Raw genomic sequence first — 56,990 nt, forward strand, 5'->3', positions numbered from 1 at the left:
GCTCCCGCGATGTCGAAGCCGACGACGCCCCGGTCCCGGTGGCGGTTGGCCAGCTCGGCGATCTCCTGCGAGCGGGCGGCGTGCCGCATCGCGGTGATCAGGGTGCCGATGCGGATCCGGTTGCCTGCCGCACGGGCGTTGGCCTCGCCGAGGCGGAAACCCTCCTGGACGGCCTCGACGACCTCGTCCAGGCTCAGACCGCCCTCCAGGTGCTGCTCGGGGGCGTAGCGGACCTCGGCGTACACGACGCCGTCGGCGGCCAGGTCCTCGGCGCAGTCGGCGGCGACCTTGATCAGGGCGTCACGGGTCTGCATGACGGCGCAGGTGTGCGCGAAGGTCTCCAGGTAGCGGACCAGCGAGCCGGAGTCGGCGGCCTCGCGGAACCACTCGCCGAGCTTCTTGACGTCGGTGGTCGGGAGGCCTTCATAGCCGGTCGCGGCGGCCAGCTCGACGACGGTCTCCGGGCGCAGCCCGCCGTCCAGGTGGTCGTGCAGCAGGACCTTCGGCGCGCGGCGGATCTGGTCGGGGGTGGGAATGCGCGGGCCGGTGCCCGCGGTGGTGACGGGGATCTGCTTCTCCATTGCGGAAATATAGCCCCTACGCGCGTAGACCCACCACCGGGGACAGTACCGAATGGTCCAAACTCCACCCGGAATTCCACCGGCTGGTCCATACGATCCGCCAAATCAGTCGTGGTGCAGCAGCCGCCCCCGCCGGGACAGCACGAAGTCCCGGAACACCGCCACCGGCGGGGTCAGCGGCCGCCCCGCCGCCCAGGCCAGGCCGATCGCCCGCCGGGTCCGCGGCGCGGTCACCTCCAGCTCCACCACCCCGGGCCGCGGCACCAGCGCCGGCGGCAGCAGCGCCACCCCCAGCCCGGCCGCCACCAGCCCGCGCAGCGTCTCGGTCTCCTCGCCCTCGAAGGCCAGCCGGGGCACGAACCCGGCCTGCGCGCAGAAGCCGTCCGTGATCATGCGCAGCCCGTACCCCTGCTCCAGCCCGACGAACGGCTCCTCGGCCACCTCCGCCAGCCGGATCCGACGCCGGCCGGCCAGCCGGTGGTCGGCCGGGACGGCCAGGTGCAGCCGCTGTTCGTCCAGCGGCCGGGCGGTGAAGGCCGGGTCGTCCGGCAGCGGCGCGACCAGGCACAGGTCCAACTCCCCCGCCCGCAACCGCTCCAGCATCGCCATGCCGTAGTCCTGCACCAGCTGGAAGCGCACCTGCGGGTGCGCCGCCCGGAAGCCGCGCAGCAGCGCCGGGACGGCGTCCGGCCCCATCGTGTGCAGGAAGCCGAAAGCCACCCGCCCCACCGCCGGATCCGCCTCCGCGCGGGCCGCCTCCGCACCGCGCTCCACCTCCGCCAGCGCCCGCTCCACCGAGGCCAGCAACAGCCGACCCGCCCTGGTCAGCCGGACCGTCCGGCCCTGACGGGCCAGCAGGTCCACCCCCAGTTCCTCCTCCAGCCGGGCCACCGCGCGCGACAGCGTCGGCTGCGGCACCCCGAGCAGCGCCGCCGCCCGCGTCACGTGCTCCAGCCGGGCCACCGCGGCGAACTGCGCCAGTCTGGGCGCCAGCAGGACGGCCGGCTCGTCCGGCCCCAACTCGGCCGCCCGGTACCGCTGCTCCGTACCGTCCGACACATCCGGCACCGCCATTCCGCCACCACCTCGACTCATACGCCAGTGCATCGATCATCCACTCTTCATGCATTGGACGCATCAACCGCGCCGGGCCTACGGTCGATGTCATGCAGCCCTCCGATACCAGGGCATCCGCGACCGCCCCGGATGCCCGCGCCGCCGCCCCCACCGCCCCGGACGACCGCCACCGCCCCGGCCAGCGCGACTTCCGCCGCGCCAACCTCGCCCTGTTCGCCGCCGGGATCGCGACCTTCGTCCTGCTCTACTCCACCCAGGGTCTGCTGCCGATCCTCTCGGCCGACCTCGACCTCACCCCCGGCCAGGCCAGCTGGACGGCCTCCGCCGCCACCCTCGGCCTCGCCCTCGGGCTGCTCCCGGCCAGCGCGCTGTCCGACAAGTACGGCCGCACCGCGGTGATGACGGCCTCCACCCTCGCCGCCACCGCCCTCGCCGTCGCCCTGCCCTTCGCGCCCGACCTCACCACCCTCGTCGCGCTGCGCGTCCTGCAAGGCGCCGCCCTCGCCGGACTGCCCGCCACCGCGATGGCCTACCTCGCCGAGGAGGTCCACCCCGGCGCGCTGGCCTCCGCGATGGGCCTGTACGTGGCCGGCAACAGCATCGGCGGCATGGGTGGCCGACTGCTCTCCGGCTGGACCGCCGCCGCCTTCGGCTGGCGCTGGGGCCTGGCCGCCTCCGCCGCCCTCGCGCTGCTGGCCGCGCTCGCCTTCCGGCTGCTGATCCCCGCCGCCCGGCACTTCACCCCGGCCCCGGTGGACGCCCGCGCGCTCGCCCGTACCGTCGGCCGGCACCTGCGCAACCCGCTGCTGGTGCGGCTGTACGCGCTCGGAACGCTGTTCATGGCCGTGTTCGGCGCGGTCTACAACACCGTGGGCTACCGGCTGATCTCCGCGCCGTTCCACCTGCCGGAGTCGGTCGCCGCCTCGATCTTCGTGGTCTACCTGGTCGGCACCGGCACCTCCGCCGGGGCCGGCCGCCTCTCCCGCCGCCTGGGCCGCCGCGGCGCCCTCTACGTCTCCATCGGCGTCACCGCCGCAGGACTGCTGCTCTCCCTCGCCGACTCACTGACCTGCGCGCTGCTCGGCCTGGTCCTGATCACCGCGGGCTTCTTCGCCGGCCACGCCACCGCCTCCTCCGCCGTCGGCCGCACCGCCGCCGAGGGCCGCGCCCAGGCCTCCGCCCTCTACCTGATCGCCTACTACCTCGGCAACAGCCTCGGCGGCACCCTCGGCGCCGACGCCTACCACGCCACCGGCTGGCCCGGCGCCGCCACCGTCGGCCTCACCGCCATGACCCTCGCCGCCGCCGTCACCCTCTACGCCACCCGCCAGGCGCGTACCACGAGGCGAGCGGTCGCGGACGCTTGACAGTGGACGCCGATACGCTCCGGACATGAGCATCGATCCTGCTGTGTACACCAGGCTGCTTGAGATCGCGGATCAGCTGCCGAAGGTGCCGGGGATAGGGAAGATTGAGATCGCCGACGGTCAGATCGTCATGATGATGCCGCCGGTGAAGCGCCACGAGCTCGCCGTGCTGCGCATCGCCCGACAGCTCAACGCCCAGCTGCCGTCCACTCACCCGGGTCACATCGCCTACCACGGTGCGGAGTTGCAGGACGCGGGACTCGGTCAGCTGCGCAACCCGGATCTGATGGTCTTCCCCGAGGCGACCTTGGAGGGCGAGCAGCGAGCGGTTCTCCCGCACGAGGTAGTGCTCGTGGCGGAGATCGTGTCCGCCTCCAAGCCCGAGAACGACTACCACAACAAGGTCCGCGACTACTCGGCCATGGGTATCCCGTTCTACCTGATCGTCGATCCCCGCACCGGCACCGGCATCGTGCATTCCGAGCTGGGCTACGAGTCCCGCGAGAAGTTCGTCTTCGGCGACAGGATCACCGTCGGCCCCTGGACTCTCGACACCAGCGGTCTGCTCACGTACGCCTGATCCGGCGTACGTGAGCAGACCTCACAGTCCTCAGGCGATGCGGTCGAGCACGATCGGGTTCGGGGTGAACGCCGTACCCGCCGGGGCGACCTCGATGCCGCCCGACAGGGCCTCGATGGCGTAGTCGTAGCGCTCCGGGGTGTCGGTGTGGAGGGTCAGCAGGGGCTGGCCGGCCACGACGGTGTCGCCGGGCTTGGCGTGCATCTCGACGCCGGCGCCGGCCTGGACCGGGTCCTCCTTGCGGGCGCGGCCGGCGCCCAGGCGCCAGGCGCAGACGCCGACGGCGTAGGCGTCCAGCGTGGTGAGGACGCCGGAGGCGGGGGCGGGGATGACGTGCTGCTCGCGGGCGACCGGGAGCGGGGCGTCGACGTCGCCGCCCTGGGCGGCGATCATGCGGCGCCAGTGGTCCATCGCGGAGCCGTCGCGCAGCGCGTCGGCCGGGTCCTTGCCGTGCACGCCGGCCGCGGCGAGCATCTCGCGGGCGAGCGCGAGGGTGAGCTCGACGACGTCGGCCGGGCCGCCGCCCGCCAGGACCTCGACGGACTCGCGGACCTCCAGCGCGTTGCCCGCGGTGAGGCCGAGCGGGGTGGACATGTCGGTGAGCAGGGCGACGGTGTTGACCCCGGCGGTGGTGCCCAGGCCGACCATGGTGCGGGCGAGTTCGCGGGCGTCGTCGAGGTTCTTCATGAAGGCGCCGGAGCCGACCTTGACGTCCAGCACCAGCGCGCCGGTGCCCTCGGCGATCTTCTTGGACATGATCGAGGAGGCGATCAGCGGGATGGCCTCGACGGTGCCGGTGACGTCGCGCAGCGCGTACAGCTTCTTGTCGGCGGGCGCGAGGCCGTCGCCGGCCGCGCAGATGACCGCGCCCGCGTCGCGCAGCACGTCCATCATCTCGTCGTTGGAGAGCAGGGCGCGCCAGCCGGGGATGGACTCCAGCTTGTCCAGGGTGCCGCCGGTGTGGCCGAGGCCGCGGCCGGACAGCTGCGGGACGGCCGCGCCGCAGGCGGCGACCAGCGGGGCGAGCGGGAGGGTGATCTTGTCGCCGACGCCGCCGGTGGAGTGCTTGTCGCTGGTGGGCAGCGGCAGCGAGGAGAAGTCCATCCGGACGCCCGAGCGGATCATGGCGTCGGTCCAGCGGCTGATCTCGCGCGGGTTCATGCCGTTCAGCAGGATCGCCATGGCCAGCGCGGACATCTGCTCGTCGGCGACCTCGCCGCGGGTGTAGGCGTCGATGACCCAGTCGATCTGAGCGTCGCTCAGCTCTCCGCGGTCGCGCTTGGTCCTGATGACGGAGATGGCGTCCATGCGTGCTCCCAGTGGGGTTTCAAAAGCGTCAAAAGCGAAGAGTGCCGCGAGATGACCGGGTACGGCCCACTCGCGACACTCTACGCGCGTAACAATTGCAGATGCTAGAGCCGCTCCGGCCCGAACGCGTCGGGCAGAACCTCGCTCATCGGCTTCACGCCGGAGGCCAGGTCGATCAGCAGCTCGGGACCGCCGTGCTCGTACAGCAGCTGGCGGCAGCGCCCGCACGGCATCAGCAGCTCGCCCGCGCCGTCGACGCAGGTGAAGGCGACCAGTCGGCCGCCGCCGGAGGCGTGCAGCGCGGACACCAGCCCGCACTCGGCGCACAGCCCGAGCCCGTACGAGGCGTTCTCCACGTTGCAGCCGCTGACCAGCCGGCCGTCGTCGACCAGCGCGGCCGCGCCGACCGGGAACTTGCTGTACGGGGCGTACGCGTGGCCCATCGCCTCGCGCGCCGCCGCGCGCAGCCGCTCCCAGTCGATCGCGGGGGCGGTCACTTGCCCTGGCCCTTGCGGTAGATCTGGCCGTCGGCCTTGGGCATCCGCAGTCGTTGCGAGGCCAGCGAGAGCACCACCAGGGTGATCAGGTACGGCGTGGCGACGATCAGCGGACGCTGCACCTCATCGGTCAGCGCGTACCAGGCACCGAGACCGCCGGCCACCACGAAGGAGATCACCGTCGCGGTGAACCTGCGGCGGTACAGCTGCCACAGCGCGAGCAGCGCCATCGCGATCGAGACGATCAGGATCAGCACGTGCACCGACCCCGGGTCGCGCAGCTGGAGGCTGTCGGTGAAGCCGAACAGGCCGGCGCCCATGGCGAGACCGCCGGGCATCCAGTTGCCGAAGATCATCGCCGCGAGGCCGATGAAGCCTCGACCCAGGGTCTGGCCGTCCTTGTAGAAGTGCGCGGCGACCAGCGAGAGGTACGCACCGCCGAGGCCCGCGAAGGCGCCGGAGGCGATGACCGCGATGTACTTGTACCTGTAGACGTTGACGCCCAGCGACTCGGCCGCCGTCGGGTTCTCACCGCAGGAGCGCAGCCGCAGGCCGAACACCGTGCGCCAGAGCAGGAAGTAGCTGGCCACGACCAGCGCGGCGGCCAGCACCACGACCACCGAGAGGTTGGTGACCAGACCGCCGAGCACACCGGCCACGTCCGAGACGAAGAACCAGTGGTGGCCCTCGATGTCCTTCAGACCGGAGGACAGCCCGGGGACGGTGATGTACGGCAGCGGATCCGCCGGCGGGGACTGGTTCTGCCCGGCGCCCGCCGAGATGTAGTCCTTGTAGTAGATCCGGTTGACGTACGCACAGATGCCGGGGATCAGCAGGTTGATGCCGACGCCGGAGACGATGTGGTCGACGCCGAAGGTGACGGTGATGACCGCGTGCAGCAGGCCGCCGAGCGCGCCGCCGAGCATGCCGGCCAGCAGACCGACCCACGGGTTGACCAGGTAGCCCGCCCAGGCGCCGCAGAAGGTGCCGGCGACCATCATGCCTTCGAGGCCGATGTTGACCACGCCGGCCCGCTCGGACCAGAGACCGCCCAGACCGGCCATGCCGATCGGCACCGCGGCACTGAGCGCGGCGGAGACCTGCCCGGAGGAGGTCAGCGAGTGGTTGCCGGTGGCCATGCCCACGGCGGCGACCAGGACCAGGGCGCCCGCAATCAGGAGCAGGACCACCGGCCAGGACAGCTTGCGCTTCTTCGCGGGCGCGCCCGACGCCTTCGGACGAGCAGCAGTGGCCGTGCTCACGCGGACACCTCCTTGTTCTCGTTGGCGGCCGCGGCCTGGGCGGCGAGCTGGGCACCGACCCGCCTCTGCTGGCGGACCAGGCCGTAGCGGCGCACCAGCTCGTACGCGACGACGACGCAGATGACGATGGTGCCCTTCATGACGTCGACGATCTCGGAGGGGAACTCGCCGTTCTGGGGCAGCGGCAGCAGCGAACCGGTGACGTCCAGGAAGGCGAACAGCAGCGCCGCGAAGGCGATGCCGATCGGGCTGTTGCGGCCGAGCAGGGCGATCGAGATGCCCAGGAAGCCCAGGTTCTGCTGGAAGGTCTGCCCGTAGTAGAACGAGTTCTGGAGCAGCTCGGGCAGGCCGATCAGACCGGCGATCGCACCGGAGGTCGCCATCGAGATGATCACCATGCGCTTGACGTTCACACCGGAGGCGGTCGCGGCGGACTCCGAGCGGCCGGTGGCGCGCAGGTCGAAGCCGAACCGGGTGCGGGTCAGCACGAACTGGAAGACCACACCGACCAGGGCGGCGACGAAGATGAAGCCCCAGAGCTGGCCGCCGGCCGTCTCCATGGAGAAGAAGTGGCTGGACTGCGAGACCGGGTCGGTCTGGATCGAGTTGCTGGTGCCGCTCACCTTCGGGGCGAAGACGCCCGGGACGAGCAGCAGACCGACGATCGCGACCGCGATCGAGTTCAGCATGATGGTCGAGATGACCTCGCTGACACCGCGGTAGACCTTCAGCAGACCGGCGATGCTCGCGTACAGGCCACCGACCAGCATGGCGGTGACCAGCAGCAGCGGGATCTGGATGAACGAGGGCAGGTCGACCTGAGCGCCGATGTACGCCGCGAACAGCGCCGCGACCTTGTACTGGCCCTCGACGCCGATGTTGAACAGGTTCATCCGGAACCCGAACGCGGCGGCCGCGGCGGCCAGGTAGTAGGTGGTGGTCCGGTTGAGGATCAGCACCTGGCCGTCCGACTTGGTGGCGAACGTGATCATCACGTTCCACGCGTCGAACGGGTTCTTGCCCGAGGTCGCCAGCAGGACGGAGCAGATCGCGACGGACAGCACGACCGCGAGCACCGGCGCCGCCAGTGCGAGCACGATCCGCTCACCGCTGATCCGCTGCGCCAGGCTGCGCTTGGCGGCGGGGTTGGGACTGGTCATGGGTTACTCCCCCGCCTGCGGGTCGTCGGCGGTGTCGGTGTGCGGGTGCTCGGCCTCGGCCTCGGTGCCCTCCGCCGCGATGGCCTGCGCCTCGGCGACGGCCTCCGGCTCGGACTCGATGTGGCCTGCCGCGGCACCGGTCATCGCGGTGCCGAGGTCCTCGGCGGTGACGGTGGCCGGGTCGGCGTCGGCGACCAGGCGGCCGCGGTAGATGACCCGGATGGTGTCCGAGAGGCCGATCAGCTCGTCCAGGTCGGCGGAGATCAGCAGGACGGCCAGGCCCTCGCGCTGCGCGGTCCGGATGTGGTCCCAGATCTGGGCCTGCGCGCCGACGTCCACACCACGGGTCGGGTGCGCGGCGATCAGCAGCTTGGGCTGGTGGCTCATCTCGCGGCCGATGATCAGCTTCTGCTGGTTGCCGCCGGAGAGCGAGGCCGCGGTGACCTCGATGCCGGGGGTGCGGACGTCGTACTGCTCGACGATCCGCCAGGTGTCCTCGCGGGCGGCGGTCGGCTTGAGCAGCGGGCCGCTGGAGTTGGGCACCTCGGTGACGTGGCCGAGGATGCGGTTCTCCCAGAGCGGGGCCTCCAGCAGCAGGCCGTGCCTGTGGCGGTCCTCGGGGATGTAGCCGATGCCGGCCTCGCGGCGGGCCCGGGTCTGGGTGCCGGAGAGGTCCTTGCCGTCCAGGGTGACGGTGCCGCCGTCCAGCGGCAGCATGCCCATGATGGCCTCGACCAGTTCGGCCTGGCCGTTGCCCTCGACACCGGCGATGCCGAGAATCTCGCCCTTGTGGATGCGTAGCGAGATGTCGTCCAGGACGACGCGCTCGATGCCCTCGGCGTCGGCCTTGGCGATCCGCAGGTCCTCGACCTTGAGCATCTCGGTCGTGGTGACGGTCGACTCGCGGCTCTCCGGGGAGGGCAGCTCGGCGCCGACCATCATCTCGGCGAGCTGACGGGCCGTGACGGCCTTCGGGTCGGCGTCGCCGACCGTGGTGCCGCGCCGGATGACGCTGATCGCGTCGGCCACCGCGAGCACCTCGTGCAGCTTGTGCGAGATGAAGATGACGGTGACGCCCTCGGACTTGAGCTCGCGCAGGTTGTCGAACAGCGCGTCGACCTCCTGCGGGACCAGCACGGCCGTGGGCTCGTCGAGGATGAGGATCTTGGCGCCGCGGTACAGCACCTTGAGGATCTCGACGCGCTGGCGGTCGGCGACGCCGAGGTCCTCGACCAGGGCGTCCGGGCGCACGCCCAGGCCGTACTGGTCGGAGATCTCCTTGATCTTCGCCTTCGCCCTGGCGCCGATGCCGTGGAGCTTCTCGCCGCCGAGGACGACGTTCTCCAGCACCGTGAGGTTGTCGGCGAGCATGAAGTGCTGGTGCACCATGCCGATGCCGCGGGAGATGGCGTCGCCCGGGGTGTGGAACTCGCACTGCTCGCCGTTGATCGCGATGGTGCCCTCGTCCGGCTTCTGCATGCCGTAGAGGATCTTCATCAGCGTCGACTTGCCCGCGCCGTTCTCACCCATCAGGGCGTGCACGGTGCCCGTGCGGACGGTGAGGTTGATGTCGTGGTTGGCCACGACACCCGGGAAGCGCTTGGTGATGCCGCGCAGTTCGACGGCCGGTGTCGCCGTCCCCGCGCTGGGGGTGCCGTCCTTGCGCAGGGGGACGGGGTCGGATGCGGTGATGGCGATCTCCTGGTGGTCTGGAGGCGCGTCATTGCGCTGGGAGGGCCAAAAGGTGGGGAAACGTGGAGACGGAACGGGGCCCGGGGGCACGCCGTTGAGCGCACCCTGCCGGGCCCCTCCCGTAACTGCGTCGATCATCGCGCCACCGGGCAGGCGGCAGGCGCAGGTCGCGTCCGAGACGCGCGGGCCTTACTGGGCCGGCGCGGTCGGGATGGTGGTGGCGCCGCTCTTGATCGAGTCGGCGGCGGCCTTCAGCTTGTCCTGGATGTCGTCGATCTTGCCACCGGTGGTGGCGAGCGAGACACCGTCGGCCTTCAGGTCGAAGAGCTTGATGCCGGTGAACGGCGTGCCCTTCTTGATCGAGTCGATGTACGAGTAGACCGCGGTGTCGACGTTCTTGACCATCGAGGTCATGATGCTGTTCTTGAACTTCGCCAGGGCCGGCTGGCTGGCCTGGTCGGAGTCGACACCGATGGCGAGCTTGCCCGCGGTGGCGACGGCCTCGATGGAGCCGGCGCCGGAGGAGCCGGCGGCGGCGTAGATGACGTCCGCGCCCTTGTCGAGCTGGCCCTGCGCGGCCTCCTTGCCCTTGTCGGGCGAGTTGAAGCCGGTGAAGTCCGGGGGCGTGGTCAGGTAGGTGGTCTCGATCTGGATGTTCGGGTCGGCGAACTTGGCGCCCGCCTTGTAACCGGCCTCGAACTTCTTGATCAGCTCGGACTGCACACCACCGATGAAGCCGATGTGGTGGTTCTTCGACTTGCTGGCGGCGGCGACGCCGGCGAGGTACGAACCCTCCTGCTCGGCGAAGAGCAGCGAGGTGACGTTGGCCGGCTGGTCCTTGTCGTTGGAGTCGATGATCGCGAACTTGACGTTCGGGTTGTCCTTCGCGACCTTGTCGACCGCCGGCTGGTAGACGAAGCCGACCGCGATGATGGTCTTGTAGCCGGCGTCGACCAGGTTCTTGAGGCGGGTCTCCTTGTCGGCCTCGGCCTCGCCCGGCTTGGCCTCGGCCTCGGTGACGGAGACGCCCAGGTCCGCCTTGGCCTTGTCCAGACCACGGGCGGCGGAGTCGTTGAACGACTGGTCGCCACGGCCGCCGATGTCGTAGGCCATGCCGACCTTCAGCGAGCCGTCGCCGGACGCGGAGGAGGAGGTGTTGTCATTGCTCTTTGCGCCGCAAGCGGCGAGCGAGGCCATGCCCAGGGAACCCGAGAGCACAACCGCGGCGAGCTTCATTGAACGGCGCAAGGGAGTATCTCCTTCTGACACGCAACCGTTTGGCGTGGTCGGACGCCACCGTAACGCGCGTAGAACACGGTTGTGTTACGGGCTGCCGGAGTGTTCGGGTTGTTATCAAACCGTGGTCTGAAGGCCCTCCGAAGACTCCTTGTCCCGTGCACGGACGGCGATCCGAGACTGGTCCGGCCCAGTTTACGGAACCCCCCGAAACTCCGGATCTCGAGAACGCGATCACGTACCGACCACAAGTCGCCGGTAAACGGTCAGTCCCGGTCGTCCTCCAGTGCCAGCGCCGCGAACAGCTCCACACCGACGCCGATCGCCCGCTCGTCCACGTCGAAGCGGCCCTGGTGCAGGTCGCGGACGGTGGTGTCGCCGGGGGCGCGGACGCCGAGCCGGGCCAGCGCGCCCGGGGCGTGCTCCAGGTACCAGGAGAAGTCCTCGCCACCGAGGCTCTGTTCGGTGCTCTCCACCACCTGGGCGCCGTCCCTCCCGAAGCGGGCGGTCATCGCGGCGTCCAGGCGGGCGACCGAGACCGCCTCGTTGACCACCGGCGGCACCCCGCGGTGGTAGTCCAGCGTCCACTTGGCCCGGCAGGTCTCGGCGAGCTTGGCGATCAGCTCGTGCAGCAGGTCCGGTGCCTCGCGCCAGCCGTCCAGCTCCAAGCAGCGGACGGTGCCCTCCAGTTCGGCGTGCTGCGGGATGACGTTGGGCGCGGAGCCGGAGGCGATCCGGCCCCAGACCAGGCTGACACCCCAGCGCGGGTCCATCCGGCGGGCCAGCGCGCCCGGGAGGTCGGCGGCCATCCGGGCGATCGAGGTCACCAGGTCGGTGGTCAGGTGCGGGCGGGCGGTGTGGCCGCCGGGCCCGTCCAGGTGCAGCACCAGGCGGTCGCAGGCCGAGGTGATCGCCCCGGTGCGCAGGGCGATCCGGCCGACCTCCACCTTCGGGTCGCAGTGCACCGCGAAGATCCGGCCGACGCCGTCCATCCCGCCGGCCTTGATGACGTCCAGCGCGCCGCCGGGCATGACCTCCTCGGCGGGCTGGAACACCAGCCGGACGGGGCGGCGCAGCTCACCGGTGCGGGCGGCCTCGGCCAGCACCAGGCCGAGGCCGAGCACCACCGAGGTGTGCACGTCGTGGCCGCAGGCGTGGGCCCGGCCGGGGACGGTCGAGCGGTACGGGACGTCGGTCTTGGCGTCGTCGATCGGCAGCGCGTCGATGTCGGCGCGGAAGGCCAGGAACTCGGTGCCCGGGAGGGTGCCGGCCGGGACGATGTCCACCAGCAGACCGGTGCCGCCGGGCAGCACCCGCGGGTCCAGGCCCGCCGCCACCAGCCGGTCGCGCAGCAGGTTGGTGGTGCGGAACTCCTGGCGGCCCAGCTCCGGGTGCCGGTGCAGATCACGGCGGAAGGCGACCAGCTCGGGCTCCAGCCTGCCGACCCGGGCGCGCAAGTCGGCGGCGGGGCGTGCGGCGGCGAGGGTGGCGCCCGGCTGAGCGGGCTCAGGACGGTTCATCTCCCCAAGACTAGGCCTGTTGGGGGGATTTGGCCCGACTTCCAGAAAATTAGTCCCCGGATGGGCGCATACCGGCCGGACAGGTGGGTATGACATGTCGTTTCAGCCGCCTTCCCCGGGTTGCTTGCCCTGTGCAACGATCACCCGGGCCGGTGGTCACGGCCACCGTCCACTTGACGAGCGCGGGATATTGACGGCCGTTCAGGCGATCTGCTCCGTTCAGAAACGCTCCACCGGAGCGTACGTCCCCCACACCCCGCGCAGCGCGTCACAGACCTCGCCGACGGTGGCCCGGGCGGCCAGCGCCTCCTTCATCGGGTACAGCACGTTCTCCTGCCCCTCCGCGGTGCGGCGCAGCGCGTCTAGCGCCCGGGTGACGGCGGTCGAGGAGCGGTCGGCCCGCAGCCGGGCCAGCCGCTCGGCCTGCCGCCGTTCGATCGCCGGGTCCACCCGCAGCGGCTGGTACGGCTCCTCCTCGTCCAGCCGGAAGCGGTTCACGCCGACCACCGTCCGCTCGCCGGAGTCGGTCTCCTGCTGGAGGCGGTAGGCGGTTCGCTCGATCTCGCCCTTCTGGAAGCCCTGTTCGATCGCGGCCACCGCGCCGCCCCGCTCCTCGATCCGGGCCATCAGGGCCAGCGCGGCGGCCTCCACCCGATCGGTGAGCGACTCCACCGCGTAGGAGCCGGCGAAGGGGTCGACGGTGGCGGTCACGTCGGTCTCGTGGGCGAGCACCTGCTGGGTGCGCAGGGCCAGCCGGGCGGCCTTCTCGGTGGGCAGCGCGATCGCCTCGTCGAAGCTGTTGGTGTGCAGCGACTGGGTGCCGCCGAGCACCGCGGCCAGCGCCTGCACCGAGACCCGGACCAGGTTCACCTCGGGCTGCTGGGCGGTGAGCTGCACCCCGGCGGTCTGGGTGTGGAAGCGCAGCATCCGCGAGCGCGGGTCCTTCGCGCCGAACTCATCGCGCATGATCCCGGCCCAGATCCGGCGTGCGGCACGGAACTTCGCCACCTCCTCCAGCAGTGTGGTGCGGGCCACGAAGAAGAAGGAGAGCCGGGGCGCGAAGTCGTCCACCGCCATCCCGGCGGCGAGCGCGGTGCGGACGTAGGCGATGCCGTTGGCCAGGGTGAAGGCGATCTCCTGCGCCGGGTCGGCCCCGGCCTCGGCCATGTGGTAGCCGGAGATGGAGATGGTGTTCCAGCGCGGGATCTCGGCCCGGCAGTACCGGAACAGGTCCGCGACCAGCCGCAGCGAGGGCTGCGGCGGGAAGATGTAGGTGCCCCGGGCGATGTACTCCTTCAGCACGTCGTTCTGGACCGTGCCGGTGAGCGCGGACGGCGCCACCCCCTGGGCCTCGCCGACCAGCTGGTAGAGCAGCAGGAGCAGGGCGGCGGGCGCGTTGATGGTCATCGAGGTGGACACCTCGCCGAGCGGGATGCCGTCGAGGAGCACCGCCATGTCCTCGACGCTGTCCACCGCCACGCCCACCTTGCCGACCTCCCCGGCGGCGAGCGGCGCGTCCGAGTCGTAGCCCATCTGGGTGGGCAGGTCGAAGGCCACCGAGAGGCCGGTACCGCCGCCCGCGATCAGCTGCCGGTAGCGGGCGTTGGACTCGGCGGCGGTGCCGAAGCCCGCGTACTGGCGCATCGTCCACGGCCGGCCGGTGTACATCGTCGGGTAGACCCCCCGGGTGTACGGGTACTCCCCCGGCCGGCCCAGCCGGGTGTCCGGGTCCCAGCCGGCCAGCGCCTCGGGGCCGTACAGGGGCTCGATCGGAAAGCCCGATTCGGAAAGACGGGCGGACTCGGAACGGCGCGGCTCGGCTGCCACGGTTCCCTCCAGGGGATCGGCGGGCACAGGTCGGTCCTCGCAATCTAGGTCCTGGCCGGGCGGCGGGGGCGCAGACGCGGTTGAGATGATCGGGCGAACGACCGATGAGCCCCCCAGGGAGTGGCAATGACCGAGCAGAAGGTGGCCGTGGTCACCGGTGCCAGCAGCGGAATCGGCGCGGCGACCGCCCGCCGGCTGGCCGCCGAGGGCTTCGACGTGGTGCTGACCGCCCGCCGGACGGAGCGGATCGAGGCGCTGGCCAAGGAGATCGGCGGCCGGGGCGGTTCGGCGAGGGCGGTCACGCTGGACGTCACCGACCGGGCCGCCGTGGACGCCTTCGCGGCCGAGGTCGGCCGGGTGGACGTGCTGGTGAACAACGCCGGCGGCGCGATCGGCGCCGAGACGGTCGAGCACGGCGACCCCGCCGACTGGCGGGCGATGTACGAGGTGAACGTGCTCGGCGTGCTGCACATGACGCAGGCGCTGCTGCCCGCGCTGCGCGCCACCGGCGACGGCACGGTGCTGGTGCTCTCCTCGACCGCCGCGCTGGCCGCGTACGAGGGCGGCGGCGGGTACGTCGCCGCCAAGCACGCCGCGCACACCATCGCGGCCACGCTGCGGCTGGAGCTGTGCGGGGAGCCGATCCGGGTGATCGAGATCGCGCCCGGCATGGTGAAGTCCGAGGGCTTCGCGGTCACCCGCTTCCGGGGCGACGAGGAGAAGGCCGCCGCCGTGTACGCGGGCGTGGCCGAGCCGCTGACCTCGGAGGACATCGCGGACACCGTGGCATGGACGGTCACCCGGCCCTCGCACGTGAACATCGACCTGCTGGTGGTCCGCCCCCGGGCACAGGCCGCCAACCACAAGGTCCACCGCGGCTGACCGGGACGGGCGGGCGGACCGGCAGGGGTGCAGGTCACACCCGTCACCACCGGGTGGTACACACGTGCGATGAAGACCTTCCGGGCCGCCCGCCCACGCGTCCTGCTGACCGCGCTGGCGACAGGCACCCTGCTGCTCACCTCCGCCTGCGACGACACCGCGAAGCCCGCCCAGGACCAGGCCGCCGGCACCAGCGCCACCGCCGGCACCACCACCGGCGCCGGCGCGAGCCGGTCGGCCGCCGCGACCTCCAAGCCGAGCGGCGAGGCCGATCCGGCCCTGAAGTCCTTCTACGGCCAGAAGATCAGCTGGTCCGAGTGCCCGGCCGACCCCAAGGCCGAGGAGGCCCAGGCCGACGTCTCCACGATGAAGTGCGGCAAGCTGCACGTCCCGCTCGACTACACCAACCCCACCGCCGACGCGATCGACCTCGCTCTGATCAAGTACCCGGCGGGCAACCAGGACCAGCGGATCGGCTCGCTGATGGTCAACCCGGGCGGCCCCGGCGGCTCCGGCGTCGAGATGGTCGAGTACGGCGCCAAGGACTTCGCCGGCGCCCTGCACAACCGCTTCGACGTGATCGGCTTCGACCCGCGCGGCACCGGCGGCAGCTCACCCGTCCTCTGCCTGGACGACAAGCAGCGCGACGCGCAGAGCCAGGTGGACTCGCCGCTGGACCCGGACGCCCGCCGGGCCGCCGAGGAGAAGCAGAACACCGAGTACATCGCCGCTTGCAAGGCCAAGTCCGGCAAGCTGCTGCCCTTCGTCGGCACCCGCAACACGGCCCGCGACCTGGACGTGCTGCGCGCGGCCGTCGGCGACCGCAAGCTCAACTACCTGGGCGTCTCGTACGGCACCTACCTGGGCTCGCTCTACGCCGAGGAGTTCCCGCAGAACACCGGCCGACTGGTCCTGGACGGCGCGGTCGACCCGGCCGCCGACGACCTGGACTCAGCGGTCAAGCAGCGGATCGGCTTCGAGACCTCCTTCGAGCACTTCGCCGCCGACTGCGTCGAGAACCACGCCGACGAGTGCCCGCTCGGCCAGGACAAGGACCAGGCCGCCAAGAAGGCCGCCGACTTCCTGGACGGCCTGATCGACCACCCGCTGCCCACCAAGGACGGCCGCAAGGTCGGCCGCGACCTGGCCTGGAACGGCGTCACCACGGCCCTCTACGGCGACCAGACCCAGGACTGGAAGTACCTGCGAGTCGGCCTCGGCATGGCGATGACCATGAAGCGCGGCGACATCCTGCTCGCCTTCTCGGACAGCTACGCGGAGCGCGACGAGAACGGCCACTACTCCCCGATGGACTCCGCCCACACCGCGATCAGCTGCGCCGACGGGTCCGCCCCGGCTCCCTCGCCCGAGCGCGCCCAGGCCGCGGTCAAGGAGCTCCAGGAGAAGGCCCCGCTGCTGACCAGGGGCGTCACCGCCGAGGACTTCACCGACGCGGCCTGCAAGGGCTGGCCGTACCAGTCCCCCGAGAAGCCGCACACCATCCGGGCCGAGGGCGCCGCGCCGATCCTGGTGATCGGCACCACCAGCGACCCGGCCACCCCGTACGCCGCGGCCGAGTCCCTGGCCAAGGGCTTCGCCAGGGCCACCCTGCTCACCCGGGTGGGCGAGGGCCACGGCGCCTTCGGCAAGGGCAACACCTGCATCGACCGGGCCATGGAGGCCTACCTGACCGAGGGCACGATGCCGGCCGAGGGGACCCGCTGCTCCTGAGCCGGCCGCGGTGAACTAACAGAGGAAAGCGGGGAGGGCGCTGACGCGAAGGCGTCAACGTCACAACTTGATAGCTCGTCCGGATGAATTCCGCGCGCGCCCTCCCCAACTGATGACGGCTCAACTACCGTTGAAGCGCTGCCAGAGCGCCGCCGCGCGCCCCCTGCAGCCCCCATACTTCACCTGCTTCACCACCCCACTCCACCGGCACCTTCCCGCCCTCACGAGGAGGACCCGCTGGCCAGCGACATCCCGCCACAGCGGCTCGACGCCAGCACCGAGCCGACCCTCCTCGGGCTGCACCGCTTCAACGAGGCCGACGCCGGTGCCGCCGAGGAGGCCCTGCTGGCCTGCTGCGGCAGCCACCGCTGGGCCCTGCGGCTCACCGCGCACCGGCCGTACCCCGACATAGAGTCCCTGCTGGCCGCCGCCAGCGAGGCCTCCTACGACCTGCGCCCGGCGGACCTGGCCGAGGCGCTGGCCGACGAGGGCTGGATGCCGCAGCCGCTGCTCGGCATGCGGGCCCCCGGCAGCCAGGCCGCGCACACCGCGCTGCGGGCGGCGCACGCCGCGTACGAGGCCCGGTTCGGCCACGTGTTCGTGGTCTGCCTGGACGGCGTCGACCCGGAGGAGATGCTCGACACCGTGCTCTCCTCGATCCGCACCCGGTTGGCCAAGGACCTGGACGAGGAGCGGCTGATCGCGGCGGACGAGCTCCGGCGGATCGCCCTCACCCGGCTAGAGCACCTGGTCGCCACCCACTCCGAAGCCGGGGCGCACTAGGACCGGCGCTTCGCCTGCGCGTCCCTCCCCTGTGCGTCCCTCCCCTGTGCGGCGCGCAGCTTGGCCACCTGCTGCCGGACGATCCGCTCGTCCGGCACGCCGAGCCGGCACGGCGGTACCCGATTCATTCGTGAGGGTGAATCCGATCGCCGAGTCCGCTCCCTCGGGCGTGGGCGTGTCCTGCCGGTTCAGCCGATGCCGGGTACGGATCGCCACCTTCCTGCCCGGCTTCTCGGCCGGTGGCGCCGGGGCCGCCGACGTAAGCGAGGCGCACGGGCCGAACGGCTTCTCCAGTTCCGTCTGCCGCGCGGCCACCCGCCCGGCCCGGTAGTCCAGCAGCCCGCCGCACACCCCGCCCTCGGGGCCGGCGGCCCGAGCCACGCTCAGGTCCGTCTCCGCGTACGGGTGGCCGGGCGCGGGCGAGACCCGGGGACACGCCCGTGGAGGCGGCCGGGGCGGCGGACGGACGGGCTGGGGCGAAACGGCACGGACGCCTCGGCAGGGTGTCGGCGGGCGGATTCGCCACCTCAGTGCGGTCATTCGGTCACTGAACGCGACCAAAACGCCCTCGGTTCCCGCGCCGCTAGGCCAGAAGTGCCTGATTGATCACACCTGGGGGCCCCGGAGGCGGTTCCCGACAAGGCGTCGATAGGATGCTGGCGGCCGGTGGACCGACCCGGCCGGGCTGACCGACACCGAAGCCGGCCGAGCCCCCAATCGCTTCCGGAGGGTTTTTCCGTGCCGGCTGGAACGCTGTACCGCGGCCGGGAAGGCATGTGGAGCTGGGTGGCTCATCGAGTCACCGGCGTCCTCATCTTCTTCTTCCTGTTCGCCCACGTCCTGGACACCGCCCTGGTGCGAGTGTCGCCGGAGTCCTACGACACCGTCATTCAGACGTACAAGACTCCGCTCGTGAACCTGATGGAGTACGGCCTCGTGGCCGCCATCCTGTTCCACGCGCTCAACGGCCTGCGCGTCGTCGCCGTGGACTTCTGGTCCAAGGGCCCGAAGTACCAGAAGCAGATGCTCTGGACCGTCGTCGGAGTCTGGGTCGTCCTGATGGCCGGCTCGTTCTACGGCATCCTGCAGCACACGCTGATCGCCTGGTTCGGGAAGTGAGCTGACTGATGTCCACGGAAATCTCCGACGCGATCGTCGTCCCGTCGAAGCAGGCGCACACCGGCAAGGGTCTCGGCACCGGTAACCCGGCCGACGCCTTCGTCATCGAGCCGCCGCGCAAGCGGACCGCGAAGACCCCGCGCCGCACCCGCACCAACTTCGAGATGCTGGCCTGGCTCTTCATGCGCCTGTCCGGTGTCGTCCTGGTCGTGCTGATCCTCGGCCACCTGCTGATCATGCTGGTGCTCGGCGGCGGCGTCTCCAAGATCGGCTTCGCCTTCGTGGCCGGCCGCTGGGCCTCGCCGTTCTGGCAGGGCTGGGACCTCCTGATGCTCTGGCTCGCCATGCTGCACGGCGCCAACGGCATGCGTCAGGTCATCAACGACTACGCCGAGAAGGACTCGACCCGGCTCTGGCTCAAGGGGCTCATGGGTACCGCCACGGTCTTCACCGTGCTGCTCGGCACCCTGGTGATCTTCACCTTCGACCCCAACATCTGAGCCGCGAGCACCATCGACCATCGGCAGAGGCCAGAGGCGAGTTAACCCCCCATGCAGATTCACCAGTACGACACCGTCATCGTCGGCGCCGGCGGCGCCGGCATGCGCGCGGCCATCGAGTCCACGCAGCGCAGCCGCACCGCGGTCCTGACCAAGCTCTACCCGACCCGGTCCCACACCGGCGCGGCCCAGGGCGGCATGTGCGCCGCCCTGGCCAACGTCGAGGAGGACAACTGGGAGTGGCACACCTTCGACACGGTCAAGGGCGGTGACTACCTGGTCGACCAGGACGCCGCCGAGATCATGTGCAAGGAGGCCATCGACGCCGTCCTCGACCTCGAGAAGATGGGTCTGCCCTTCTCCCGCACCGAGCAGGGCCGGATCGACCAGCGCCGCTTCGGCGGTCACTCCCGCAACCACGGCGAGGCCCCGGTCCGCCGCTCGTGCTACGCGGCCGACCGCACCGGCCACATGATCCTCCAGACGCTGTTCCAGAACTGCGTCAAGCACGGCGTCGAGTTCTTCAACGAGTTCTACGTCCTCGACCTGCTGATCAACGAGGGCAAAACGGCCGGCGTCGTCGCCTACGAGCTGGCCACCGGCGAGATCCACGTCTTCCAGGCCAAGGCCGTCGTGTTCGCCTCCGGCGGCACCGGCAAGATGTTCAAGGTCTCCTCGAACGCCCACACCCTCACCGGTGACGGCCAGGCGGTGGCCTACCGCCGCGGCCTGCCGCTGGAGGACATGGAGTTCTTCCAGTTCCACCCGACGGGCATCTGGCGCATGGGCATCCTGCTCACCGAGGGCGCCCGCGGCGAGGGCGGCATCCTGCGCAACAAGGACGGCGAGCGCTTCATGGAGCGCTACGCCCCGGTCATGAAGGACCTCGCGTCCCGTGACGTCTGCTCCCGCGCGATCTACACCGAGATCCGCGAGGGCCGCGGTTGCGGTCCGGACGGCGACCACGTCTACCTGGACCTGACCCACCTGCCGCCGGAGCAGCTGGACGCCAAGCTCCCGGACATCACCGAGTTCGCGCGCACCTACCTCGGCATCGAGCCCTACACGGACCCGATCCCGATCCAGCCCACCGCGCACTACGCCATGGGCGGCATCCCGACCAACGTCGAGGGTGAGGTCCTGCGCAACAACACCGACGTCGTCCCGGGCCTGTACGCGGCCGGCGAGGTCGCCTGCGTGTCCGTCCACGGCGCCAACCGCCTGGGCACCAACTCGCTGCTGGACATCAACGTGTTCGGCCGTCGCGCGGGCATCGCCGCCGCCGACTACGCCAACGCGAACGAGTTCGTCCCGCTGCCGGAGAACCCGGAAGAGCTGGTCCAGGGCATGGTCGACAAGCTGCGCGAGTCGACCGGCACCGAGTCCGTGGGGCAGATCCGCACGGCCCTGCAGGAGACCATGGACGCCAACGCGATGGTCTACCGCACCGGCGCCACCCTGAAGCAGGCGGTCGAGGACATCGCCGCGCTGAAGGAGCGCTACAAGAACATCTCCATCCAGGACAAGGGCTTCCGTTACAACACGGACCTGCTGGAGGCGATCGAGCTGGGCAACCTGCTCGACCTGGCCGAGGTGCTGGCCGTCTCCGCGCTGGCCCGCGAGGAGTCCCGCGGCGGTCACTACCGCGAGGACTTCCCGACCCGTGACGACGTGAAGTTCATGCAGCACACCATGGCGTACCAGGAGGTCGCCGCCGACGGCAGCACCTCCATCCGCCTCGACTACAAGCCGGTCGTGCAGACCCGCTACCAGCCGATGGAGCGTAAGTACTGATGAGCACTCCGACTGTGGAGCACTCGGCCGCTCTGGACGCGGCCGAGGCCGGTGCCACCCAGCTGATCACCGTCACCTTCCGGATCCGCCGGTTCAACCCGGAGGAGCACCCGGACCCGGTGTGGGTGGACTACCAGCTGACGATGGATCCGAAGGAGCGCGTCCTGGACGCGCTCAACAAGATCAAGTGGGAGCAGGACGGCACCCTCACCTACCGCCGTTCCTGCGCGCACGGCATCTGCGGCTCCGACGCCATGCGGATCAACGGCCGCAACCGGCTGGCGTGCAAGACCCTGATCAAGGACGTCAACCCGGAGAAGCCGATCACGATCGAGGCCATCAAGGGCCTGACGGTCCTCAAGGACCTGGTCGTGGACATGGACCCGTTCTTCCAGGCGTACAAGGACGTCATGCCGTTCCTCATCACCAAGGGGAACGACCCGACCCGCGAGCGCCTGCAGTCCGCCGAGGACCGCGAGCGCTTCGACGACACCACCAAGTGCATCCTGTGCGCCGCGTGCACGTCGTCCTGCCCGGTGTTCTGGAACGACGGCCAGTACTTCGGCCCGGCCGCCATCGTCAACGCGCACCGCTTCATCTTCGACTCGCGCGACGAGGGTGCCGAGCAGCGCCTGGAGATCCTCAACGACCGTGAGGGCGTGTGGCGTTGCCGCACCACCTTCAACTGCTCCGAGGCCTGCCCGCGTGGCATCGAGGTCACCAAGGCGATCCAGGAAGTGAAGCGGGCGCTGGTCACCCGCCGCTTCTGATCCCCGCCTGACGAACGCGAAGGCCCCCGTCCGATCCTCCGATCGGACGGGGGCCTTCGCGTTCCGCCGGCTGCCGGCGGGGACCGCCGGCGGCAATGGGGATCTCAGTCCACGGCCGGGCTGCGCCGGGTGGCGCGCAGGCCGCGCACACCGACGGCGCCGACGGCGATGCCGAGCACGAAGGAGGTGATGGCGAGCAGCAGGTGCACCCAGAAGAAGGCGGTGGGCTGGGAGTGGTCGCCGTTCACGAAGGCCTGGCCGCCGGAGTCCTTCCACAGGTTCTTGACGAAGGTGGTCCAGATGATGACCGACCAGACGCCGAAGGCGGTCAGGAACCAGGAGGTGCGGCGGCTGAGCTTCATGGGGTGGTCCTCGCCGGGGGTGTGAAGGCGGTGTGTGCCTCCCCAGTATGCGTGGACCGCCGATCGGCGTACGGCGGGCCCCTCCTTCGTAGGACCGGCCCGGAGTGTCGCACGGCCGGGCTCCGTCATGGGTACGGTCAGCTGGTGTCCACATCCCGTCACACGTTCGCGCCGCTGTGCGCCGCGGTCGCCGCGGCCCTCCCGGTCCTGCTCGCCGCCCCGGCGGCGGTCGCGGCCCCGCAGGTGCCGCCCCCGTCGACCGCGGTCGGCGGTGAGCGGCTAGGGCTCCCCGGGGTCCAGGTCAATCCGCTGCCGGGCGCCCCGGCGCTGCCGACGAACCTCACCGGCCTGTCCTGGATAGTCTCCGACGCCTCGTCGGGGGAGGTGCTGGCGGCCTACAACCCGCACCTGCGGCTGCCCCCGGCGAGCACCCTGAAGATCCTCTTCGCCGACACCGTGCTGCCCAAGTTCGACCGCAACGCGGTGCACAAGGTCGCCGACGAGGAGATCCAGAACATCGGCGCCGGCAGCAGCCTGGTCGGCATCAAGGAGAACCTGGAGTACCGGGTCGAGGACCTCTGGCGCGGGGTGTTCCTGAGCTCGGGCAACGACGCCGTGCACGTCCTGTCGCACATGAACGGCGGCATCCAGCAGACCGTCGCCGAGATGCAGGCCCGCGCCGACGCGCTGCAGGCCGGGGACACCAAGGTGATCTCCCCGGACGGCTACGACATGGACGGCCAGGTCTCCTCGGCGTACGACCTGTCGCTGTTCGCCCGGTCCGGCCTGCGCAACGCGGACTTCCGGATGTACTGCGCGACCCGGGACGCGATGTTCCCCGGCGCCGTCGACAAGAACACCGGCCAGCGCGGCAGCTTCGGGATCGCGAACACCGACCGGCTGCTGGGCAAGTACCCCGGCCTGATCGGGGTGAAGAACGGCACCACCACCAACGCCGGCTCGACCTTCGTCGGCGCCGCCGAGCGCAACGGGCGCACCCTGCTGGTGACGGTGATGCACCCGACCAGCTACCAGAAGGTCTACGACGAGACGGCCGAGCTGCTGGACTGGGGCTTCGCCGCGGCCGGCAAGGTCAAGCCGGTCGGCAACCTGGTCGACGAGAAGCCGACCAGGCAGGCGGCCGGCGGCGCGGAGCCGACCGGGCAGGCGGCCGGCGGCGCGGAGCCGACCGGGCAGGCGGCCGGCGCGTCCGACACCCCGGCCGCGCCGCCGCACCCCTCCCCCAGCGCGCTCCGGCCCGCCGCGGCGGCCTCGGCCGGGGACGACGGGCTGGGTCTGGGCGGCTGGTCGGCCGTGGCGGTCGGAGCCGTGGTCGCGGCGGGGGCCGTGGTGGTCGTGCGGCGCCGGACGGCCGGGAACAGGCACTGACCGGCGGCGGCCCGGCCTCACTTCCGGGGCCGGGCCGCCTCCGCCGCCGCCGACTCGTCGGCCGCCGCCAGCAGTGCCCGGCCGTGCGCCCTGGTCCGCTCCCGGGCGGCCTCCGGGTCGGCCGTCGCCGTCCAGGCGACGCAGTACATCAGCAGCCGGCAGACGAAGTTGATCCACAGCAGCAGTGCCACCGGCGTGGCGAAGGCCCCGTACAGGCTCCGCCCGGCGACCGAGCCGAGGTAGGAGGCGAGCAGCAGCTTCAGCAGCTCGAAGCCGACCGAGCCGATCAGCGCGCTGATCAGCAGGTCCCGACGACGCTGGCCGGTGATCCCGGGGAAGGGCGCCAGCAGGTAGGCGAAGAGCAGGGTGTCGCACGCTATGGCGATCAGCACGCCGACCCAGGTGAGCAGGTAGCCGCTGCCGAGGCCGATCTCCCCGGCGATCCGCCCGGCGAGCGTCGTCCCGGCGGCGGAGGCGGCCAGCGAGAACAGCGACACCAGGCCGAGGCCGGCCAGCACCGCGATGTCCCGGGCCTTGCGCAGCACCGGGTTGCCCTTCTCCTCGGGCAGCTGCCAGAGGTCCCGGATCGAGGTGCGCATGGTGTTCACCCAGCCGAGGCCGGAGACCAGCAGCAGCGCCCCGCCGACCAGCCCGACGGTGCCCGCGTTGGCCACCAGGGACGGCAGGTTGAGCGCGTCCGAGAGGCCCGGCAGCTGGTCGGAGATGCGCTTCTGCAGGTCGGCCACCTGGCTGCCGTTGAGCGTCGCGACGGCGATCGCCAGGCCCACCGTGAGCAGCGGGAAGAGGGCGAGGAAGCCGAAGAAGGTGACGGCCCCGGCCAGCCGGTTGCCGCGGGCCGCGGTGAAGTACTCGTACACCCGGTACGGGCGGCTGCGCAGCACCCGGGCCACCAGGGGACCGAGGACCGGAAGGCGGGTCAGGAAGTCCACCCGACCGGTTATACCGGCCCGTCCCCCGAATGGCCGTCAGGCGCCGTCCTAGGGCGCGTCCGCGAACGCGCGCCCGCGGGGCGGCGCCGGGGCACGCGGCTCAGCGCCTGACGAGTCGGCGGGCCCGGGCGAGGGCGCGTACGGCCTGGTAGGCGCCGTAGCGGCCGTGGCTGAGCAGTTCGGTGCGCACGCCCTCCACGCCGGCCGGCGGGCGGTAGCCGGCCGGGCGCAGCCGGGCGCAGTGCGCGGCGGCGCGGCGGAAGTACTCGCGGCGGTCGCCGGAGGGGACCCGGCCGGGCTTGGCGACCACGGTGTTGAGGTGGTGCAGCATCTTCCCGTAGACGACCGGGCGCCAGCGGTCCAGGTCGGGGCGGCGGTCGAGGAAGGCGAAGACCAGGTCGTACTGGGCGAACACGTCGAAGTGCTTGCGGCTGGCGGTGGCCAGGATGTTGCCGCCCTCCTGGCGCTGGCGGTAGTGCACGCCGACCTGGTCGAGCAGGGTGATGCTGGCGGCGGCGAGCAGCGCCGGGTACGTCCAGGGGGTGTCCTCGTAGTAGCCGGCCGGGAAGACCAGCCGCTGCTCGGTGATGAAGCCGCGGCGGTAGGCCTTGTTCCAGACGACCTGGAGCAGGTCGAGCAGGTCGGGGCGGGCGGCGAGGTCGAAGACGTCCGGGGAGGCGGCGCCGAAGACGTGGCCGGAGGCGGCCCGGGTGATCCGGCCGTCGGCGTAGGTGCGGGCGTAGTCGTAGACCAGGACGTCCGGGTCCCCGGTGGCGGCGAGGCGGTCGTCGACGGCCTTCAGCAGTCCGGGGGTGAGGGTGTCGTCGCTGTCCAGGAAGACCACGTAGTCGCCGGTGGCGACCTCCAGGCCGGCGTTGCGGGCCCGGCCGAGGCCGACGTTCTCCGGCAGGTGCAGCACCCGCACGCGGGGGTCGGCGGCGGCCGCCTCGTCCAGCATGGCGCCGCAGCCGTCCGGGGAGCGGTCGTCCACCGCGATCAGCTCGAAGTCGGGACCGCCCTGGCCGAGGACCGAGTCGAGGCACTCGGCGAGGTAGTCCTGGACCTGGTACACGGGGACGATCACGCTGAAGCGGGGCACGGGGCCCAGCGTAGTGGCCCGGGGAGGCCCCGGAGCCCGGAGGTAGGATCGGGACGCACGTACGCACCGATCCAAAGTGCGGCCAGGCCCCCACCGGGCTGCCACGCTCCTAACCGAGAAAGGCCTGCGTAGCCGATGGCTCCCCGCCTCTCCATCGTCGTTCCGATCTACAACGTCGAGCGCTATCTCGTCGAATGCCTCGACTCGATCGCCGCCCAGACCTTCACGGACTTCGAGTGCGTCATGGTCGACGACGGTTCGAAGGACGACAGCGCGGCCCTCGCCGAGGCGTACGCGGCCAAGGACTCGCGGTTCCGGCTGGTCCGCCAGGTGAACAAGGGCCTCGGCGCGGCCCGCAACACCGGCATCCGGCACATCGACCCGGACGCCGAGTTCCTGTGCTTCGTGGACAGCGACGACTCGATGCCGCCCAGCGCGTACGAGCTGATGATCAACACGCTGGACGAGACCGGATCGGACTTCTGCACCGGCAACGTGCTGCGCTTCCGCGCGGTGGGCTACTACCAGTCCGGCGGCCACGTGAAGCCGTTCAAGGCCACCAAGCTCAAGACCCACATCACCGAGATCCCGGCGCTGGTCACCGACCGCACCGCGTGGAACAAGGTGTACCGCCGCTCGTTCTTCGACGCGGCCGAGCTGCTGTACCCCGAGGGCATCCTGTACGAGGACGCGCCGGTCAGCGTGCCGCACCACTACCTGGCCAAGAGCGTGGACGTGCTCTCCGAGCCGATCTACCACTGGCGCGAGCGCGAGGTCGGCGAGATGTCGATCACGCAGATGCGCACCAACCCCAAGGGCCTGGTCGACCGGGTCACCTCGGTCGAGCTGGTCCGCGGCTGGCTGAAGAAGCAGACCGAGCCGCGCTTCGCCCAGTACCTGCGCTCCTACGACGAGAACACCCTCGTCGAGGAGATCCCGATGTTCTTCTGGTCCGTCGTGGACGGCGACAAGGAGTACCGGGACGCCTACGTCCAGAACGTCAGCCGGCTGCTCCGGGCGATCGGCCCCGAGCAGGTCCGCAAGCTGCGCGCACCGCTGCGGCTGAAGTACCACCTGACCCTGCAGGGCCGGGTGGACGAGCTGGTCGAGCAGATCAAGTACGAGGGCGAGACCGGCGGCGGCGTGCAGGCCCGCGGTCTGCTGCGGCCGTACGCGGACTACCCGTTCCTGCGCGGCGGGCGCAAGAGCGTGCCGGCCGGCGTGCTCAAGCTGGACAACTCGCTGGTCATGCGCAGCCGGCTGTACCAGAGCGCCTGGGTGGGCGGGAAGCTGCAGCTGACCGGGCACGCGTACCCGGAGCAGCTGGGCGCGGCGGCCAAGCACGACATGGTCCGCACCCTGGTGCTGCGCGAGGCCAAGGGCCGCCGGGTCGTCGCGGTGCCGATGAAGACCCAGTACAGCCCCGAGGCCACCGCGAGCTGCAACCACGACCTGTACAGCTGCGACTGGTCCGGCTTCACCGCCGCCCTGGACCCGAAGAAGCTCAAGCACCGCGGCCAGTGGAAGGACGGCCACTGGCGCGTCCTGGTGGCCGGCGCGGGCAAGGGCGGGGTCTACAAGGGCCGGGTCTCGGCCGGCTGGAGCGACACGGCGGAGTACCTCCCGTCGCACTGGGTCGAGCCGGACGTGCGGATCGTGCCGTGGGTCCGCGACAACTTCGTCTACCTGCACGTGGAGACCGTCAAGGCCCGGGTGACCGGCCTGGCCGCGCACGGCGGCCGGCTGGAGGTTTCCGGCGCCGCCCGCTCCGGGATCAGCTTCGCCGGGGCCCGGCTGCAGCTCACCCACGTCGAGTCGGACCGCGAGCTGTCCTTCCCGCTGGAGCTGGGCGGGCCGGTCGGCACGCTGCAGCCCTTCACGGCCTCCTTCCCGGTGGCCGAGCTGACCGCCGTCCGCGAGGCCTGGGCCGAGCTGGACCCGGTGGCCGCCGAGCGCGGCCGCGACCGCTGGGACAGCGCGCTGCTGCTGGCCGACGGCAGCACCGTCCGGCTGGCCTGGGACGACCGCAACGCGCCCGAGCAGCTGCACCTGGCGCTGGACCCGCAGTCCTCGGGCGAGCCGCGCCGGGCCCTCTACTCCAAGCCCTCCCCGGGCGGCCACCTGCAGTTCTGCGACCAGCTGCTGCAGCCGCTGGTGGATGAGGTGTCCGCGCGCGGCGCCGACGGCTTCCTGCTCAGCGGCTCCTTCCCGCTGCCCGGCGCCCACCGCTGGGAGCTGGTGGTCCGGCACAACTGGCGCGAGGAGGAGCACGTCTACCCGGTGGAGATCTCGGACGGCCGGTTCCGCACCGCGATGCCCTCCGTGCCGACCGCCTCCTTCGCCGGGCGGGTGCCGCTCGCCGCCGGCACCTGGAACGTCTTCTTCCGCCCGGTCGGCGTGCCGGCGACCGTGCTGCCGAACTCCTCGGCGCTGATCGCCCCGGAGTGCTTCGGCTCGCTGCCGCTGGAGGTGGAGTCCCGCGGCAAGCGGATCGTGCTGGAGCGCCGCTACCACGACGGCCTGTCGCTGGAGTCGCACTCGGCGCTGCTGCCCGAGGAGCGCTCCGGCTACCGCCAGCGCCTGCTGCGCACCGACCACTACCCGTCCGCCCGGCGCCTGCCGGTGCGCGACACGGTCCTGTACAACGCCGGGCACGGCAGCGTGTACGCGGACTCGCCGAAGGCGATCCACGAGGAGCTGGTCCGCCGCGGGCTGCCGCTGGAGCACCTGTGGGGCAGCGACGACATGCAGGCCGACCTGCCGCAGTCGGCGACCCCGCTCCGGCTCTGGAGCCCGGAGTGGTTCGAGGCGCTGGCGACCGCCAAGTACATCGTCACCAGCACCCACCTGCCCGACTTCTTCGTCCGCCGCCCCGGCCAGGTGGTCCTGCAGACCTGGCAGGGCACCCCGCTGAAGCAGATCGGCTTCGACTTCGAGAAGGTCTGGTTCACCGACTCCAACTACCTCAAGAGCCTGTCCCGCGAGGTCCCGAACTGGAGCCTGCTGGTGGCCGGGAACAGCTGGTCGGCCCCGCTGCTCAAGCGCGCGTTCGATTTCAAGGGCGAGATCCTGGAAAGCGGCTCGCCCCGAAACGACCTGCTGTTCGCGGCCGACCGGGAGAAGACGGCCGAACAGGTTCGCGAACGGCTCGGCCTGCCCGAGGGCAAGAAGGTCGTGCTGTACGCGCCGACCTGGCGCGAGGACCGGCGCCGGCCCAACGGCGGCTACCAGATCGACCTGCGGATCGACCTGGCGGCGGCCAAGGCCGCGCTCGGCGACGACCAGGTGCTGCTGGTGCGCCGGCACAGCGTGATGTGCGGCCAGATCCCGGGCGCCGGCAACGGCTACATCTGGGACGTGGGCAGCTACCCCGACATGGCGGAGCTGCTGCTGATCGCGGACGTGCTGGTCACCGACTACTCGGCGAGCGTGTTCGACTTCGCCACCACCGGCAAGCCGATGCTCTTCTTCACCCACGACCTGGAGCACTACCGGGACAACCTGCGCGGCTTCAGCCTGAACTTCGAGGCCGAGGCGCCCGGTCCGCTGCTGGCCACCTCCGAGGAGCTGGTCGCCGCGCTCGGCCGGGTGGACGAGGTCGCGGCCGAGCACTCCGACAAGGCGGCCGCGTTCCGAGAGGCGTACTGCGACCTGGACGACGGCAAGGCCGCCGCCCGGGTGGTCGACGCGATGCTCCGCAAGGAGTAGCGGTCCCACGCCCCTGCCGAGGCGCCCGACGCGATCCGCGTCGGGCGCCTCGTTTTTTCCTGGGAATCACCTGGGGGAATTCCCCCAATTCACCCGCGGCATAGTCGAACTCATGTTTCACTAACGAATTCCTGAGGAATTTTCGACGAACAACACGGTAGACCTCGGGTGACATTCCGGCATGGATGTCGATTCGGCCCCGGACCTTTCGTTATCGGTTCGGCGTTCGTCCCGGTCCACCGCCACGGCCGGGATCCCGTCCCCGGAAGGGCCTCCCGTCATGCCCGTGCTCACCCGGCTCGTCCTGCCGCACGCCACCCGCGGGGTGCCCACCGACCGGCCCGCCGTCGACGAGGACGCGGCCTTCGGCCTGCTGCGCGCCCGCTGGCACGGCCGCGGGCTGGAGCTCACCGGCTTCGCCCGCCCGCTGGACCTGGACACCGGCCGCCCCGGCTCGGCCTGGACCTGGCTGACCCTGCGCCACCAGGACGAGGCCCGACCGCCCGTCCACCTGCCCTCCCGACCCCGCAGGATGCCCGAGGTCACCGACGACAGCGCCCAGCCCGAGTACAACCACGACTGGTCCGGCTTCACCGCCCTCATCGAGCCGGGCCGACTACGCCCCGACGGCCACTGGCTGCTCGGCGACTGGCAGATCGAGGCCACCCTCTTCACCCGCCCCCGCCCCACCCGGCTGCGGCGCCAGTACGGCGCCCTCGCCCCCCACTGGTGCGGCTCCGGCGAATACCCGCCGGCCCGCTGGGTGGACCGCGACGTCCGCCTCCAGCCCTTCTTCGAGGACGACCGGCTGCGCCTGCGGCTGGAGCGCCCGGGCGTCCGGATCAACCGCGCCACCCCCACCGCCGCCGGCGTCACACTGGGCGGCACCGCCGACCGCTGCCCCTCCGGCACCGCATTGCGGCTGCGCCACCGGCAGAGCGACGCGGTGCTCGAACAGCCGCTCGCCCGCACCGGCAACACCTTCACCGTCGACCTTCCGTACCGCCCGTTCACCGCCGACGGGCGCGGCCGCGGCGAGGTGGAGCACTGGGACGCCGAACTGCTGCGCCCCGACGGCGCCGCCGTGCAGCTCTGCCTGGACGAGCGCGACGGCCCGGTGGCCGGCCAGCACCCGCTGCCGGACGCCCCGGACCGGGTGCTCTACCTCAAGCACCTCGCCGACGGCCGGCTCCAGGTCTGCGTCCAGCCGGCGGCCGGCCTGGTCGACCGGATCGCCGTCCACTTCGGCGGCTTCGAGCTGACCGGCCACTGCCCGGACCCGGCCGCCGACCGGCTGGAGCTGGTGCTGCGGCACACCGGCACCGCGGGCGAGGTCCGCACCCCGGTCGAGCCCGAGCCGGGCGGCCGCTTCCGGGTGCGGGTGCCCGCCACCCGCACCGGCGCCGGCGGCGCCGTGCTGCCGCTGCGCAAGGGCGTCTGGGAGGCCGCGCTGGAACCGGCCGACCGCTGCGGCCCGGCCCGACCGCTGCTCGCCGCCCCCGGCGCGCTGCCCGCGCTGCCCGCCGCCGCGGTCGGCGGCAAGCAGGTGCTGCTGCAGCGCCGCTGGCACGACACCCTGCTGGTGGACTCCACCCCGGTGCTCGACGCCACCGAGCGCAGCGCCTGGACGCAAGCCCGGCTGCGCACCGAGCACTACCCCGCAGCCCGCCGCGAGCCGCTGCGCGAGGCGGTACTGTACGACGTGTTCGGCGGCCGCGGCTACGCCGACTCCCCGCGCGCGGTGCACGCCGAACTCGCCCGCCGCGGCGCGCCGCTGGAGCACCTGTGGGTGGTCGACGACGCCCAGGCCGAGCTGCCGCCCGGGGTCCGCCCGGTGCGCGTCTGGAGCCCGGAGTGGTACCGCGCGCTGGCCACCTGCCGGTACCTGGTCGGCAACACCCACTTCCCGGACTTCCTGGAGCGCCGCGAGGGCCAGGTCGTGGTGCAGACCTGGCACGGCTCGCCGCTGAAGCGGATCGCCCACGACGTCGACAACCCCTGGCTGGCCGATCACGGCTACCTGGAGGCGCTCGACCGGGAGACCCCTCAGTGGAGCCTGCTGCTCTCCCCCAGCCCGTTCGCCACCCCGATCCTGCGGCGCGCCTTCCGCTACGACGGCGAACTGCTGGAGTCCGGCTACCCGCGCGGCGACGTGCTGGCCCGGGCCGACCCGCGCACCGCCGCGGCCGTGCGCCGCCGGCTCGGCGTGCCGGAGGGCAAGCGGATCGTGCTGTACGCGCCGACCTGGCGCGAGGACCAGCGGCGCGGCGACGGCGAGGGCTTCCGGCTCGACCTGCGGCTGGAGCTCGACCGCGCCCGCCGGCTGCTCGGCGAGGACCACGTACTGCTGGTCCGCCCGCACTCGCACGTGCGCGACCCGCTGCCGGGCTCCGGCGACGGCTTCCTGTACGACTGCGGGGACTACCCCGACCCGCAGGAACTGCTGCTGGTCGCGGACGTCCTGGTGACCGACTACTCGTCGATCATGTTCGACTTCGCGATCACCGGCCGCCCGATGTACTTCTTCACCTACGACCTGGAGCACTACCGCGACACCCTGCGCGGCTTCTACTTCGACTTCGAGCCGAACGCCCCCGGCCCGCTGGTGCCGACCTCGGCCGAACTGCTCGGCGCGCTGCGCGAACTCGCCGACAGCGGCGCCGACCTGCCACCCGGGTACGCCGGGCGCTACCGGCGCTTCCGGGCCGAGCACTGCGCGCTGGACGACGGCGGCGCGGCTCGCCGGGTGGTCGACCGGATGCTCGAACTCGGCCGTAGCGCGCGGTAGTTGCGCCGGAAGTCCGGCTCGACCGGCGCGGCCGGTTCGACCGGCGCGGCCGGCGCGGCCGGTTCGGCCGGTTCAGGCGAAGGAGTAGCTCCGCCAGGGCCGCCAGACCTCGTCCGCGTCGAAGCGGGAGAGCGAGAAGCCCGGGACCGTGAAGGACGCCCGGAAGCCGCGCGCCTGCTCGTACGCCTGGTCCAGCACGTCGTCCGGCAGTCCGTGCGCGACCGTCACGTGCGGGTGGTACGGGAAGGCCAGCTCACGGGCCAGCGGGCCGGAGCGGACGTCCGCCTCCAGCAGCCGGCACTCCTGCGCGCCCTCCTCGACCCGGACGAAGACCACCGGGGAGACCGGGCGGAAGGTGCCGCCGCCGCGCAGCAGCATCCGGAACGGCCGGTGCGCGGCCGCCACCGCAGCGAGGTGCTCCTCGATTTTCGGCAGCGCCTCGGCCGGCACCTCGGTCGGCGGCAGCAGGGTGACGTGCGTCGGTATCGAGCGGGCCTGCGGGTCGCCGTGCCCGGCCCGGGCGTCCTGGATCCGCGTCCCGTACGGGTCCGGGACGCTCACGGACACGCCGATGGTGACGGCCTGCGAGTCAGTGCCGCCACCACCGGGCAGACGGGTTAGGGGAGTCACCGCTTGGCGGCCGGGAGGAAGCCGATCCGGTCGTACACCGTCGCCAGCGTCTCGGAGGCCACCGCGCGGGCCTTCTCGGCGCCGATCGCCAGCACCCGGTCCAGCTCGGCCGGGTCGTCCAGGAAGGTGCTGGTGCGCTCCTGGAAGGGGGTCACCCACTCGGTGAACAGCTCGGCCAGCTCGGTCTTCAGGGCGCCGTACATCTTGCCCTCGAAGTGCGCGACCAGCTGCTCGACCGACTGGCCGCTGAGCGCGGAGTGGATCCGCAGCAGGTTGGAGACGCCCGGCTTGCCCTCCTCGTCGTAGGAGACCACGGTGCCGGTGTCGGTCACGGCGCTCTTGAACTTCTTGGCGCTGGCCTTGGCGTCGTCCAGCAGGCTGACCAGGCCCTTGGGCGAGGAGGCCGACTTGCTCATCTTGACGGCCGGGTCCTGCAGGTCCTGGATCTTCGCCGTCTCCTTGAGGATGTACGGCTTCGGGATCGTGAAGGTCGGGGAGTAGCGCGAGTTGAAGCGCTCCGCGATGTCGCGGGTGATCTCCACGTGCTGGCGCTGGTCCTCGCCGACCGGGACGGCGTCCGCCTGGTAGAGCAGGATGTCCGCGATCTGCAGGATCGGGTAGGTGAACAGGCCGACGGTGGTGCTGTCGGCGCCGTACCGGGAGGACTTGTCCTTGAACTGGGTCATCCGGGAGGCCTCGCCGAAGCCGGTGAGGCAGTTCATCACCCAGGCGAGCTGTGCGTGCTCGGGCACGTGCGACTGGACGAACAGGGTGCAGTGCTCCGGGTCCAGGCCGGCGCCGAGCAGCTGGGCGGCGGAGATCCGGGTGTTCTGGCGCAGGGTCACCGGGTCCTGCGGGACGGTGATCGCGTGCAGGTCGACGACCATGTAGAAGGCGTCGTTGTCCTTCTGCAGGTCGACCCACTGGCGCACCGCGCCCAGGTAGTTGCCGAGGTGGAACGAGCCGGAGGTGGGCTGGATGCCGGAGAGCACCCGGGGACGGTCCTTGACCGGACCAGTGACCGCTGCGTTGACCATGCGGGCCATTGTTCCAGTTCCACCGGTCGCTCAGGAAACCTCCGCCCCCGGAGGTTCGACCGGTGTGACGGCACTCACCCTCACCCGGGCGATCCGCCGGCCCTCCACCTTGGCCACCGTCAGCAGCACCGCTCCCCCGCCGCCGAGCGGGACACGGGCCTGGTCACCGTCCCTGGGCAGCCGGCCGAGCGAGGCGACCAGGCAGCCGGCCACCGTCTCGTACGGGCCCTCGGGCAGGGTGACGCCGGTCTCCTCCGCGAAGTCGCCGAGGTTGAGCAGGCCGTCCAGCTCCATGCCGCCGCCGGCCAGCCGACGGGTGGTGGCGGTCTCCGGCCGGTCGTACTCGTCCCGGATCTCGCCGATCACCTCCTCGACCAGGTCCTCCAGGGTGACGATCCCGGCGGTGCCGCCGTACTCGTCCACCACGATGGCCAGGTGGTGGCCCTCCCGGCGCATCTCGCCCATCGCCTCCAGCACCCGCTTGGTGCCGGGCAGCAGCTTGACCGGGCGGGCCAGGTCACGGACCTTGACGGCCTGCTCGCCGCGGGCGCCGTACAGGTCGCGGACGTGGACGAAGCCGACCACGGCGTCGGCGCTGCCCTCGACCACCGGGTAGCGCGAGTGCGGCGAGGTCTCGGCCTGGTGCCGTACGGCGGCCAGCGGGCGCTCGGCGTCCAGGAAGGTCACCTCGGTGCGCGGGACCATCACCTCGCGCAGCTGGCGCTCCCCGGCGGCGAACACGTCCGCGATCAACGCCCGTTCGTCGCTGCCCAGTTCGGTGTTGGCGGCGACCAGGCCGCGCAGCTCCTCGGAGCTCATCGAGCCGCGCCCGGCCGTCGGGTCGCCGCCGAGCAGCCGGACCATCAGATTGGTGGAGTGGCCGAGCAGCCAGATCACCGGGCGCAGCGCCACCGACATCACGTCCACCACGGGGGCGGCGACCACCGCGATGGACTCGGCGCGCTGCAGGCCGATCCGCTTGGGGGTGAGCTCGCCGAGCACCAGCGACACGTAGCTGATCACCAGGGTGAGACCGACCAGGGCGACCGCGTCGGACATCCCCTCGGACAGGCCCGCCTGGACGAACAGCGGGGCGACCTTGCCGGCCAGGGTGTCCGCGCCGAAGGCGGCGGACAGGAAGCCCATGCAGGTCACGCCGACCTGGACGGCGGCCAGGAAGCGGTTGGGGTCGGCGGCCAGGTGCGCGGCCCGGGCCGAGCGCCGGGTGCCGCGTGCCGCCAGCGTCCGGATCTGGCCCTCGCGCAGCGAGATCAGCGAGATCTCGGCGACGTTGAACAGCCCGCCCAGGAGGATGAAGACGAGGACGAGCGCGGCGTCCCCGAAGGTTTCGTTCACAGCGGGCCAGTGTAGGTGGCCGGTGCGTACGGACGCGGGCTCCTGGCCCGGACACGGCGGCGGCCCGCCGCCTCCCGGTCTCGGAAGGGGGCGGGCCGCCGGAACAGGCCGTACGGGCGGGGCTCAGATGAGGCCCAGCTCCTGGACCGCGTCGCGCTCCTCGGTCAGCTCCTTGACCGAGGCGTCGATGCGGGCGCGGGAGAAGTCGGAGATCTCCAGGCCCTGGACGATCTCGAACTTGCCGTCCTTGGTGGTGACCGGGAAGGAGGAGATCAGACCGGCCGGGACGCCGTAGGAGCCGTCGGAGACGACACCCATGGAGGTCCAGTCGCCCTCGGCGGTGCCGTTGACCCAGGTGTACACGTGGTCGATGGCGGCGTTGGCGGCCGAGGCGGCCGAGGAGGCGCCGCGGGCCTCGATGATGGCGGCGCCGCGCTTGGCGACGGTCGGGATGAAGTCGTTCTCCAGCCAGGCCTGGTCGCTGCCGACGGCCTCGAAGGCCGGCTTGCCGGCGACCTCGGCCTGGAAGATGTCCGGGTACTGGGTCGCGGAGTGGTTGCCCCAGATGGTGACACGCTTGATGTCGGAGACCAGGGCGCCGGTCTTGGCGGACAGCTGGCCGACCGCGCGGTTGTGGTCCAGGCGGGTCATCGCGGTGAACCGCTCGGCCGGGACGTCCGGGGCGTTGCGCTGGGCGATCAGGGCGTTGGTGTTGGCCGGGTTGCCGACGACCAGGACCTTGATGTCGTCCGCGGCGTGGTCGTTGATGGCCTTGCCCTGCGGGCCGAAGATGCCGCCGTTGGCCTGCAGCAGGTCGCCGCGCTCCATGCCGGCGGTGCGCGGACGGGCGCCGACCAGCAGCGCGACGTTGGCGCCGTCGAAGGCCTCGTTCGGGTTGTCGGTGATGGTGATGTCGCGCAGCAGCGGGAAGGCGCAGTCGACGAGCTCCATCGCGGTGCCCTCGGCGGCCTTGAGGCCCTGCGGGATCTCCAGGAGGCGCAGGTTCACCGGCACGTCGGCGCCGAGCAGGTGGCCCGAGGCGATGCGGAAGAGCAGCGCGTAGCCGATCTGGCCGGCCGCTCCGGTGATGGTGACGTTGACGGGGGTGCGGGTCATTTCTACCTTCTCCAGCAAAATCGCCAGGTGCCCCAGGCACACCGGCACTGGAGCCAGGATGATCTCTCGACATCGAGAGACCGGCGTCAGGTTATCGCAAAGGAAAGCGTACGCCGCGTGTCCGGGCGTGGCTGATGCGTCACAACGGGCACCGCTGATCCGGCACGGACGCGCCGTGGCCCCGCCCGGGAATCCCGGGCGGGGCCACGGCGCGAAGGCGGCTCAGTGCTTGGGCCGGCCGATCAGCTGGCCGATGTTGTCGAGCAGCGGGAACTCCAGCCACGGGTTCGGCTGCGCCACCAGGGTCAGCAGCACGATCGAGGCGCCCAGGAAGGTCAGCACGATCACGTCGGTGAAGCGGCTGCGCACCGCCAGCATCCCGACCTCGGGCAGCACCAGCCGCAGCACCGCGCCGAGCAGCACCCCGGCGCCGAGGATCAGCAGCCCGTACTTGAAGCCGTCCTTGAAGTCGGCGAACCAGGTGACCGCGAGGCCGGCGCCGACCACCGACAGGACCAGCGTTATCGGCCACTGCCGCACCGGCAGGGCGTGGTCGCGCCCGAGGGCCGGGGCCGCGCCCTCGGGCGGCACGGTGCCGGTGGTCTTGACCGGCCTGCGCCGGGACCGCGCCGGTCGCGGTTCAGTCATGCTCGCCGTCCCTCGGGGGTCAGATGCCGACGCGGCGCTCGGCCGCCTCGACGATGTTGTTGAGCAGCATCGCGCGGGTCATCGGGCCCACGCCGCCGGGGTTCGGGGAGATCCAGCCGGCCACCTCGGACACGCCCGGGTGCACGTCGCCGACGATCTTGCCCTCGCTGCGGCTGACGCCCACGTCCAGCACCGCCGCGCCCGGCTTGACGTCCTCCGGCTTGACCAGGTGCGGCACGCCCGCGGCGGCCACGATGATGTCGGCCTTGCGCAGGTGCGCGCCGAGGTCACGGGTGCCGGTGTGGCACAGGGTCACGGTGGCGTTCTCGCTGCGGCGGGTCAGCAGCAGGCCGATCGAGCGGCCGACGGTGATGCCGCGGCCGACCACGACCACCTCGGCGCCGTTGATCTCGACGTCGTGGCGGCGCAGCAGCTCGACGATGCCCAGCGGGGTGCACGGCAGCGGGCCGTCGATGCCCAGGGCGAGCCGGCCCAGCGAGGTCGGGTGCAGGCCGTCGGCGTCCTTGTCCGGGTCCATCAGCTCCAGGACCGGGTTCTGGTCCAGCCCCTTGGGCAGCGGCAGCTGGACGATGTAGCCGGTGCAGGCCGGGTCGGCGTTGAGCTCGCGGACGACGTTCTCGACGTCCTCCTGGGTGGCGGTGGCGGGCAGCTCGCGCTGGATCGAGGCGATGCCGACCTCGGCGCAGTCCTTGTGCTTCCCGTTGACGTACCAGCGGCTGCCCGGGTCGTCGCCGACCAGGACGGTGCCGAGGCCGGGCGTGACGCCCTTCGCCTTGAGGGCCGCCACGCGGGCGGCGAGTTCGGACTTGATCGCGGACGCGGTGGCCTTGCCATCGAGAATCTGGGCAGTCATGACCCCATTCTCCCGGATCGCGACCGGCCTCCGTACCCGGGCCGCTCCCGCGACCGGACGGGCACGGAAGGTCCGCCCCGTATTGCGGTTGCGCCACAGTCTTGGCCCGGCACCCGGAACCGGCTGGACACGGTACTGCCGTCCGGATGACGATATGCGGGCATCCCCTGCCGCGACGCGGCCCGGTGACGGGCCGGCGGATCCCGTGGCGGGGGCGTACCCGGGGGAAAGAGCCAGTGATCCGACCACAGCAGACCGGGCGGCCCGACCGCCGCGGCACCGTCCTCACCGCGCCGCGCCCGTCCGGGCCCGTGCTCGCCCGTTCCTCATCACGCTGCTGAGCCGGCCGCGCCCGTCACCGCCGCCGGGCTGTCACTGCGCTCCGATACCGTCCCGTTCCGTCGTCGACCCGACTCGCCGACCGCAACCGGGTCCTCCGCCGTCCCGTCCCCGCGTCCCGTAACTGCCCGGAGGCATCCATGAGTTACCCGCCCGACCCGAACAACCCGTACGGCCAGCCGCCGGCCGCGCCGGGCTACGGCTACCCGCAGCAGGCCCCGCCGGCCGCGCCGGGCTACGGCTACCCGCAGCAGGCCCCGATGGCCGCGCCGGGCTACGGCTACGCGCCGGCCGTGCCGCAGTCCATGCCGGGCCTGGTGACGACCGCTCGGGTGCTGCTGTTCATCGTCGGCGGTGTGCAGACGATTCTCGCGGTCATCTACGTGATCATCGGGGCGGCCGCCAAGGACGCCACCAACACCCTCAAGCACACCACCAGCGACAACCCGTTCACCGCGATGGGCGACGCCGCCGCCGGCGTCCTGATCGTGATCGCCGTCGTGTTCGGGCTGTTCGCCGCGCTCTCCATCACGCTCGGCGCCAAGTTCGGCAAGGGCGGCAACTCCGTCCGGGTCACCACCATCGTGTACGGCTGCTTCGGCGGCCTGATCGGCCTGCTGATCCTGCTGGGCGCCATCAGCGCCGGCACCGCGGTGGGCCTGGTGATGGCCTTCCTGTGGCTGGCGATCAGCATCATCTGGATCACCGCCATGTGCGTCCGCGACGGCGTCAACTGGTTCAACCGGCCGCGGTACTGACCGAACGGCACGGAACACGGCGAAGCGGCCCGGCTCCCTCCTCGGAGGGAGCCGGGCCGCTTCGTACTACCGCTCTCGTCCTACCGGCCGACGGCTCAGTGGAAGAAGTGGCGCGCGCCGGTGAAGTACATCGTCACGCCCGCCTTCTCGGCCGCCTCGATGACCTGCTCGTCGCGGATCGAACCGCCCGGCTGGACGATCGCCTTGACGCCGGCGGCGATCAGGATCTCCGGGCCGTCCGGGAACGGGAAGAAGGCGTCCGAGGCCGCGTACGAGCCCTTGGCCCGCTCACCGGCCCGCTCGACCGCGAGCTTGCAGGAGTCGACCCGGTTGACCTGGCCCATGCCGACGCCCACCGAGGCGCCGTCCTTGGCCAGCAGGATCGCGTTGGACTTGACGGCCCGGCAGGCGCGCCAGGCGAAGGCCAGCTCGGCCAGCTCGGCCGCGGAGAGCGCCTCGCCGGTGGCCAGCGTCCAGTTCGCCGGGTCGTCGCCCTCGGCCTGCACCCGGTCGGCATCCTGGAGCAGCACGCCGCCGGAGATCGGGCGGACCTCCTGGCGGTTGGCCGGCGCCTCGGGGGCGAGCAGCACCCGCAGGTTCTTCTTGCGGGCCAGCACCTCGACGGCGCCGTCCTCGTAGCCGGGGGCCACGACGACCTCGGTGAAGATCGGGGCGATCTGCTCGGCCAGCGCGACGGTGACCGGGCGGTTGACCGCGATCACGCCGCCGTACGCGGAGACCGGGTCGCACTCGTGCGCCTTGCGGTGCGCCTCGACGACGTCGGCGCCGGTCGCGATGCCGCACGGGTTGGCGTGCTTGATGATCGCGACGGCCGGCTCGGCGTGGTCGTACGCGGCGCGGCGGGCGGCGTCGGTATCGACGTAGTTGTTGTACGACATCTCCTTGCCGTGCAGCTGCTGCGCGCCGGCCAGGCCGCCGGTGCCGTCGCTGTACAGCGCGGCGCCCTGATGCGGGTTCTCGCCGTAGCGCAGCACGTTCTGCCGCTCCCAGGTGCCGCCCAGGAACTCGGGGAACCCCGCGGCGGAGCCGCTGATGTTCGCAGCGTCGCTCGGGGCGTAGCCGGCCTCGAACCAGGAGGCGACGGCCACGTCGTAGGCGGCCGTGTGGGCGAACGCGGCACCGGCCAGGCGCTTGCGGGTGGCCAGGTCGAAGCCGCCCTCCCGGACGGCCGTCAGCACGTCGCCGTAGCGGGCCGGGTCGACCACGACGGCCACCGAGGGGTGGTTCTTGGCGGCGGCGCGCACCATGCTCGGGCCGCCGATGTCGATCTGCTCCACGCACTCGTCGGGCGTGGCGCCGGAGGCGACGGTGGCCTTGAACGGGTAGAGGTTCACCACGACCAGGTCGAAGGGCTCGACGCCGAGTTCGGCCAGCTGCGCGCGGTGCGACTCCAGACGCAGGTCGGCGAGCACACCGGCGTGCACGCGGGGGTGCAGCGTCTTCACGCGCCCGTCCAGGCACTCCGGGAAGCCGGTCAGCTCGGAGACCTCGGTCACCGGGACGCCGGCGGCGGCGATCCGGCCGGCGGTGGAGCCGGTGGAGACGATGGCGACCCCGGCGGCGTGCAGACCCTGGGCCAGCTCCTCCAGACCGGTCTTGTCGTACACGCTGATCAGCGCGCGGCGGATCGGACGGATGTTCTCGGAGACAGGGGGGGTGGTGGAGCTGGCACTCATGCTCCCACCTCGCTGCGCTCGGCGGGCGCCGCGTGCCAGGCACCTTCCTCGACGACTCGTTCGCTGCGCTCACTCATGTGCCGGAATCCATACCTTTCGGTCCTCGATGCGGTGACCTTCGCGGGCCAGCCGGCCCACGACGTCGACGAGCAGCTTGCGCTCGACAGTCTTGATGCGCTCGTGCAGCGCGTCGCCGCCATCGGCGTGGTCGGCGTCGACGACCTCGACGACGCCCTGCGCGATGATCGGCCCGGTGTCCACTCCGGCGTCGACCAGGTGGACGGTGCAGCCGGTGACCTTCACCCCGTACGCGAGCGCGTCGGTGACGCCGTGGGCGCCGGGGAAGGAGGGCAGCAGTGCGGGGTGGGTGTTGACGATCCGCCCGGCGAAGGCCGCGATGAACTCGGGGCCGAGGATCTTCATGAAGCCGGCCGTGACCACCAGGTCCGGCTGGTGAGCGGCGACGGATGCGGTCAGCGCGCGGTCCCAGTCGGCGCGGTCCGGGAAGTCCTTCACCCGGTGGACGAAGGTCGGCAGGCCCGCCTTCTCGGCGCGCTCCAGTCCGGCGATCCCGTCCCGGTCCGCGCCCACCGCGATGATCTCGGCGCCGTAGGCCGGGTCGGCGACGGCGTCGATCAGCGCCTGCAGATTGGTGCCGGAGCCGGAGACCAGCACCACCAGGCGGGCCGGTCCGGGCGTACGGGGCGGGAAGAGCTGAGCGGGGGCGGCGGCCACTGCGCGATTCTCCGTAGGTCGGGCGCCGTCCGCTGGTACATCCACCGGCGGTGGGGCCACTACGAACGGCAGGTCGAGCGAAGGGGAACACCAGGAGAACCCGCCGCGACGCGGGCCCCGGGAACCAATGTGAGCTGCTGACCGTCACCACGATAACGGCTGGTCGGACGGCCTCCGCACCCTCCCCGCGGCGCTACGCGCGTAGTTGAGACGGGGATCTCCTCGGGCCCCGCGCACCGGAGTTGCGCCCCCGCCCCGGCCGGGGGCACGGGCCCCCGCCGGGCCCTCGAACGGTTGCGGGATCATTGGGGGCGCGGGAGACCGCTCCGACGCGAGACCCTCCGCACGGCCCCCGACCGAGAAGGAATGGCTGAACCGATGAGCAGCGGCGACGACAACGGCGAGCACAACCCCTTCGCGCCGCCGCCGGCGGACGCCCCGGACCAGCCGTGGCAGCCGCGCGGCCCCTGGCCCGGTCAGGGCCCGGCGGGCAACGGCGGCGGCGACCGCCCGCAGCTCCCGCCGCCGTGGGGCCAGGGCCTCGGCGACGGCCGCCCCGGCCAGCGCCCGCCCGTCCCGCAGCCGCCCCGGCTCGACCCCACCAACCCGGCCCACCGCCGGGCCCGCAACGCCGCGCTGGCCGGGCCGTTCGCGCTGGTCTGCCTGTTCGCGGAGTTCCACTGGATCGCGCTGCTGGTCGGGCTGCTCGGGATCTACTGGGGCGTCAGCGCGCTGCGGGCCAAGCAGCCGGCGGCCGGGGTCGGTGGCGCCCCGGTCGGGGCCGTTCCCGGCGTCCCGGCGCCGAACCCGCTCACCCCGGCCGCGCTCGCCGGGATCCTGACCGGCGCGATGGCCGTCGCGATGGTCGGCCTGATGGTCGGGCTCGGGGTCTACTACCAGGACTACGCGACCTGCGTCCGGGACTCGCTGACCAACGTCGGCACAGAGAACTGCGACCGGTACGCCCCGCAGTGGTACGTGGACTTCACCGGGCACGCGGAGTAGCCACCGGGTTCAGTCGGCGGGGCCCCGGCCGGACAGCCGCAGCACGAGGACATACGTACGGGCGCGCAGCCGCAGTGCGCTCCGGTGCGCGTGCACCGCGAGCCCGGCGTACGCGCCCGGGGCGGCCGCCGGGGCCCGGTCGGCCAAGGAGGACCGGTCGGCCAAGGAGGACCGGTCGGCCGACGGGCTGAGCGCGCGGTGCCGGACCAACAGGGCGCCCGGGACCGCGACCAGCGCCAGCCAGCCGGCCGCCGCCAGGCCCGTCCACCACGGCAGCGGCCCCAACCAGGCCATCCGCGCCCCCGCCAGCGCCCCGCCCGACAGCCAGCCCAGCGCCGCCGCCCCCGCACCGAGCAGCAGCGCGGCCGCCAGCGCCGCCGTCACCGTCGCGGCCGCCGGCCAGGGGTCGCCGTCCTCCCGCGGGCCCGACCGACCGGCCGCCGCACGGCCCAGCAGGACCGCTGGAACCAGCCCCGCCAGCAGCGGCAGCGCCAACGCCGCCAGCCGCCAGCCGCCCGGACCCTCCTGGGGCAGCAGGGCGAACAGCGGGAACTCCGGCACCGGGCCGAGCTCCGTACCGCCCGGCGACACCAGCGTCCCGGCACCGACCTCGAAGCCCGGGCCCAGCGCGTACGCCGCACCCCACAGCACCGCGTTCGGCAGCAGCACCACCGCGAGCAGCAGCAGCCCGAGCAGGGCGGCGGGCCCGCCCCTGAGCAGCGCCGTACCGCGGCCGCCGCCGGCCACCGCGTCCAGCACCGCCGCCACCGCCACCAGTACCCCGCCGGACGCGACCAGCCCCGCCCCGGCCGCGCCGGCCGCCCGCCGTACCACGGCCGCGCCGCCGGTCGGCCGCCAGCCCGGGGGCAGCCGGTCGAGCAGCGGGTGCGCCGCGGCGGGCAGGGGCCGCGCCGAGCGGACGCCCGCGACGGTCGCCAGCCCGGCGAGCAGGCCGACCACCAGGAGGTCCGGCAGCACCCGGCTGCGGAACAGCCCGGCGCCCGCGCAGTGCAGCGCCACCGCGACCGCCACCGCGCAGTAGCCCGTCCAGAGCGCGAACGGGCCGCCCCACTGCGAGCGCAGCCCGCGCCGGGCCGCCACCCCGGCCCCCGCCCGGTACAGCCGCACCACCGCCAAGGCGCCGAGCAGCAGCGGGGTGACGGTCAGTGGGGCGCCCCCGTCCCCGCGCAGCACCGGCGCGCCGTGCCCCAGCAGCCAGAGCGCACCCGCCAACCGGGTGGCGCGCGCCGCGCCCGAGTCGGCGTACGGTGTCGCGACCCAGAGGCCGAGCACCGGTACCGTGACCACCGCCAGGCCGACCAACGCAGTCCGCACCCCCGCCAACAGGTCGGCCAGCACGGGGCGTCCGCCCAATTCGCCAGGCGCTTCCAGGATCGGGCGGCCCATCAGCTGTGTCATGGGCCTCATGCTGCCAAGGCGACTCGCCATGCTCCGTGAAGCGGCAAACCGCCGCCGTGTCCCAGATTATTGGCTTATGCGCCTTTTCAGACCCTGCCCCCAAGCCGTCGGCGCCCCGGCCCGGAGCGTCTGATGACCACGCCATCCACCCACGCCACCGACCCGCCGCGGAAGCTGACGCCCAGTGAGTCCCAGGTCCTCGCCCACCTCGCCGCCGGGCACGACCTCCAGCACACCGCCGCCGCCCTCGGGGTCCCCCCCACCACCGCGCGCGACCTCCTGCACCGCGCCCTGCGGAAGCTCGGCTGCCCCACCGAAGCCGCCGCCATCGCCCTCATCAGAACCGCACCCCCCGTCCGTCCGGGTCGGCGCCCCCCGGCCCCGCACACCAGCACGCGAGCGGCCCCCACAGCCTCGGGAGAACACGGCGGCATGACGACCACCCCGACCGCGACCCGGAACCCGGCTTCCGGCGCACCCGACCGGCGCGACCAGCAGCACTGCTCCCCCGTCGTCGGCACCGGCCGGAGCGCGAGCGCGCAGCGGCAGCCCGTCCCGCAGCAGGACGCCCCCTCGCCCGCCGACCGCAGGGAGCGCATCGACATGGCCCTCGTCGAAGCCGGGAGCCGGCGGGACCTCTCGGACGAACCCGCGGCGAGCTTCGCCGATCTCTACGAGGAGGCGCACACCCGGCTGGTGCAGCAGGTGTTCCTGCTGACCGCGTGCCGGCGCCGGGCGGTGCACTGTGTGCGGCGGGCGTTCGGGGAGGCGCGGCGGGGGTGGGACGAGGTGGTCGGGTCGGGGGATCCGGAGGGTTGGGTGCGGGTGCGGGCGTGCGAGTTGGCGTTGTCGCCGTGGCACCGGGGCGGGCCGCGGCGGGCGCGCGCGTGGACGCTGCCGCATCGGCGGATCAGGGTGCGGCCGGCGGACGAGGCGCAGGCGGTGCTGCCGGACCAGGACCGGCTGACCGATCGGGACAGGGCGTTGCTGAAGGCCCTGTGCCGGTTGTCGCGGCCGCAGCGGCGGGCGCTGGTGCTGCACGACGGGCTGGGGCTGCCGGCGGCGGCGATCGCGGTGGAGGTGGAGTCGACCCGGACGGCGGCCGAGGGGCGGGTGTGGGCGGCGCGGGCGGCGCTGGCGCAGTGGGTGCCCGAGCTGGTGGGGCCGGATCCGGCGGCCCCGGGGTTCGCGGACGGGCTGAGCGGGCTGCTGCACCGGGCGGCCGTGCGGGGGTGCCCGGAGCCGCACCGCTCGCCGGTGCCGGTGCTACGGGCCCGGCACCGGGTGTGGACGGCGAGCCGGACGGGCGCGGCGGCGCTGCTGACTCTGGCGGTGGGCGGAGCGACGCTGGCGACCCTGGCGGGGCTGCGCCCGGCGGCGCTGTTCGAGTCGCATGACCCGCCGGCCCCCACGCTGTGCGTGCCGGCCCCGGGCGCGAAGGTGGCGCCGCCGGGTGTGCCGCTGCTGCCGGGCGGGCCGCCGAACGGCATCGCCAGTCTGTGGTGCAGCCCGGCGCCGGGCCTGACGGCGGTGGTGGTGGATCCGCGGCCGCGGGCGGTGGCGGACTGGGAGCTGCCGGCCTCGGCGGGGGTCCAGGCGCCGCCCCCGCGGCAGGGTCCGGCGGCGTGCCCGCTGTGGTCCCCGCTGCCCTGCACGACGGGCCCGAAGCGCTGAGGCGCCGAAACGGCGAGCGCCCCCGCCCGGGAAGAGCGGGGGCGCTCACCGCGCAAGGGACCGACGTCAGCCGCCGATGATCTCGCGGGCCAGGCGGGCGGTCTCGGACGGCGTCTTGCCGACCTTGACACCGGCGGCCTCGAGGGCCTCCTTCTTCGCCTGGGCGGTGCCCGAGGAGCCCGAGACGATGGCGCCGGCGTGGCCCATGGTCTTGCCCTCGGGGGCGGTGAAGCCCGCGACGTAGCCGACGACCGGCTTGGTGACGTGCTCGGCGATGTAGGCCGCGGCACGCTCCTCGGCGTCGCCACCGATCTCACCGATCATGACGATGATCTCGGTCTCCGGGTCCTCCTGGAACGCCTTGAGGGCGTCGATGTGGGTGGTGCCGATGACCGGGTCACCGCCGATGCCCACGGCCGAGGAGAAACCGATGTCACGCAGCTCGTACATGAGCTGGTAGGTCAGGGTGCCGGACTTCGAGACCAGGCCGATCTTGCCGGAGCTGGTGATGTCGGCCGGGATGATGCCGGCGTTCGACTGTCCGGGGCTGATCAGGCCGGGGCAGTTCGGGCCGATGATCCGGGTCTTGTTGCCCTTCGAACCGGCGTACGCCCAGAAGGCGGCGGTGTCGTGTACCGGGACGCCCTCGGTGATGACGACGGCCAGGCCGATCTCGGCGTCGATGGCCTCGACGACGGCGTCCTTGGTGAACTTCGGCGGCACGAAGATGACGGTGACGTCGGCACCGGTCTTCTCCATCGCCTCGGCGACGGAGCCGAAGACGGGCACCTCGGTGCCGTCGACGTCGACCGTGGTGCCGGCCTTGCGCGGGTTGACACCGCCGACGATCTGGGTGCCGGAGGCGAGCATGCGGCGGGTGTGCTTCATGCCCTCGGAGCCGGTCATGCCCTGGACGATGACCTTGCTGTCCTTGGTAAGGAAGATAGCCATGGTGTTAAGTCCCCTTCCTTACTTGTTGGCCAGCTCGGCGGCGCGGTCAGCGGCGCCGTCCATGGTGTCCACGCGCTGGACCAGCGGGTGGTTGGCGTCGTCGAGGATCTTGCGACCCAGCTCCGCGTTGTTGCCGTCCAGGCGGACGACCAGCGGCTTGGTGACGTTCTCGCCCTTGCTCGCGAGGAGCTCCAGGGCCTGCACGATGCCGTTGGCGACCGCGTCGCACGCGGTGATGCCGCCGAAGACGTTGACGAAGACCGACTTGACGTCGGGGTCGCCCAGGATGATCTCCAGGCCGTTCGCCATGACCTCGGCGGACGCGCCGCCACCGATGTCGAGGAAGTTGGCGGGCTTGACGCCGCCGTGCTTCTCACCGGCGTAGGCGACCACGTCGAGGGTGCTCATGACGAGGCCCGCGCCGTTGCCGATGATGCCGACCTGGCCGTCGAGCTTGACGTAGTTCAGGCCCTTGGCCTTGGCGGCGGCCTCCAGCGGGTTGGCCGCGGCCTTGTCCTCCAGGGCCTCGTGCTCGGGCTGGCGGAAGTCGGCGTTCTCGTCCAGGGAGACCTTGCCGTCGAGCGCGATGATCTTGCCGTCGCCGGACTTGATCAGCGGGTTGACCTCGACGAGGAGGGCGTCCTCGGCGATGAAGACCTTCCACAGCTTCTGCAGGACGTCGGCGACCTGGTCGGCGACCTCGGCCGGGAACTTCGCCGCGGCGACGATCTCGGCGGCCTTCTCCGGGGTGCAGCCCTCGTTGGCGTCGACCGGGATCTTCGCGAGCGCCTCGGGGTTCTGCTCGGCGACGACCTCGATCTCCACGCCGCCCTCGACGCTGGCCATGGCCAGGAAGGTGCGGTTGGTGCGGTCCAGCAGGAACGAGACGTAGTACTCGTCCTTGATGTCCGCGGTCTGGGCCAGCATCACCTTGTGCACGGTGTGGCCCTTGATGTCCATGCCGAGGATCTGCTCGGCCTTGGCGACGGCGTCCGCCGGGTCGGCGGCGAGCTTGACGCCACCGGCCTTGCCTCGGCCACCCACCTTCACCTGAGCCTTGACGACGGCGCGGCCGCCGAAGCGCTCCGCGATGGCGGCAGCGTCTGCGGCGGTCTCGATGACATCGCCGTCAAGCACGGGCACACCGTGCTTGGCGAAGAGGTCCCTCGCCTGGTACTCGAACAGGTCCACGTGTTTGTCCTTGTTCGTGGTCGCGGATTGTGTCTCTACGAGCGTGCCACGGCAGGATCTTCGCTGCGGGTCGTCGGGGCGGTGCGGGTACGCAGAGGTACGGCCTTGCGGCCCACACAGCCACGGGCGCACACGTCAATCAACACGCGCGTCACGTCCGTCTGGCAGGTTATCCCCGTGGGACGGGCGTGTTCCGCCCGGGGCCTGTCCGGCTTGGGTGAGAACCGTCACAGATCAGCCCGGACGCCCGGTCCACCGATCGGGTGGGTTCACCCACCCGGGTGAGGCGGTCATACCCCCTGGTCCGCCCCCTTCATCAGGTGCCGCGGGATCGGACGCTTCTCGATCGCGGCCGCCATGATCTCGGGGAAGGCGTCCGGGGTGCAGGCGAAGGCCGGGGCTCCGAGCGCGGCCAGGGCGGCGGCGTGGGCGTGGTCGTAGGCCGGGGCGCCTTCGTCGGAGAGCGCGAGCAGGGCGATGAACTGGACGCCGGCCGCCTTCATCGCGGCGACCCGCCGCAGCATGCCGTCCCGGATGCCGCCCTCGTACAGGTCGCTGATCAGCACCACGACAGTCTCGGACGGCCGGGTGATCTTCGACTGGCAGTAGGCGAGCGCGCGGTTGATGTCGGTACCGCCGCCGAGCTGGGTGGCGAACAGCACGTCCACCGGGTCGGTGAGCTGCTCGGTGAGGTCGACCACCGAGGTGTCGAAGACGACCAGTCGGGTGTCCAGGGTGCGCATCGAGGCCAGCACCGCGCCGAAGACCGCCGAGTGCACGACCGAGGGCGCCATCGAGCCGGACTGGTCGATGCAGAGGATGACGTCCTTCTTCACCGCGCGCTGGGCGCGGGCGTAGCCGACCAGCCGCTCGGGCACGACGGTGCCGTGCTCGGGCAGGTAGTTCTTCAGGTTGGCCCGGATCGTCCGGTCCCAGTCGATGTCCCGGTGGCGCGGCCGGTTCACCCGGGCGCTGCGGTCGAGGGCGCCGCCCAGGGTGGCCCTGGTCCGGTCGGCGAGCCGGCGCTCCAGGTCGGCGACCACCTTGCCGACCACGGCCCGGGCGGACTCCCGGGTGGTCTCGGGCAGCGCGTGCTTGAGCGACAGCAGGGTGCCGACCAGGTGCACGTCCGGTTCGACGGCCTCCAGCATCTCCGGCTCCAGCAGCAGCCGGTCCAGGCCGAGTCGGGTGATCGCGTCCTGCTGCATCAGCTGGACGACGGTGGACGGGAAGTACTCGCGGATGTCGCCGAGCCAGCGGGCCACCTGCGGGGCCGAGCCGCCGAGCCCGGCGCTGCGGCGCCCGGCGCGCGGGGGCCGGCCGGCCTCATCCGGGCTGCCCCGGTAGAGCGCGGCCAGGGCGCCGTCCATCGCGGCGTCGCGGCCGCGCAGGGTGCAGCCGGTGCCGTCGGCCTCGCCGCCGAGCACCAGGCGCCAGCGGCGCAGCCGTTCGTCGGTCGTGGTCGCCATCGGGTCCTCCTCCTTCGGTCAGGTGGTGCGGCGGTCAGGTGTTGCGGCCGGCGGCCTGCCGCGGGATCTTCGGGCGGACGCCGAGCAGCAGGGCCAGCACCGGGACGGCGGCGTCGGCGCGGTCCCGGTCGAGTTCGCCGGCCGTCCCGGGTGTCGGCGGGGCCACGCCGAGCGGGCCGGCCGCGACCCGGCCGCCGATGGTGGTGCGCACGCCCGCCTCCAGCCCGGCGAAGGTGCGGCGCAGCAGCGGCAGGACGTCGGTGAAGACCTCGGCGCTGACGCCGGTGAGCCACTCGTCCAGCAGGGCGAGCAGCCGGGGGTCGTGCAGCAGCAGGGCGCCGCCGCCGGTGAGGAAGCCCTCGACCCAGCCGGCCGCGTCCGCCGGGGCGCTGGCGACGGACAGCACCAGCCGCAGCCGTCGACCGGCCTCCTCGGAGTCCAGCCGGCCGTCGTCCAGCAGCAGCCGGACGGCGCGGCCGCGCAGCAGGCCGGGGGCGCCGGTGGCCGGTCCGCCGGCGGGCTCGCGGCGGGCCAGCGACCGCAGGGCGGCGGCCCAGCGGTCGGCCAGGCCGTCGGTGTCCGGGGAGGCGCCCCGGGCGGCTTGTCCGGAGGCGTCCGGGTCGAGCAGGGCGATCGCGCCGTGCACCTCGTCGATCCGGGCGCGCATCGCCGCCGCGCTCCCGGCGTCCAGGCCGACGCAGGCGGGCGGCAGTCCGACGCAGACCCGCTCGGCCAGGCCCGCGGCGGCCCCGGCGAGCGCGCCGTGGTCGGTGCCGCGCACGTCGCCGTAGCGCAGCGCGCGGACCAGCGCGGGCAGCGCGCCCGCCAGGTGCGCGACGTCGGTGTCCAGGGCCGCGCAGTCGGCGAGCACCCGCATCACGGCGGGCAGCGCGCCGGACAGCCCGGCCAGCAGGCAGGTCTCCACCAGGCCGGTCAGCTCGGCGAGTTCGACGGCGGCGCGGGCGGTGCCGACCGCCTTGTTGACGGCGGCCTCCGCGACCGTGGTGCCCCACTGGGCGGCCTCGGCGATCCGGACCGCGAACTCGGGCTGCCAGCACAGCCGCCAGCTCTCCCGGAACGTCCCGGTGGAGTTGACCGAGGAGCGGGCCGGCACGCCCCACTCGACGCCCAGCAGCCGCAGCCGGTGCAGCAGCCGGGAGCGGGCCGCGTCGGTCTCCTTGCGCAGGTCGAGGTCGAGGTCCCGGGGCGCGGCCGCGGGCTTGAGCCGCAGCGAGCGCTGCAGTCGGGCGAGGTCGCGCTGCAGTGGCACCGCCGGTGCGGCGTCCGGGACTTCGCCGAGCTCGTCGCCGACCACCAGGCGGTCCCGGACGAGTTCCAGGGCGACGTCCGAGCCCTCGCAGAGCACCGCGCGGACGGCGTCCAGGGTCTCGGTCAGCCCGGCGAGCGGGCGGCCGCGCAGCACGGCCAGGGTCTCGGCGAGCCGGACCGCCTCGATGACGTGGGCGGAGGAGACCGGGTGGTCCTCGGCGCGCAGCAGCTCGGCGGCCCGGGTGAGCCAGCGCGGGACCGGGTCGCCCTCGGTGGTGAACAGGTGGTGGTACCAGCCGGGCGACTGGATGCCCGCGCCGTAGCCGGTGGCCTGGGAGAGCCGGCGGTGCGTCCACGGGATCCAGGTGATGTCCGCCTTCACCTTCTTCGGCAGTTCGGCGAGCAGCGCCCGGTCGTGGGCGACGGTGGGCATCGTCGCCAGCGCGGGGACGTGGAAGGCCCCGCACACCACGGCGATCCGGCGGTGTCCGGCGCGGCGGGCGGCGCGGATCTGCTGGCGCATGTACGCCTCGCGCAGCCGGTCCCGCCGGGACTCGCCGAGGCCCTCGGCGCGCAGCGCGGCCATCGCCTCGGCGACGGCGGCGAAGGGCGCCAGCGCGTCGGCGCCCGGGGCGCGGTGCTCGACCACGTCCTCCCACCAGCGCTCCGGGTCGTCGTGGCCGGCGGCCTCGGCGAGCAGCGCCAGCGGGTCGGCGGGCAGCTCGTCGGGGCGGTCCCCGTCGGCGGAGTCGGCGGAGTCGGCGGAGTCGGCGGGCGCGAAGCCGTACCCGGCGGGCAGGTCGATGAAGCGGACCGGCAGGTCGTGGTCCACGGCGTGGCGGATCGCCACCCACTCCGGGGAGAACTCGGCGTACGGCCAGAACGCGGCCTTCGCCGGGTCGTCCACCGCGTGGGCGAGCAGGGCGACCGGCGGTACCAGGTCCTTCTCGGCGGCGAGGTGGACGACGGCGTCGGCCTCCGCCGGGCCCTCGATCAGCACCGCGTCCGGCTGCCACTGCGCCAGCGCGGCGGCCACCGCCCGGGCCGAGCCGGGCCCGTGGTGCCGGATGCCCAGCAGGGCGACCTCGGTGTCCTTCATACGGCCACCTCGCGGGCGGCGCGGTAGAAGTCCTTCCAGCCGTCGCGCTCGCGCACCACCCCTTCGACGTACTCGTGCCAGACCGCCTGGTCCGCCACCGGGTCGCGGACGACCGCGCCGAGGATGCCGGCCGTCACGTCCCCGGCGCGCAGCACGCCGTCGCCGAAGTGGGTGGCCAGGGCCAGGCCGTTGGTCACCACCGAGATCGCCTCGGCGGTGGAGAGGGTGCCGCTCGGGGTCTTGACCTTCGTCCGGCCGTCCACGGTCAGGCCTGCCCGCAGCTCGCGGAAGACCGTCACCACGCGCCTGATCTCCTCGGCGCCGCCGGGCAGTTCGGGCAGGTCGAGGGAGCGGCCGAGCTGGTTGACCCGGCGGGTGACGATGTCGACCTCCTCGTCCAGCGAGCCTGGCAGCGGCAGCACCACGGTGTTGAAGCGGCGGCGCAGCGCGCTGGACAGCTCGTTGACGCCCCGGTCGCGGTCGTTGGCGGTGGCGATCACGTTGAAGCCGCGCACGGCCTGGGTCTCGCTGCCCAACTCCGGTACCGGCAGCGTCTTCTCGGACAGGATGGTGATCAGGCTGTCCTGCACGTCAGCCGGGATGCGGGTGAGCTCCTCGATCCGGGCCAGCTTGCCGTCAGCCATCGCCCGCATCAGCGGCGAGGGCACCAGGGCGTCCCGGCTGGGGCCGTGGGTGAGCAGCTGGGCGTAGTTCCAGCCGTACCGGACGGCCTCCTCGGGGGTGCCGGCGGTGCCCTGCACCAGCAGGGTGGAGTCGCCGCTGATCGCGGCCGCCAGATGCTCGGACACCCAGGTCTTCGCGGTGCCGGGCACGCCGAGCAGCAGCAGCGCCCGGTCCGTCGCCAGGGTGGTGACGGCGACCTCGACGACGCGGCGCGGGCCGATGTACTTGGGGGTGATCGCGGTGCCGTCGGGCAGGTCGCCGCCGAGCAGGTACGTCGCCACGGCCCACGGCGAGAGCTTCCAGCGCTCGGGGCGCGGACGGTCGTCCTGCGCGGCCAGCGCGGCCAGTTCGCCGGCGAAGGCGTCCTCGGCGTGCTGCCGCAGAACGTCGGTCATGGGGGCTCCTTCGGGTCGGCCGCCGGACGCACGGATGCCCGGGCGGCAGGGTGATCGGGGGGAGCCAGGTCGGCGTCCCGGCCTGTGGGAACCACCTTGCAACGTGCCACTGACAACCGCCGGACCGGTCCGGACGGGCAGTCAGCCGCTGTCAGTGCCCCCGCCTACCGTCGGTCGCATGGAGGAACGCTGGAGCACCGAACACGTCCTGTCCCTGGCGCCTGACGCCGCGTCACAGAAGGCCGCGGGCAAGCTGTCCTCGCCCGCGCCCTGGTCCGGGACGGGCACCGACGGCGCCGCACTCTGGGGCGAGTGCCGGGGCAGCGGCCGCACGCCGTACCGCACCGTGATCGAACTCGCCACGCCCGCCTACCAGTGCAGCTGCCCCAGCCGGAAGTTCCCGTGCAAGCACGCGCTCGGGCTCCTCCTGCTGTGGAGCGGTGCCCCCGCGGCCGTACCGTCCGGCGAACCCGCCGACTGGGCTGCCGACTGGCTCAAGGCCCGCCGGGAGCGCGCCGGGAAGCGCGCGGCGCCCCCGGCCGACCCGGAGGCCGCGCGCCGCCGGGCCGAACGGCGCGGCGCCCGGGTCGCGGCCGGCGCCGCCGAGCTGCGGCTACGGCTGGCCGACCGGATCCGGCACGGCCTCGCCGACCAGTCCACGGCCGGGCCATGGGAGGAGGTCGCGGCCCGGATGGTCGATGCCCAGGCCTCCGGACTGGCCACCCGGGTGCGGGAGTTGGACACCCTGCCGGAGGAGCGGCTGCTGGAGGAGTACGCGATGCTCCACCTGCTGGCCACCGCCGCCACCCGGGTCGACGAGCTGCCGCCCGAGCTGGCCGCCACGGTCCGCGCCCGGGTCGGCTACACCCTGGACGCCGCCGAGGTGCTGGCCGGGCCGACCGTCCGGGACCGCTGGCTGGTGCTCGGCAGCCGCACTGTGCCGATGGAAGGGGGGAGCGACGAGCGGCTCACCACCCGCCGGGTCTGGCTGCACGGCGCCAAGACCGGCCGCCCCGCCCTGCTGCTCGCCTTCGGCCGCCCCGGCCAGGCCCCCGAGCTCGCCCTGCCCACCGGCCACCTGCTGGAGGCCGAACTCGCCTACCACCCCGGCGCCCGCCCGCTGCGCGCCGCGCTCGGCACCCGCTACGGCGCCCCCGAGCCCGGCCCGGCCGAAGCGCCCGCCGGGCTCACCGTCACCGAGGCGGTCGCCGGGTACGGCACCGCGGTGGCCGACGACCCGTGGCTGGACAGCTGGCCGACCGTGCTCGCCGGGGTCGTCCCGGTCCGCACCCCGGACGGCTGGCACCTGACGGACGGCCACCACACCGTGCCCGTCCGCGCCTCGGCCGTCCCGGAGGCGGCGCTGTGGCGGTTGGCCGCGGTCTCCACCGGCCGCCCGCTGACCGTCTTCGGCGAGTACGGCCACCAGGGCTTCGCCCCGGTCACGGCCTGGACCGCCGATCACCGCCCGGTCGGCCTCACTTCCGTATAGGAGAACCGACGATGACGATCACCCAGGACCCGTGGGAGCTCCTGCGGACCAGCGCCCTGCTCGGCACCGACCGGCGCCCGCTCCCGGCCACCGTCCTGCCGCTCGCCGACACCGTGGACCGGTCCGACCCGGCCACCGCCCTGCTGGAGCTGGCCGCGCTGGCCACCGTCCGCCGCCGGGCCGGCGCCCTGCCCGTACCGGCCACCGAGCCGCCCGGGCCGCCCGCGCCCGAGGACCCTCGCCCGGAGATGCCCGAGGCCGCCGCCCGCCGGCTGGCCGTCCTGCTCGCCGGGCGTACCGGCGGCAGCGGCGGCGGCACCCTGGCCAACCTGGCCGAGCTGCTGCCGCAGTGGCTCACCACCGCCCGGTTCGAGGGCCTGCGCCCGCCCGCCGCGCTGATACCCGGGCTGCTCGACGCCGCCCGCGCACGCGGCGAACTGCGCGGCGACGCCGTCGCGTTGGCCGGTCCGCTGGGCCGCTGGCTGGCCTCGCACAACCCGGACTGGCGGTTCGTGCTGCGCACCGCCGCCCCCGAGCCGGACCGGCAGCCGGACGACCCGGCCGACCACCGGCTGTGGCACGAGGGCCTGTTCGCCGAGCGGGTCACCCACCTCACCCTGCTGCGCCGCAGCGACCCGGCCGCCGGGCTGGAGCTGCTGCGGAGCACCTGGTCCACCGAGCGCGCCGAGGACCGGCTGCTCTTCCTGGACGCCCTGCAGGACGGCCTCTCCCCCGCCGACGAACCGTTCCTAGAAGCCGCCCTCGGCGACCGCAGCAAGAACGTCCGGGCCACCGCCGCCGAGCTGCTCTCCACCCTGCCCGGCTCCGCCCTCGCGCTGCGGATGGCCGAGCGGGCACAGGCCGCCGTCCGCCTCGCCGAGAGCGGCACCCACCTGCTGGTCACCCCGCCCGCCGAGTGCGACGAGCGGATGCAGCGCGACGGGATCGCGCCCAAGTCCCCCACCGGGCGCGGCGAACGGGCCTGGTGGTTCGGCGAGGTGGTGGCCGCCGCGCCGCTCGCGACCTGGTCGCGGAGCACCGGCCTGACGCCCGAGCAGCTGCTCGCACTGCGGGTCGGCGACAGCGTGGACACGACCAGCAGCAGCTGGGCCGACGACCTGCGCGAGGCCTGGGCCCGCGCCGCCGTCCGCCAGCACGACGCCGAATGGGCCCGGGCACTGCTCGGCCCGGCCCCCGTACCGCCCGCCCGTGGCGCCGGACGGGCCCGCGCCGCGCGGGTCACCGGGGCCCCGGCCAAACTGCTGGCCGTCCTCCCGCCCGATGAGCGGGCCGCCTGGACGGCCGCCTTCATCGAGGTGCACGGCCTGGGAGAGGCCTTCCAGCTGCTCGGTGCCTGCGCCACCCCGTGGACACCGCCGCTGTCCACCGCCGTGGTGACGGCGCTGGCCCGGGCCGCCGCCTCCGGCGCGTACCCGTGGAGCCACAGCGGGGTGCTCGGGATGACGGAGCGCGCGCTCGCCCCGGAGACGGCCGCCGCGGTGGAGGAGCTGGCCGCCGGGGCCGCCCCGGACTCCGCCTGGTCGGAGACCTTCGCCCGGCTGGCCGGGACGCTGCGCTTCCGGGCGGCGATGGTGAGTGAGCTGAGGCCGACCGAACCGGCGCCCTGAGCCGCGCGCCCCCACTCGCGTCCTGAGCACGGCGGAGCGGGCCGGTCCGCACCGGGACCGGCCCGCTCGTCGTGCCGAAGTTCAGCTGGCGGTGCGCAGGTTGGTCTCCACCCAGGCCACCACGTCCCGGGTGGGCGTGCCCGGGGTGAAGATGTCCGCGACGCCCATCGCCTTGAGCTCGGCGATGTCCTCGTCCGGGATGATCCCGCCGCAGAAGACCTTGATGTCCTCCGCGTCGCGCTCCTTCAACAGCTCCAGCACCCGCGCGCACAGCGTCATGTGGGCGCCGGAGAGGATCGACAGCCCGATGCCGTCCGCGTCCTCCTGGATCGCGGTGTCGACCACCTGCTCGGGCGTCTGGTGCAGCCCGGTGTAGATGACCTCCATACCGGCGTCGCGCAGGGCGCGCGCAATGACCTTGGCGCCACGGTCGTGACCGTCGAGCCCGGGCTTGGCGACCACCACACGGATCGGCCCCGACACACTCATCACTGCCTCCTGGACCTCGTCGTCCACTATCCGACCGGACCTTGTGGGCCGACGGGTGCGGTTAACGCTCGATAACCAACCAACCTGAGGGGAGATTAGCGCCACCCGGCCCGGTTGGCCGCGCCGCCTCCCAAGAGGAGGGCAAAGTCACAGCCCCAGGCCTTGCTACCAGTGGGTATACCCCTCCTCGGACCCTCCGTACAGACACGGCGCGGACCCCCAGCCGACCTCTTGACAACCGGAGATTTTTCCGGGGCGTCGGCCTTGCGGCTACAGTCACGGCTGTTTTCCCTCTCGCTCGACGACGCGCCCGAGGCCCACCGAGGAGGCAGCCCCCGATGGCTCCCGAAGCAGCCGCCCGCCCGACCCGTGCGGAGCTGCGCCTCGCCGCCCGCGAGCAGTCCCGCGCCCAGCGCCGCGGCGCCGCCAAGGCGGCCACCCGGGCCGCGCTGTTCCGGATCGCGGTCCCCTCGGTCGCCGCGCTCGGGGTCGCCGGGGCCGCGGCCGTCACGGTGGTCCAGGAGCAGCCCGACCGGGTGCCGCCGCAGGCGACGGCCGCCGACGCCCCGGACGACACCGCCGCCCGGCAGGGCGCGCAACAGGCGGTCGCCTCCGGCGGCCAGACCCAGGCCTCGCGCGGCGACGCCCGTCAGCCGCTGGCCGGCGCCCAGCCCGGCGACGCCCAGCCCGCCGACACCCCGACGGCCCGGCCCACCGCCGATCCGGCCAAGCCCAAGGTGGTCATGCCGGTCGCCCAGCACGGCCTCGGCGAGCTGTTCGGCGCGGCCGGCACCCACTGGGCCAAGCTGCACACCGGCATCGACTTCCCGGTGGACGGCGGCTCCGAGGTCTACGCCGTCACCGACGGCACGATCCGGACGCAGTGGAACCCGTTCTACGGCTACATGTCGATCCTGAAGATGCCCGACGGCACCGAGGCCTGGTTCTGCCACCTGCGCGCCTACAAGGTGCGCAAGGGCCCGGTGAAGCAGGGCGACGTGATCGCCTTCGTCGGCAGCAGCGGCAACAGCACCGGGCCGCACCTGCACTTCG

At 72.8% G+C, this 56,990-nt stretch carries 47 protein-coding genes (2 of these 47 running past the window's edge); 19 read left to right on the plus strand and 28 right to left on the minus strand.

What is annotated here, in order from left to right:
* Both ACZ3UD_RS02670 and ACZ3UD_RS02675 read right to left on the minus strand, forming a co-directional pair.
* A protein-coding gene (locus tag ACZ3UD_RS02670) for an adenosine deaminase (protein ID WP_465581496.1) crosses the window boundary here: on the minus strand, positions 1 to 581 show its 5' portion. Its footprint begins 577 nt before the window's first position; only the first 581 of its 1,158 coding nucleotides appear in the window; the start codon lies at positions 579 to 581; the stop codon falls past the left edge of the window.
* Between the two features lie 105 nt (positions 582 to 686).
* The gene (locus tag ACZ3UD_RS02675) at positions 687 to 1,655 is read right to left on the minus strand and encodes a LysR family transcriptional regulator (protein WP_465581498.1); all 969 of its coding nucleotides are present in this window, start codon (positions 1,653 to 1,655) and stop codon (positions 687 to 689) included.
* 92 nt (positions 1,656 to 1,747) lie between these two features.
* Between ACZ3UD_RS02675 and ACZ3UD_RS02680 the strand changes: the two genes are divergently transcribed.
* Entirely contained in the window at positions 1,748 to 3,025 is a 1,278-nt protein-coding gene (locus tag ACZ3UD_RS02680; protein ID WP_465581500.1) for an MFS transporter, read from the plus strand.
* 25 nt (positions 3,026 to 3,050) lie between these two features.
* Entirely contained in the window at positions 3,051 to 3,605 is a 555-nt protein-coding gene (locus tag ACZ3UD_RS02685) for a Uma2 family endonuclease (protein WP_465581502.1), read from the plus strand.
* Positions 3,606 to 3,635: 30 nt separating this feature from the next.
* Here ACZ3UD_RS02685 and ACZ3UD_RS02690 read toward each other — a convergent pair whose 3' ends face one another.
* The 8 genes from ACZ3UD_RS02690 to ACZ3UD_RS02725 all read right to left on the minus strand — a co-directional run bounded on the left by ACZ3UD_RS02690 (position 3,636) and on the right by ACZ3UD_RS02725 (position 14,107).
* Complete coding sequence (locus tag ACZ3UD_RS02690; protein ID WP_465581504.1) at positions 3,636 to 4,913, minus strand: thymidine phosphorylase; 1,278 nt, start codon at positions 4,911 to 4,913, stop codon at positions 3,636 to 3,638.
* Positions 4,914 to 5,017: 104 nt separating this feature from the next.
* Positions 5,018 to 5,410: a cytidine deaminase gene (locus ACZ3UD_RS02695; RefSeq protein WP_380610532.1), complete on the minus strand. Its 393-nt coding sequence runs from the start codon at positions 5,408 to 5,410 to the stop codon at positions 5,018 to 5,020.
* The gene (locus ACZ3UD_RS02700) at positions 5,407 to 6,672 is read right to left on the minus strand and encodes an ABC transporter permease (protein ID WP_465581507.1); all 1,266 of its coding nucleotides are present in this window, start codon (positions 6,670 to 6,672) and stop codon (positions 5,407 to 5,409) included. The genes ACZ3UD_RS02695 and ACZ3UD_RS02700 overlap by 4 nt, the downstream gene beginning before the upstream one ends.
* Positions 6,669 to 7,832: an ABC transporter permease gene (locus ACZ3UD_RS02705; RefSeq protein WP_465581509.1), complete on the minus strand. Its 1,164-nt coding sequence runs from the start codon at positions 7,830 to 7,832 to the stop codon at positions 6,669 to 6,671. The genes ACZ3UD_RS02700 and ACZ3UD_RS02705 overlap by 4 nt, the downstream gene beginning before the upstream one ends.
* A 3-nt stretch (positions 7,833 to 7,835) precedes the next feature.
* Entirely contained in the window at positions 7,836 to 9,662 is a 1,827-nt protein-coding gene (locus tag ACZ3UD_RS02710) for an ABC transporter ATP-binding protein (RefSeq protein ID WP_465581511.1), read from the minus strand.
* A gap of 51 nt (positions 9,663 to 9,713) precedes the next feature.
* Positions 9,714 to 10,772, minus strand: a complete 1,059-nt coding sequence (locus ACZ3UD_RS02715; RefSeq protein WP_465581513.1) for a BMP family lipoprotein — start codon at positions 10,770 to 10,772, stop codon at positions 9,714 to 9,716.
* A gap of 254 nt (positions 10,773 to 11,026) precedes the next feature.
* Positions 11,027 to 12,280: an amidohydrolase gene (locus ACZ3UD_RS02720; RefSeq protein WP_465581515.1), complete on the minus strand. Its 1,254-nt coding sequence runs from the start codon at positions 12,278 to 12,280 to the stop codon at positions 11,027 to 11,029.
* A 219-nt stretch (positions 12,281 to 12,499) separates the two neighbouring features.
* Positions 12,500 to 14,107: an acyl-CoA mutase large subunit family protein gene (locus ACZ3UD_RS02725; protein ID WP_465581517.1), complete on the minus strand. Its 1,608-nt coding sequence runs from the start codon at positions 14,105 to 14,107 to the stop codon at positions 12,500 to 12,502.
* A 126-nt stretch (positions 14,108 to 14,233) separates the two neighbouring features.
* Between ACZ3UD_RS02725 and ACZ3UD_RS02730 the strand changes: the two genes are divergently transcribed.
* From ACZ3UD_RS02730 to ACZ3UD_RS02765, 8 genes are all read left to right on the plus strand, one after another.
* Complete coding sequence (locus tag ACZ3UD_RS02730; protein WP_355669727.1) at positions 14,234 to 14,989, plus strand: SDR family oxidoreductase; 756 nt, start codon at positions 14,234 to 14,236, stop codon at positions 14,987 to 14,989.
* Positions 14,990 to 15,058: 69 nt separating this feature from the next.
* The gene (locus tag ACZ3UD_RS02735; RefSeq protein WP_465581520.1) at positions 15,059 to 16,720 is read left to right on the plus strand and encodes an alpha/beta hydrolase; all 1,662 of its coding nucleotides are present in this window, start codon (positions 15,059 to 15,061) and stop codon (positions 16,718 to 16,720) included.
* A 345-nt stretch (positions 16,721 to 17,065) separates the two neighbouring features.
* The gene (locus ACZ3UD_RS02740; protein ID WP_465582051.1) at positions 17,066 to 17,503 is read left to right on the plus strand and encodes a 2-oxo-4-hydroxy-4-carboxy-5-ureidoimidazoline decarboxylase; all 438 of its coding nucleotides are present in this window, start codon (positions 17,066 to 17,068) and stop codon (positions 17,501 to 17,503) included.
* A gap of 130 nt (positions 17,504 to 17,633) precedes the next feature.
* Entirely contained in the window at positions 17,634 to 17,834 is a 201-nt protein-coding gene (locus ACZ3UD_RS02745) for a hypothetical protein (protein ID WP_465581522.1), read from the plus strand.
* A gap of 407 nt (positions 17,835 to 18,241) precedes the next feature.
* Positions 18,242 to 18,622, plus strand: coding sequence for a succinate dehydrogenase, cytochrome b556 subunit (gene sdhC, locus ACZ3UD_RS02750; RefSeq protein ID WP_350503491.1), 381 nt, complete (start codon positions 18,242 to 18,244; stop codon positions 18,620 to 18,622).
* Between the two features lie 8 nt (positions 18,623 to 18,630).
* Positions 18,631 to 19,122 carry a succinate dehydrogenase, hydrophobic membrane anchor protein gene (gene sdhD, locus ACZ3UD_RS02755; protein WP_465581524.1) on the plus strand — a complete coding sequence of 164 codons (492 nt, stop codon included), beginning with the start codon at positions 18,631 to 18,633 and terminating at the stop codon, positions 19,120 to 19,122.
* A 51-nt stretch (positions 19,123 to 19,173) separates the two neighbouring features.
* Positions 19,174 to 20,916 carry a succinate dehydrogenase flavoprotein subunit gene (gene sdhA / locus ACZ3UD_RS02760; protein ID WP_465581526.1) on the plus strand — a complete coding sequence of 581 codons (1,743 nt, stop codon included), beginning with the start codon at positions 19,174 to 19,176 and terminating at the stop codon, positions 20,914 to 20,916.
* Positions 20,916 to 21,686, plus strand: coding sequence for a succinate dehydrogenase iron-sulfur subunit (locus ACZ3UD_RS02765; protein ID WP_465581529.1), 771 nt, complete (start codon positions 20,916 to 20,918; stop codon positions 21,684 to 21,686). Before sdhA ends, ACZ3UD_RS02765 begins: the two co-directional genes overlap by 1 nt.
* 104 nt (positions 21,687 to 21,790) lie before the next feature.
* Here the strand turns inward: ACZ3UD_RS02765 and ACZ3UD_RS02770 are convergent, their stop codons facing one another.
* A complete protein-coding gene (locus tag ACZ3UD_RS02770; protein WP_387616793.1) occupies positions 21,791 to 22,048 on the minus strand; it encodes an SCO4848 family membrane protein in 258 nt (85 codons plus the stop codon).
* A 144-nt stretch (positions 22,049 to 22,192) separates the two neighbouring features.
* Between ACZ3UD_RS02770 and ACZ3UD_RS02775 the strand changes: the two genes are divergently transcribed.
* Complete coding sequence (locus ACZ3UD_RS02775) at positions 22,193 to 23,437, plus strand: D-alanyl-D-alanine carboxypeptidase family protein (RefSeq protein ID WP_465581531.1); 1,245 nt, start codon at positions 22,193 to 22,195, stop codon at positions 23,435 to 23,437.
* Between the two features lie 17 nt (positions 23,438 to 23,454).
* On the opposite strand, the gene ACZ3UD_RS02780 is transcribed toward ACZ3UD_RS02775, so the two are convergent.
* Positions 23,455 to 24,387: a YihY/virulence factor BrkB family protein gene (locus tag ACZ3UD_RS02780; protein WP_465581533.1), complete on the minus strand. Its 933-nt coding sequence runs from the start codon at positions 24,385 to 24,387 to the stop codon at positions 23,455 to 23,457.
* 100 nt (positions 24,388 to 24,487) lie between these two features.
* Positions 24,488 to 25,486 (minus strand): glycosyltransferase family 2 protein, encoded by a 999-nt coding sequence (locus tag ACZ3UD_RS02785; RefSeq protein WP_465581535.1) that lies wholly within the window; start codon positions 25,484 to 25,486, stop codon positions 24,488 to 24,490.
* Between the two features lie 135 nt (positions 25,487 to 25,621).
* Here ACZ3UD_RS02785 and ACZ3UD_RS02790 point away from each other — a divergent pair, with 135 nt between their 5' ends.
* Positions 25,622 to 29,194, plus strand: a complete 3,573-nt coding sequence (locus ACZ3UD_RS02790; RefSeq protein ID WP_465581537.1) for a bifunctional glycosyltransferase/CDP-glycerol:glycerophosphate glycerophosphotransferase — start codon at positions 25,622 to 25,624, stop codon at positions 29,192 to 29,194.
* 280 nt (positions 29,195 to 29,474) lie between these two features.
* Positions 29,475 to 31,982, plus strand: coding sequence for a CDP-glycerol glycerophosphotransferase family protein (locus ACZ3UD_RS02795; RefSeq protein ID WP_465581539.1), 2,508 nt, complete (start codon positions 29,475 to 29,477; stop codon positions 31,980 to 31,982).
* 72 nt (positions 31,983 to 32,054) lie between these two features.
* Here ACZ3UD_RS02795 and ACZ3UD_RS02800 read toward each other — a convergent pair whose 3' ends face one another.
* From ACZ3UD_RS02800 to ACZ3UD_RS02825, 6 genes are all read right to left on the minus strand, one after another.
* Positions 32,055 to 32,543: a 2'-5' RNA ligase family protein gene (locus ACZ3UD_RS02800; RefSeq protein WP_465581541.1), complete on the minus strand. Its 489-nt coding sequence runs from the start codon at positions 32,541 to 32,543 to the stop codon at positions 32,055 to 32,057.
* Between the two features lie 65 nt (positions 32,544 to 32,608).
* A complete protein-coding gene (gene trpS, locus ACZ3UD_RS02805; protein ID WP_465581543.1) occupies positions 32,609 to 33,649 on the minus strand; it encodes a tryptophan--tRNA ligase in 1,041 nt (346 codons plus the stop codon).
* A gap of 30 nt (positions 33,650 to 33,679) precedes the next feature.
* Positions 33,680 to 35,005, minus strand: coding sequence for a hemolysin family protein (locus ACZ3UD_RS02810; RefSeq protein ID WP_465581545.1), 1,326 nt, complete (start codon positions 35,003 to 35,005; stop codon positions 33,680 to 33,682).
* 123 nt (positions 35,006 to 35,128) lie between these two features.
* Entirely contained in the window at positions 35,129 to 36,121 is a 993-nt protein-coding gene (locus ACZ3UD_RS02815; RefSeq protein ID WP_359962425.1) for a malate dehydrogenase, read from the minus strand.
* Between the two features lie 222 nt (positions 36,122 to 36,343).
* Positions 36,344 to 36,769, minus strand: a complete 426-nt coding sequence (locus ACZ3UD_RS02820) for a DUF3017 domain-containing protein (protein WP_465581548.1) — start codon at positions 36,767 to 36,769, stop codon at positions 36,344 to 36,346.
* 19 nt (positions 36,770 to 36,788) lie between these two features.
* The gene (locus tag ACZ3UD_RS02825; protein ID WP_465581550.1) at positions 36,789 to 37,643 is read right to left on the minus strand and encodes a bifunctional methylenetetrahydrofolate dehydrogenase/methenyltetrahydrofolate cyclohydrolase; all 855 of its coding nucleotides are present in this window, start codon (positions 37,641 to 37,643) and stop codon (positions 36,789 to 36,791) included.
* Positions 37,644 to 38,122: 479 nt separating this feature from the next.
* Here ACZ3UD_RS02825 and ACZ3UD_RS02830 point away from each other — a divergent pair, with 479 nt between their 5' ends.
* Positions 38,123 to 38,740: a hypothetical protein gene (locus tag ACZ3UD_RS02830; protein ID WP_465581552.1), complete on the plus strand. Its 618-nt coding sequence runs from the start codon at positions 38,123 to 38,125 to the stop codon at positions 38,738 to 38,740.
* Between the two features lie 95 nt (positions 38,741 to 38,835).
* Here ACZ3UD_RS02830 and purH read toward each other — a convergent pair whose 3' ends face one another.
* Entirely contained in the window at positions 38,836 to 40,437 is a 1,602-nt protein-coding gene (gene purH, locus ACZ3UD_RS02835) for a bifunctional phosphoribosylaminoimidazolecarboxamide formyltransferase/IMP cyclohydrolase (protein WP_465581554.1), read from the minus strand.
* 69 nt (positions 40,438 to 40,506) lie between these two features.
* A complete protein-coding gene (gene purN, locus ACZ3UD_RS02840) occupies positions 40,507 to 41,172 on the minus strand; it encodes a phosphoribosylglycinamide formyltransferase (RefSeq protein ID WP_465581556.1) in 666 nt (221 codons plus the stop codon).
* 378 nt (positions 41,173 to 41,550) lie between these two features.
* On the opposite strand from purN, the gene ACZ3UD_RS02845 reads away from it, so the two are divergent.
* Entirely contained in the window at positions 41,551 to 42,177 is a 627-nt protein-coding gene (locus ACZ3UD_RS02845) for a hypothetical protein (RefSeq protein ID WP_465581558.1), read from the plus strand.
* A 9-nt stretch (positions 42,178 to 42,186) separates the two neighbouring features.
* Here ACZ3UD_RS02845 and ACZ3UD_RS02850 read toward each other — a convergent pair whose 3' ends face one another.
* Positions 42,187 to 43,596: a cell division protein PerM gene (locus tag ACZ3UD_RS02850; protein WP_465581560.1), complete on the minus strand. Its 1,410-nt coding sequence runs from the start codon at positions 43,594 to 43,596 to the stop codon at positions 42,187 to 42,189.
* Between the two features lie 132 nt (positions 43,597 to 43,728).
* Here ACZ3UD_RS02850 and ACZ3UD_RS02855 point away from each other — a divergent pair, with 132 nt between their 5' ends.
* Positions 43,729 to 45,270, plus strand: a complete 1,542-nt coding sequence (locus tag ACZ3UD_RS02855; protein WP_465581562.1) for a hypothetical protein — start codon at positions 43,729 to 43,731, stop codon at positions 45,268 to 45,270.
* Positions 45,271 to 45,336: 66 nt separating this feature from the next.
* Here the strand turns inward: ACZ3UD_RS02855 and sucD are convergent, their stop codons facing one another.
* The 5 genes from sucD to ACZ3UD_RS02880 all read right to left on the minus strand — a co-directional run bounded on the left by sucD (position 45,337) and on the right by ACZ3UD_RS02880 (position 52,328).
* Positions 45,337 to 46,221 carry a succinate--CoA ligase subunit alpha gene (gene sucD / locus ACZ3UD_RS02860; protein ID WP_465581564.1) on the minus strand — a complete coding sequence of 295 codons (885 nt, stop codon included), beginning with the start codon at positions 46,219 to 46,221 and terminating at the stop codon, positions 45,337 to 45,339.
* Positions 46,222 to 46,239: 18 nt separating this feature from the next.
* The gene (sucC, locus tag ACZ3UD_RS02865; RefSeq protein ID WP_465581566.1) at positions 46,240 to 47,412 is read right to left on the minus strand and encodes an ADP-forming succinate--CoA ligase subunit beta; all 1,173 of its coding nucleotides are present in this window, start codon (positions 47,410 to 47,412) and stop codon (positions 46,240 to 46,242) included.
* Positions 47,413 to 47,702: 290 nt separating this feature from the next.
* Positions 47,703 to 48,881 (minus strand): VWA domain-containing protein, encoded by a 1,179-nt coding sequence (locus ACZ3UD_RS02870; protein WP_465581568.1) that lies wholly within the window; start codon positions 48,879 to 48,881, stop codon positions 47,703 to 47,705.
* A 34-nt stretch (positions 48,882 to 48,915) separates the two neighbouring features.
* Positions 48,916 to 51,249 carry a DUF5682 family protein gene (locus tag ACZ3UD_RS02875; protein WP_465581570.1) on the minus strand — a complete coding sequence of 778 codons (2,334 nt, stop codon included), beginning with the start codon at positions 51,247 to 51,249 and terminating at the stop codon, positions 48,916 to 48,918.
* Entirely contained in the window at positions 51,246 to 52,328 is a 1,083-nt protein-coding gene (locus tag ACZ3UD_RS02880) for an ATP-binding protein (protein ID WP_465581572.1), read from the minus strand. Before ACZ3UD_RS02880 ends, ACZ3UD_RS02875 begins: the two co-directional genes overlap by 4 nt.
* 178 nt (positions 52,329 to 52,506) lie before the next feature.
* On the opposite strand from ACZ3UD_RS02880, the gene ACZ3UD_RS02885 reads away from it, so the two are divergent.
* Both ACZ3UD_RS02885 and ACZ3UD_RS02890 read left to right on the plus strand, forming a co-directional pair.
* The gene (locus ACZ3UD_RS02885) at positions 52,507 to 53,820 is read left to right on the plus strand and encodes an SWIM zinc finger family protein (protein ID WP_465581574.1); all 1,314 of its coding nucleotides are present in this window, start codon (positions 52,507 to 52,509) and stop codon (positions 53,818 to 53,820) included.
* 11 nt (positions 53,821 to 53,831) lie between these two features.
* A complete protein-coding gene (locus tag ACZ3UD_RS02890; RefSeq protein WP_465581576.1) occupies positions 53,832 to 55,448 on the plus strand; it encodes a DUF5691 domain-containing protein in 1,617 nt (538 codons plus the stop codon).
* An 81-nt stretch (positions 55,449 to 55,529) separates the two neighbouring features.
* Here the strand turns inward: ACZ3UD_RS02890 and ACZ3UD_RS02895 are convergent, their stop codons facing one another.
* Positions 55,530 to 55,937 carry a cobalamin B12-binding domain-containing protein gene (locus ACZ3UD_RS02895; RefSeq protein ID WP_465581578.1) on the minus strand — a complete coding sequence of 136 codons (408 nt, stop codon included), beginning with the start codon at positions 55,935 to 55,937 and terminating at the stop codon, positions 55,530 to 55,532.
* Positions 55,938 to 56,275: 338 nt separating this feature from the next.
* Here ACZ3UD_RS02895 and ACZ3UD_RS02900 point away from each other — a divergent pair, with 338 nt between their 5' ends.
* A protein-coding gene (locus tag ACZ3UD_RS02900; RefSeq protein WP_465581580.1) for a M23 family metallopeptidase crosses the window boundary here: on the plus strand, positions 56,276 to 56,990 show its 5' portion. 74 nt of this gene lie beyond the right edge of the window; only the first 715 of its 789 coding nucleotides appear in the window; it begins with the start codon at positions 56,276 to 56,278; its stop codon lies beyond the right edge, outside the window.

The sequence above is a fragment of the Kitasatospora sp. NPDC023118 genome (assembly GCF_055560875.1).

Excerpts from the sequence above, each read along its gene's own strand:
- ACZ3UD_RS02710 (WP_465581511.1), bottom strand. The coding sequence starts at position 9,662 with ATGATCGACGCAGTTACGGGAGGGGCCCGGCAGGGTGCGCTCAACGGC.
- ACZ3UD_RS02795 (WP_465581539.1), top strand. The coding sequence starts at position 29,475 with ATGCCCGTGCTCACCCGGCTCGTCCTGCCGCACGCCACCCGCGGGGTG.
- ACZ3UD_RS02680 (WP_465581500.1), top strand. The coding sequence starts at position 1,748 with ATGCAGCCCTCCGATACCAGGGCATCCGCGACCGCCCCGGATGCCCGC.
- ACZ3UD_RS02820 (WP_465581548.1), bottom strand. The coding sequence starts at position 36,769 with ATGACTGAACCGCGACCGGCGCGGTCCCGGCGCAGGCCGGTCAAGACC.
- ACZ3UD_RS02845 (WP_465581558.1), top strand. The coding sequence starts at position 41,551 with ATGAGCAGCGGCGACGACAACGGCGAGCACAACCCCTTCGCGCCGCCG.
- ACZ3UD_RS02850 (WP_465581560.1), bottom strand. The coding sequence starts at position 43,596 with ATGACACAGCTGATGGGCCGCCCGATCCTGGAAGCGCCTGGCGAATTG.
- ACZ3UD_RS02720 (WP_465581515.1), bottom strand. The coding sequence starts at position 12,280 with ATGAACCGTCCTGAGCCCGCTCAGCCGGGCGCCACCCTCGCCGCCGCA.
- ACZ3UD_RS02735 (WP_465581520.1), top strand. The coding sequence starts at position 15,059 with ATGAAGACCTTCCGGGCCGCCCGCCCACGCGTCCTGCTGACCGCGCTG.
- trpS (WP_465581543.1), bottom strand. The coding sequence starts at position 33,649 with ATGGTCAACGCAGCGGTCACTGGTCCGGTCAAGGACCGTCCCCGGGTG.
- ACZ3UD_RS02875 (WP_465581570.1), bottom strand. The coding sequence starts at position 51,249 with ATGAAGGACACCGAGGTCGCCCTGCTGGGCATCCGGCACCACGGGCCC.
- sdhD (WP_465581524.1), top strand. The coding sequence starts at position 18,631 with ATGTCCACGGAAATCTCCGACGCGATCGTCGTCCCGTCGAAGCAGGCG.
- ACZ3UD_RS02815 (WP_359962425.1), bottom strand. The coding sequence starts at position 36,121 with ATGACCCGCACCCCCGTCAACGTCACCATCACCGGAGCGGCCGGCCAG.
- ACZ3UD_RS02790 (WP_465581537.1), top strand. The coding sequence starts at position 25,622 with ATGGCTCCCCGCCTCTCCATCGTCGTTCCGATCTACAACGTCGAGCGC.
- ACZ3UD_RS02885 (WP_465581574.1), top strand. The coding sequence starts at position 52,507 with ATGGAGGAACGCTGGAGCACCGAACACGTCCTGTCCCTGGCGCCTGAC.
- ACZ3UD_RS02685 (WP_465581502.1), top strand. The coding sequence starts at position 3,051 with ATGAGCATCGATCCTGCTGTGTACACCAGGCTGCTTGAGATCGCGGAT.
- ACZ3UD_RS02690 (WP_465581504.1), bottom strand. The coding sequence starts at position 4,913 with ATGGACGCCATCTCCGTCATCAGGACCAAGCGCGACCGCGGAGAGCTG.
- ACZ3UD_RS02890 (WP_465581576.1), top strand. The coding sequence starts at position 53,832 with ATGACGATCACCCAGGACCCGTGGGAGCTCCTGCGGACCAGCGCCCTG.
- sdhA (WP_465581526.1), top strand. The coding sequence starts at position 19,174 with ATGCAGATTCACCAGTACGACACCGTCATCGTCGGCGCCGGCGGCGCC.
- ACZ3UD_RS02880 (WP_465581572.1), bottom strand. The coding sequence starts at position 52,328 with ATGACCGACGTTCTGCGGCAGCACGCCGAGGACGCCTTCGCCGGCGAA.
- ACZ3UD_RS02825 (WP_465581550.1), bottom strand. The coding sequence starts at position 37,643 with ATGACTGCCCAGATTCTCGATGGCAAGGCCACCGCGTCCGCGATCAAG.
- ACZ3UD_RS02705 (WP_465581509.1), bottom strand. The coding sequence starts at position 7,832 with ATGACCAGTCCCAACCCCGCCGCCAAGCGCAGCCTGGCGCAGCGGATC.
- ACZ3UD_RS02895 (WP_465581578.1), bottom strand. The coding sequence starts at position 55,937 with ATGAGTGTGTCGGGGCCGATCCGTGTGGTGGTCGCCAAGCCCGGGCTC.
- ACZ3UD_RS02765 (WP_465581529.1), top strand. The coding sequence starts at position 20,916 with ATGAGCACTCCGACTGTGGAGCACTCGGCCGCTCTGGACGCGGCCGAG.
- ACZ3UD_RS02870 (WP_465581568.1), bottom strand. The coding sequence starts at position 48,881 with ATGGCGACCACGACCGACGAACGGCTGCGCCGCTGGCGCCTGGTGCTC.
- ACZ3UD_RS02675 (WP_465581498.1), bottom strand. The coding sequence starts at position 1,655 with ATGGCGGTGCCGGATGTGTCGGACGGTACGGAGCAGCGGTACCGGGCG.
- ACZ3UD_RS02730 (WP_355669727.1), top strand. The coding sequence starts at position 14,234 with ATGACCGAGCAGAAGGTGGCCGTGGTCACCGGTGCCAGCAGCGGAATC.
- sucD (WP_465581564.1), bottom strand. The coding sequence starts at position 46,221 with ATGGCTATCTTCCTTACCAAGGACAGCAAGGTCATCGTCCAGGGCATG.
- ACZ3UD_RS02855 (WP_465581562.1), top strand. The coding sequence starts at position 43,729 with ATGACCACGCCATCCACCCACGCCACCGACCCGCCGCGGAAGCTGACG.
- purH (WP_465581554.1), bottom strand. The coding sequence starts at position 40,437 with ATGAGTGCCAGCTCCACCACCCCCCCTGTCTCCGAGAACATCCGTCCG.
- ACZ3UD_RS02770 (WP_387616793.1), bottom strand. The coding sequence starts at position 22,048 with ATGAAGCTCAGCCGCCGCACCTCCTGGTTCCTGACCGCCTTCGGCGTC.
- ACZ3UD_RS02830 (WP_465581552.1), top strand. The coding sequence starts at position 38,123 with ATGAGTTACCCGCCCGACCCGAACAACCCGTACGGCCAGCCGCCGGCC.